The 57671-nt window shown below is 65.8% G+C and carries 50 protein-coding genes, 3 tRNA genes and 1 pseudogene (2 of these 54 running past the window's edge); 23 read left to right on the forward strand and 31 right to left on the reverse strand.

Going from position 1 to position 57671, the window contains the following annotated elements; translation table 11 throughout:
* The 5 genes from folP to tilS form a co-directional block, all read right to left on the reverse strand.
* Positions 1-379, reverse strand: the 5' end (the start) of a protein-coding gene (folP, locus tag FVP33_RS10275) for a dihydropteroate synthase (protein WP_246142285.1). Its footprint begins 464 nt before the window's first position; only the first 379 of its 843 coding nucleotides appear in the window; its start codon is at positions 377-379; the stop codon falls past the left edge of the window.
* A complete protein-coding gene (gene folE, locus FVP33_RS10280; RefSeq protein WP_246142286.1) occupies positions 372-971 on the reverse strand; it encodes a GTP cyclohydrolase I FolE in 600 nt (199 codons plus the stop codon). Before folE ends, folP begins: the two co-directional genes overlap by 8 nt.
* 28 nt (positions 972-999) lie before the next feature.
* Entirely contained in the window at positions 1000-2994 is a 1995-nt protein-coding gene (gene ftsH, locus FVP33_RS10285) for an ATP-dependent zinc metalloprotease FtsH (RefSeq protein WP_147783567.1), read from the reverse strand.
* Positions 2995-3188: 194 nt separating this feature from the next.
* On the reverse strand, positions 3189-3746 hold the full coding sequence (gene hpt, locus FVP33_RS10290) for a hypoxanthine phosphoribosyltransferase (RefSeq protein WP_147783568.1): 558 nt from the start codon (positions 3744-3746) through the stop codon (positions 3189-3191).
* 12 nt (positions 3747-3758) lie between these two features.
* Positions 3759-4907 carry a tRNA lysidine(34) synthetase TilS gene (gene tilS / locus FVP33_RS10295; protein WP_147783569.1) on the reverse strand — a complete coding sequence of 383 codons (1149 nt, stop codon included), beginning with the start codon at positions 4905-4907 and terminating at the stop codon, positions 3759-3761.
* Between the two features lie 47 nt (positions 4908-4954).
* Here tilS and FVP33_RS10300 point away from each other — a divergent pair, with 47 nt between their 5' ends.
* On the forward strand, positions 4955-5446 hold the full coding sequence (locus FVP33_RS10300; RefSeq protein ID WP_147783570.1) for an inorganic diphosphatase: 492 nt from the start codon (positions 4955-4957) through the stop codon (positions 5444-5446).
* 72 nt (positions 5447-5518) lie between these two features.
* Here FVP33_RS10300 and FVP33_RS10305 read toward each other — a convergent pair whose 3' ends face one another.
* Positions 5519-6766 carry a M23 family metallopeptidase gene (locus FVP33_RS10305; protein ID WP_147783571.1) on the reverse strand — a complete coding sequence of 416 codons (1248 nt, stop codon included), beginning with the start codon at positions 6764-6766 and terminating at the stop codon, positions 5519-5521.
* Positions 6767-7055: 289 nt separating this feature from the next.
* Here FVP33_RS10305 and FVP33_RS10310 point away from each other — a divergent pair.
* The 3 genes from FVP33_RS10310 (at position 7056) to FVP33_RS10320 (ending at position 7347) form a co-directional block, all read left to right on the forward strand.
* Positions 7056-7128, forward strand: a tRNA-Glu gene (locus FVP33_RS10310).
* 13 nt (positions 7129-7141) lie between these two features.
* Positions 7142-7215: transfer RNA gene (locus tag FVP33_RS10315), tRNA-Asp, on the forward strand.
* Positions 7216-7274: 59 nt separating this feature from the next.
* Positions 7275-7347 (forward strand) — tRNA-Phe (locus tag FVP33_RS10320).
* Positions 7348-7594: 247 nt separating this feature from the next.
* Here FVP33_RS10320 and FVP33_RS10325 read toward each other — a convergent pair.
* From FVP33_RS10325 to FVP33_RS10350, 6 genes are all read right to left on the reverse strand, one after another.
* On the reverse strand, positions 7595-8587 hold the full coding sequence (locus FVP33_RS10325) for a hypothetical protein (RefSeq protein ID WP_147783572.1): 993 nt from the start codon (positions 8585-8587) through the stop codon (positions 7595-7597).
* Positions 8577-9665: a zinc-dependent alcohol dehydrogenase family protein gene (locus tag FVP33_RS10330; protein ID WP_147783573.1), complete on the reverse strand. Its 1089-nt coding sequence runs from the start codon at positions 9663-9665 to the stop codon at positions 8577-8579. The genes FVP33_RS10325 and FVP33_RS10330 overlap by 11 nt, the downstream gene beginning before the upstream one ends.
* Positions 9666-10685: an ABC transporter permease gene (locus tag FVP33_RS10335; protein ID WP_222706682.1), complete on the reverse strand. Its 1020-nt coding sequence runs from the start codon at positions 10683-10685 to the stop codon at positions 9666-9668.
* 11 nt (positions 10686-10696) lie between these two features.
* Positions 10697-12214 carry a sugar ABC transporter ATP-binding protein gene (locus FVP33_RS10340; protein WP_147783574.1) on the reverse strand — a complete coding sequence of 506 codons (1518 nt, stop codon included), beginning with the start codon at positions 12212-12214 and terminating at the stop codon, positions 10697-10699.
* A gap of 74 nt (positions 12215-12288) precedes the next feature.
* Positions 12289-13302 (reverse strand): substrate-binding domain-containing protein, encoded by a 1014-nt coding sequence (locus FVP33_RS10345; protein ID WP_222706683.1) that lies wholly within the window; start codon positions 13300-13302, stop codon positions 12289-12291.
* Between the two features lie 73 nt (positions 13303-13375).
* Positions 13376-16672: a DUF5107 domain-containing protein gene (locus FVP33_RS10350; RefSeq protein WP_187270663.1), complete on the reverse strand. Its 3297-nt coding sequence runs from the start codon at positions 16670-16672 to the stop codon at positions 13376-13378.
* Between the two features lie 34 nt (positions 16673-16706).
* On the opposite strand from FVP33_RS10350, the gene FVP33_RS10355 reads away from it, so the two are divergent.
* Positions 16707-17627 carry an AraC family transcriptional regulator gene (locus tag FVP33_RS10355; RefSeq protein WP_246142287.1) on the forward strand — a complete coding sequence of 307 codons (921 nt, stop codon included), beginning with the start codon at positions 16707-16709 and terminating at the stop codon, positions 17625-17627.
* A 242-nt stretch (positions 17628-17869) separates the two neighbouring features.
* On the opposite strand, the gene FVP33_RS10360 is transcribed toward FVP33_RS10355, so the two are convergent.
* The 5 genes and pseudogenes from FVP33_RS10360 to FVP33_RS10380 form a co-directional block, all read right to left on the reverse strand.
* Positions 17870-19087, reverse strand: coding sequence for an integrase core domain-containing protein (locus FVP33_RS10360; protein ID WP_147783577.1), 1218 nt, complete (start codon positions 19085-19087; stop codon positions 17870-17872).
* Between the two features lie 48 nt (positions 19088-19135).
* The gene (locus FVP33_RS19800; RefSeq protein WP_147783578.1) at positions 19136-19447 is read right to left on the reverse strand and encodes a hypothetical protein; all 312 of its coding nucleotides are present in this window, start codon (positions 19445-19447) and stop codon (positions 19136-19138) included.
* 143 nt (positions 19448-19590) lie between these two features.
* Positions 19591-19713 (reverse strand): annotated as a pseudogene (locus FVP33_RS10370) (urease subunit gamma); the annotation flags it as partial.
* Between the two features lie 48 nt (positions 19714-19761).
* Complete coding sequence (locus FVP33_RS10375) at positions 19762-20352, reverse strand: hypothetical protein (RefSeq protein ID WP_147783579.1); 591 nt, start codon at positions 20350-20352, stop codon at positions 19762-19764.
* A 4-nt stretch (positions 20353-20356) separates the two neighbouring features.
* Positions 20357-21319 (reverse strand): PDR/VanB family oxidoreductase, encoded by a 963-nt coding sequence (locus FVP33_RS10380; protein ID WP_147783580.1) that lies wholly within the window; start codon positions 21317-21319, stop codon positions 20357-20359.
* 147 nt (positions 21320-21466) lie between these two features.
* Between FVP33_RS10380 and FVP33_RS10385 the strand changes: the two genes are divergently transcribed.
* The 11 genes from FVP33_RS10385 to FVP33_RS10435 all read left to right on the forward strand — a co-directional run bounded on the left by FVP33_RS10385 (position 21467) and on the right by FVP33_RS10435 (position 31973).
* A complete protein-coding gene (locus FVP33_RS10385) occupies positions 21467-21829 on the forward strand; it encodes a cupin domain-containing protein (RefSeq protein ID WP_147783581.1) in 363 nt (120 codons plus the stop codon).
* Positions 21830-21972: 143 nt separating this feature from the next.
* Positions 21973-23655: an ABC transporter substrate-binding protein gene (locus FVP33_RS10390; RefSeq protein WP_147783582.1), complete on the forward strand. Its 1683-nt coding sequence runs from the start codon at positions 21973-21975 to the stop codon at positions 23653-23655.
* The gene (locus FVP33_RS10395) at positions 23655-24530 is read left to right on the forward strand and encodes an ABC transporter permease (protein ID WP_147783583.1); all 876 of its coding nucleotides are present in this window, start codon (positions 23655-23657) and stop codon (positions 24528-24530) included. Before FVP33_RS10390 ends, FVP33_RS10395 begins: the two co-directional genes overlap by 1 nt.
* The gene (locus FVP33_RS10400) at positions 24527-25597 is read left to right on the forward strand and encodes an ABC transporter permease (RefSeq protein WP_222706684.1); all 1071 of its coding nucleotides are present in this window, start codon (positions 24527-24529) and stop codon (positions 25595-25597) included. The genes FVP33_RS10395 and FVP33_RS10400 overlap by 4 nt, the downstream gene beginning before the upstream one ends.
* Before the next feature lies 1 nt (position 25598).
* A complete protein-coding gene (locus FVP33_RS10405; RefSeq protein WP_147783584.1) occupies positions 25599-26297 on the forward strand; it encodes an alpha/beta hydrolase in 699 nt (232 codons plus the stop codon).
* Positions 26281-27345, forward strand: a complete 1065-nt coding sequence (locus FVP33_RS10410) for an ABC transporter ATP-binding protein (RefSeq protein WP_222706685.1) — start codon at positions 26281-26283, stop codon at positions 27343-27345. Before FVP33_RS10405 ends, FVP33_RS10410 begins: the two co-directional genes overlap by 17 nt.
* On the forward strand, positions 27342-28391 hold the full coding sequence (locus FVP33_RS10415; RefSeq protein WP_187270676.1) for an ABC transporter ATP-binding protein: 1050 nt from the start codon (positions 27342-27344) through the stop codon (positions 28389-28391). Before FVP33_RS10410 ends, FVP33_RS10415 begins: the two co-directional genes overlap by 4 nt.
* Positions 28388-29149 carry an amidohydrolase family protein gene (locus FVP33_RS10420; protein WP_147783586.1) on the forward strand — a complete coding sequence of 254 codons (762 nt, stop codon included), beginning with the start codon at positions 28388-28390 and terminating at the stop codon, positions 29147-29149. Before FVP33_RS10415 ends, FVP33_RS10420 begins: the two co-directional genes overlap by 4 nt.
* A complete protein-coding gene (locus FVP33_RS10425; protein ID WP_222706686.1) occupies positions 29146-29607 on the forward strand; it encodes a cytidine/deoxycytidylate deaminase family protein in 462 nt (153 codons plus the stop codon). The genes FVP33_RS10420 and FVP33_RS10425 overlap by 4 nt, the downstream gene beginning before the upstream one ends.
* Before the next feature lie 25 nt (positions 29608-29632).
* Positions 29633-30445 (forward strand): creatininase family protein, encoded by an 813-nt coding sequence (locus FVP33_RS10430; protein WP_147783587.1) that lies wholly within the window; start codon positions 29633-29635, stop codon positions 30443-30445.
* Positions 30446-30500: 55 nt separating this feature from the next.
* Positions 30501-31973, forward strand: coding sequence for an amidohydrolase family protein (locus FVP33_RS10435; protein WP_187270665.1), 1473 nt, complete (start codon positions 30501-30503; stop codon positions 31971-31973).
* 21 nt (positions 31974-31994) lie between these two features.
* Here the strand turns inward: FVP33_RS10435 and FVP33_RS10440 are convergent, their stop codons facing one another.
* The 9 genes from FVP33_RS10440 to FVP33_RS10480 form a co-directional block, all read right to left on the reverse strand.
* Entirely contained in the window at positions 31995-33959 is a 1965-nt protein-coding gene (locus tag FVP33_RS10440; protein WP_147783589.1) for a primary-amine oxidase, read from the reverse strand.
* Positions 33956-35545: a gamma-glutamyltransferase gene (locus tag FVP33_RS10445; protein ID WP_222706687.1), complete on the reverse strand. Its 1590-nt coding sequence runs from the start codon at positions 35543-35545 to the stop codon at positions 33956-33958. Before FVP33_RS10445 ends, FVP33_RS10440 begins: the two co-directional genes overlap by 4 nt.
* Positions 35542-36213: a cyclase family protein gene (locus FVP33_RS10450; RefSeq protein WP_222706688.1), complete on the reverse strand. Its 672-nt coding sequence runs from the start codon at positions 36211-36213 to the stop codon at positions 35542-35544. Before FVP33_RS10450 ends, FVP33_RS10445 begins: the two co-directional genes overlap by 4 nt.
* Before the next feature lie 40 nt (positions 36214-36253).
* The gene (locus FVP33_RS10455) at positions 36254-37375 is read right to left on the reverse strand and encodes an FAD-dependent oxidoreductase (RefSeq protein ID WP_147783590.1); all 1122 of its coding nucleotides are present in this window, start codon (positions 37373-37375) and stop codon (positions 36254-36256) included.
* Positions 37372-38499, reverse strand: coding sequence for an aminotransferase class V-fold PLP-dependent enzyme (locus tag FVP33_RS10460; protein WP_187270666.1), 1128 nt, complete (start codon positions 38497-38499; stop codon positions 37372-37374). The genes FVP33_RS10455 and FVP33_RS10460 overlap by 4 nt, the downstream gene beginning before the upstream one ends.
* A 92-nt stretch (positions 38500-38591) precedes the next feature.
* Positions 38592-40037 (reverse strand): aldehyde dehydrogenase family protein, encoded by a 1446-nt coding sequence (locus FVP33_RS10465; RefSeq protein ID WP_147783592.1) that lies wholly within the window; start codon positions 40035-40037, stop codon positions 38592-38594.
* Between the two features lie 111 nt (positions 40038-40148).
* Positions 40149-40865, reverse strand: coding sequence for a GntR family transcriptional regulator (locus FVP33_RS10470; RefSeq protein WP_147783593.1), 717 nt, complete (start codon positions 40863-40865; stop codon positions 40149-40151).
* A gap of 166 nt (positions 40866-41031) precedes the next feature.
* The gene (locus FVP33_RS10475) at positions 41032-42495 is read right to left on the reverse strand and encodes a glutamine synthetase family protein (RefSeq protein ID WP_222706689.1); all 1464 of its coding nucleotides are present in this window, start codon (positions 42493-42495) and stop codon (positions 41032-41034) included.
* A 52-nt stretch (positions 42496-42547) separates the two neighbouring features.
* A complete protein-coding gene (locus tag FVP33_RS10480) occupies positions 42548-44017 on the reverse strand; it encodes an aromatic ring-hydroxylating oxygenase subunit alpha (protein ID WP_222706690.1) in 1470 nt (489 codons plus the stop codon).
* A gap of 272 nt (positions 44018-44289) precedes the next feature.
* On the opposite strand from FVP33_RS10480, the gene FVP33_RS10485 reads away from it, so the two are divergent.
* The 3 genes from FVP33_RS10485 (at position 44290) to FVP33_RS10495 (ending at position 49410) form a co-directional block, all read left to right on the forward strand.
* The gene (locus tag FVP33_RS10485; RefSeq protein ID WP_187270667.1) at positions 44290-45738 is read left to right on the forward strand and encodes a GMC oxidoreductase; all 1449 of its coding nucleotides are present in this window, start codon (positions 44290-44292) and stop codon (positions 45736-45738) included.
* Between the two features lie 114 nt (positions 45739-45852).
* Positions 45853-46632 (forward strand): class II glutamine amidotransferase, encoded by a 780-nt coding sequence (locus tag FVP33_RS10490; RefSeq protein ID WP_147783596.1) that lies wholly within the window; start codon positions 45853-45855, stop codon positions 46630-46632.
* Between the two features lie 414 nt (positions 46633-47046).
* The gene (locus FVP33_RS10495; protein ID WP_187270668.1) at positions 47047-49410 is read left to right on the forward strand and encodes a glycoside hydrolase family 3 C-terminal domain-containing protein; all 2364 of its coding nucleotides are present in this window, start codon (positions 47047-47049) and stop codon (positions 49408-49410) included.
* Positions 49411-49425: 15 nt separating this feature from the next.
* Here FVP33_RS10495 and FVP33_RS10500 read toward each other — a convergent pair whose 3' ends face one another.
* On the reverse strand, positions 49426-50214 hold the full coding sequence (locus FVP33_RS10500) for a putative protein N(5)-glutamine methyltransferase (protein ID WP_147783598.1): 789 nt from the start codon (positions 50212-50214) through the stop codon (positions 49426-49428).
* A gap of 76 nt (positions 50215-50290) precedes the next feature.
* The gene (locus FVP33_RS10505) at positions 50291-50677 is read right to left on the reverse strand and encodes a hypothetical protein (RefSeq protein WP_147783599.1); all 387 of its coding nucleotides are present in this window, start codon (positions 50675-50677) and stop codon (positions 50291-50293) included.
* Positions 50678-50813: 136 nt separating this feature from the next.
* Here FVP33_RS10505 and FVP33_RS10510 point away from each other — a divergent pair, with 136 nt between their 5' ends.
* Both FVP33_RS10510 and trxA read left to right on the forward strand, forming a co-directional pair.
* A complete protein-coding gene (locus FVP33_RS10510) occupies positions 50814-51512 on the forward strand; it encodes an SOS response-associated peptidase (RefSeq protein ID WP_147783600.1) in 699 nt (232 codons plus the stop codon).
* 81 nt (positions 51513-51593) lie between these two features.
* Positions 51594-51971 carry a thioredoxin gene (gene trxA, locus FVP33_RS10515; RefSeq protein WP_147783601.1) on the forward strand — a complete coding sequence of 126 codons (378 nt, stop codon included), beginning with the start codon at positions 51594-51596 and terminating at the stop codon, positions 51969-51971.
* Positions 51972-51993: 22 nt separating this feature from the next.
* On the opposite strand, the gene FVP33_RS10520 is transcribed toward trxA, so the two are convergent.
* Positions 51994-52443 carry a MarR family winged helix-turn-helix transcriptional regulator gene (locus FVP33_RS10520; RefSeq protein ID WP_222706691.1) on the reverse strand — a complete coding sequence of 150 codons (450 nt, stop codon included), beginning with the start codon at positions 52441-52443 and terminating at the stop codon, positions 51994-51996.
* 86 nt (positions 52444-52529) lie between these two features.
* Here FVP33_RS10520 and FVP33_RS10525 point away from each other — a divergent pair, with 86 nt between their 5' ends.
* The gene (locus FVP33_RS10525; protein WP_147783602.1) at positions 52530-53321 is read left to right on the forward strand and encodes a tryptophan-rich sensory protein; all 792 of its coding nucleotides are present in this window, start codon (positions 52530-52532) and stop codon (positions 53319-53321) included.
* A complete protein-coding gene (locus FVP33_RS10530) occupies positions 53318-54922 on the forward strand; it encodes an MFS transporter (protein ID WP_147783603.1) in 1605 nt (534 codons plus the stop codon). Before FVP33_RS10525 ends, FVP33_RS10530 begins: the two co-directional genes overlap by 4 nt.
* 4 nt (positions 54923-54926) lie before the next feature.
* Here FVP33_RS10530 and FVP33_RS10535 read toward each other — a convergent pair whose 3' ends face one another.
* Both FVP33_RS10535 and FVP33_RS10540 read right to left on the reverse strand, forming a co-directional pair.
* Entirely contained in the window at positions 54927-57008 is a 2082-nt protein-coding gene (locus tag FVP33_RS10535; RefSeq protein WP_147783604.1) for an acyl-CoA dehydrogenase family protein, read from the reverse strand.
* Between the two features lie 150 nt (positions 57009-57158).
* Positions 57159-57671, reverse strand: the 3' portion of a protein-coding gene (locus tag FVP33_RS10540; RefSeq protein WP_147783605.1) for a lysophospholipid acyltransferase family protein. Its footprint extends 195 nt past the window's final position; the window shows 513 of its 708 coding nt (coding positions 196-708); the start codon falls outside the window, past its right edge; its stop codon occupies positions 57159-57161.

Consider the following 57671-nt stretch of genomic DNA (forward strand, 5'->3'; position numbering starts at 1 on the left):
CGTCGGCGAGTCCCCCGGAGACGTCGTTGATCATCACGACACCGAGTTCCGCGGCGGCGGCGGCGGTCGAGGCGTTCATCGTGTCGACGCTCACTGGGATGCCCCGGTCCACGAGCTCCCGGATCACCGGCAACACGCGTCGCTGCTCCTCGTCAACGGGGAGGCGCTCCGCGCCGGGGCGGGTGGATTCCCCGCCCACGTCGATCAGCTGGGCTCCGGCCAGGGCGAGACCCATGGCGTGTTCCACCGCCGTGTCGACCTGCTCGTACCGACCCCCGTCGCTGAACGAGTCGGGCGTCACGTTCACGATGCCCATGATTCGTGGCCGGGAGAGACCGATCGGCCGATACGGTCTCAACGAGACGAGCTCGCTACTCACGCTGCGCTCCAATCATGGCCATGATCTCCGCACGTTCGAGCGGTTCCTTGAGCATGCCACGGGTTGCCATGGTCACGGTGGAGCTCTTTGCCTGGCGAACACCCCGGTCGGAGACGCAGCCGTGGTTCGCGGTCAGCACCACCAACACGCCCCGGGGGTCGAGTCCGGCCTGCAGGGCGTCAGCGATCTCCTCGGTCAGCCGCTCCTGCAACTGCGGTCGAGCGGCGAGAGTCTCGACGACGCGCGGAATGCGGCCGAGCCCGATGATCCTCGTGCGGGGCAGATAAGCCACGTGGGCGACCCCCGAGAACGGCAGCAGGTGGTGCTCGCAGATGGAGCGGAACTCGATGTCGCGCAGCAGCACGAGTTCGCCCTGATCGCCGCTCACCGCGGAGAACTCGTCGCTGTCTGCGAGGTGCACCTGCGGGTCGACACGGAGTCCGCCGAAGAACTCCAGGTAGGACTGCGCGACGCGCTGGGGGGTTGAGCGCAGACCGGGCCGGCCGGGATCCTCGCCGATGGCGGCGAGGATCTCCAGCACGGCCGCTTCGATCCGGGCCGTATCAATCGGCCCGGGTGTGGATGTGGTCACTGGTCCCCTTCGGGCGGTCAGACCCTGCTCAGGCTGTGGCGATGCCGGGACGTTTGCGCGGCAAGCGTGCCTTCTTGGGCGTCTCGGACGTGACGTCACCGTCCACGACACCGGGGTCGATCGCGGCCTTCTGGGGCACGAGCACCGGCGGCTGGTTCGAGACTGGGCGCTTGTCGCTGGAGAGCCACTGCGGGCGCTCCGGCATCTTCTTCACGTCCTTGAAGATCTCGGCCAGCTCGTTGTGGTCGAGCGTCTCCTTCTCCAGGAGCGCGGTCGCGAGCTTGTCCAGGATGTCCCGGTTCTCGTTCAGCACCTCCCAGGCCTCGTCGTGGGCCTTCTCGATCAGGGCACGCACCTCGGCGTCCACCTGCTCGGAGAGACGCTCGGAGTAGTCGCGCTGGCTGCCCATGTCGCGGCCGAGGAACATCTCGCCCGATCCTGAACCGAGCTTGACCGACCCGATGCTGGCGCTCATGCCGAACTCGGTGACCATCTTGCGGGCGGTGGACGTGGCCTTCTCGATGTCGTTGGATGCCCCGGTCGTCGGGTCGTGGAAGACGACCTCTTCGGCCACCCGGCCGCCCATGGCGTAGGCGAGCTGGTCGAGCAGTTCATTTCGGCTCACCGAGTAGCGGTCCTCGAGCGGGAGCACCATCGTGTAGCCGAGGGCGCGACCGCGGGGCAGGATCGTGACCTTGGTCACGGGGTCGGTGTTGCGCATCGCCGTCGCGACGAGCGCGTGGCCGCCCTCGTGGTAGGCCGTGATGAGCTTCTCGTGATCGCGCATGACCCGGGTGCGGCGCTGCGGTCCGGCCATCACGCGGTCGATGGCCTCGTCGAGGGCGCGGTTGTCGATCAGCTGCGCGTTCGAGCGGGCGGTGAGCAGAGCCGCCTCGTTGAGCACGTTGGCCAGGTCGGCGCCGGTGAACCCCGGTGTCTTGCGGGCGACGACCTCGAGGTCTACCCCGGCGGCCAGCGGCTTGCCCTTGCCGTGCACCTCGAGGATCTGCTTGCGACCGAGCAGGTCCGGCGCGTCCACGCCGATCTGGCGGTCGAAGCGGCCCGGACGCAACAGGGCGGGGTCGAGGATGTCCGGGCGGTTGGTCGCGGCGATGAGGATGACGTTGGTCTTCACATCGAAGCCGTCCATCTCCACCAGGAGCTGGTTCAGGGTCTGCTCGCGCTCGTCGTGCCCGCCGCCCATGCCGGAGCCGCGGTGACGGCCGACGGCGTCGATCTCATCGACGAAGATGATGGCCGGCGAGTTCTCCTTGGCCTGGGCGAAGAGGTCGCGCACGCGGCTCGCGCCGACGCCCACGAACATCTCCACAAAGTCCGATCCGGAGATCGAGTAGAACGGCACGTTCGCCTCGCCGGCGACGGCACGGGCGAGCAGCGTCTTGCCGGTTCCGGGAGGGCCGTACAGCAGCACGCCCTTCGGGATGCGGGCGCCGACGGCCTGGAACTTGGCCGGCTCCCGGAGGAAGTCCTTGATCTCCTCGAGCTCCTCGATCGCCTCGTCGGCCCCCGCGACATCCGCGAACGTGACCTTGGGGCTCTCCTTGGAGACGAGCTTCGCCTTGGACTTGCCGAACTGCATGACCTTGGATCCGCCGCCCTGCATGCTGGAGAGCAGGAACCAGAAAATGAGGCCGATGATCACGAACGGGATCACGAGGCCGAGCAGGGAGGTGAGGAAGTTACCCTTGTCGACCTGGTCGTCGAACGTCTTGGGGTTCGCGGCGGTGATCGCGTTGACGATCTCCGCGCCGCGCGGAGCGGCGTAGTAGAACTGCACCTGCTTGCCGTCGGTGCCCGGGTCGGTGAGCACGAGGTCCACCCGCTGCTCGGCATCGACGATCTTCGCGGAGGCGACCTTGTCGGACTTGAGCAGCTCGAGACCCTGCTTGGTCGTGATCTCCTTGAACCCCGAACCGCTGAGGAGGCTGAATCCCACGGAAACGACGATGACGGCCAGCAGGATGTAGATCAGCGGGCCGCGAAGAAAGCGCTTGTAGTCCATAGTGTTCCGGGCTCGGGCCCGTCACCTTTCTGACGAAGAATGTGAGGCCTAGGCTACCGGAGCACCGCTGGATGACCGCTGCGTGTTTGCCGTGGGCGTAATCCCCACGATGCCGCCGCCCGATCCAAGTGCACGGATCGTGCGGACTGCGTCGCGTGGGCCCACCCACGATGCCGCGTCGCGTGGGCCCACATTCACTGCGACGAGTACACGTGCGGGGCGAGGATTCCGATGTCGCGGTAGTTGCGATACTTTTCCGCGTAGTCGAGGCCGTAGCCGACCACGAACGCGTTGGGGATCTCGAAGCCGACGTAGCGCACGTCGACGGCGAGCTTGGCGGCGGCCGGCTTGCGCAGCAGCGCGCAGATCTCCACCGAATCCGCGCCGCGGGTGCCGAGGTTGGCCCGCAGCCAGGAGAGGGTGAGGCCCGAGTCGATGATGTCCTCCACGATCAGCACCTTGCGACCGTGCAGGTCGGTGTCGAGGTCCTTGAGTATCCGCACCACGCCGGAGGACTGGGTTCCCGATCCGTACGACGACACGGCCATCCAGTCCATTTCGATGGGGAGCGACAACTCGCGGGCGAGATCGGCCATCACCATGACCGCGCCACGCAGCACCCCCACCAGGAGCAGCCGCTCGCCCGCGTAATCCGCCTCGATGCGGCGGGCGAGTTCGGCGATCTTGTCGCGGATCTCCTGCTCGGTGATGAGTACGCTCTCGAGGTCATCGGCGATGTCGCTGTGTTCCATTGCCCCATTCTTTCATCGGCCCGCCCGCTCCCCTGCGCCGGGTTCGCCGCGGGTGGAGCGGAAATGCAGGAGCCCGCCCACGCGCTCGACGCTGACACCGGGAAGGTCGATGGCGGCCTGTCCGTGCCAGTCGGTCACGAGCTGCGCTACCTGCAGGGTCTGCGCGCGGCTGAGGCTCACGCCGAACTCGGCAAGCACGGTCCCGCGGATGATCCGCTGTCTCAGCGCTGGAGGATCGTGCTCGAGGGCTCGAGCCGGGAGCGAGATTCCCGCCTCGGCATGTTCGGCCAGCTCCTCGAGCTGGTCGGCGGCGAACTGGTCGAGGGCATCCGTGTCCTCCCGCGCCAGGTCCGCCGTGCGGGCCAGGGCCTCGGCGAAACCCGGACCGAGTTCGCGCTCGAGCATCGGGATCACGATCTTGCGCACGCGCACCCGCGAGAATCGTTCGTCGTCGTTCTGCGGGTCGTTCCACGGCTGCAGCCCGGAGTCGGCGCAGAACCGCCCGGTGGTCGCGCGGGTGATGGCGAGCAGGGGACGCCGGTAGATCCCGGACACGACCGCCATGCCCTTGAGACTCCCGAGGCCGCTCCCGCGGGCCAGGCCGAGCAGCACAGATTCGGCCTGGTCGTCGAGCGTGTGGCCGAGCAGCACCGACGTCGCACCGGTCTCGCGGGCGGCCTCGGCGAGCGCGGCATACCGGGCGTCGCGGGCCGCGGCCTCGGGTCCGCCGGCCGTTCCCACGTCGACGGTCGTCACGATGACCGGCTCCAGCCCCAGATCGCGGGCCTGCCGGGCGGCGCGCGCCGCGACATCCGCCGAGCCCGGCTGGAGCCCGTGGTCCACGATCACCGCCCCGGCGCGGATGCCCGCCCGGCCCGCCTCGAAGGCCGTGGCGGCGGCGAGCGCGAGCGAGTCGGCCCCGCCGCTGAGTGCGACCAGCACGAGCGCCCCGACCGAAAACGCAGGAGATTCGCGGCCGGATGCCGGTGCCCGGCCCACAACGGCGGCGTTTCGTCCCGGATCTCCTGCGTTTTCGGAAGGCGGGGCCCCGAGGGCGGAGGGCGGGGTCGCGTCGTCGGCGGGGGCTGCGGGCGGGAGGACCGCCCGCACCGCGCGTCGCACATCGGCGACCGCGGGCGTCAGTCTGGGCCGAGTCTCCATCCGATAACGTTATTGCAGCAAACCCCCGAACCAAGGAGTGCACTGCCATGGCCAGCTACGACGCGATCATCGAGATTCCCAAGGGCAGCAGGAACAAGTACGAAGTCGACCACAAGACCGGTCGTGTCTTCCTCGACCGGGTGCTGTTCACGGGCTTCGTCTATCCCACCGACTACGGTTTCTTCGAGAACACCCTGGGACTCGACGGCGACCCGGTCGACGTGCTCGTGCTGCTCGACTACCCGCTGTTCCCCGGAGTCGGCCTCTCCGTTCGACCGGTCGGAGTCTTCAACATGACGGACGACGGCGGCTCGGACGCGAAGATCATCGCCGTGCAGTCGAAGGACCCGCGCTGGTCGTGGATCCAGGATGTCGACGACATCCCGGAGTACACCCGCAAGGAGATCGAGCACTTCTTCGAGCACTACAAGGACCTCGAGCCCGGCAAGTGGGTCAAGACCGAGGGGTGGGGCAACGCCGCCGAGGCGGAGGCCATCGTTCAGGCCGGCATCACGAAGCTCGCGGCCGAAGGCCACTAGCCACCAGAGCGCAACGACGACGGCCGGTCCCCCTCGCGGGTGGACCGGCCGTCGTTCGTTAAGACTGGAGGGCTAGTTGGCGAGTTCGATGCCCTGCCCGCGCATGAACGGCACCGGGTCGGTGGTCGTGCCGCCCCGGTAGACCTCGAAGTGCAGGTGGCAGCCGGTGGACCAGCCGGTGCTGCCGACCTTCGCGATGTTCTGCCCGACGCCCACCCCCTGACCGACGCGCACGAGGATTCCCCCGTTGACGATGTGGCCGTAGCCGGTTCCCGTGCCGTCTCCGTTGTCGATCCGGATGTAGTTGCCGTATCCACCGTACGGTCCGGCATACGACACGGTTCCGGTGTGGGCGGCGAAGATCGGCGAACCGCAGGATGCACCGAGGTCGGTGCCGGAGTGCAGCGCGTAGTTGTGGGTGTACGGATCGAGTCGGTTGCCGTAGGAGCTCGTGATGTGGCCGCCGGCCGGCCGCGCCCAGCCGCTCAGGCTGATCTGGCCGGCGCCCAGGCCCGCGCTCGCGCCCCACATCGCCTTGATTCCGGCGACGTATTCGGCCTCGGTGTGGTCGACGTTCTCCACGAGGGTCGCGAGCTGGGCATCCAGCCTGGCCTTGTTGTCCTGCTGCTCGGTGAAGGCCGTGGCCGCGGCCTCCGCCGCCGCCGCCGCCTCGTCGAGGGCCTTCTGCGCGGCATCCGCGAGCAGCTTGAGGGCCGCCTTGGCCACGTTCGCCTGGTCGGTGAGCGCCTGGGCCGAATTCTGGTCCTGGATCGCCTTCTCGTAGAGACCAGCCGACTGGTCCTTCACCATGCTGGCGAGACCGAGTTGGGAGAGCAGGTCGTTGGCCTTGCTGCCGCTGAAGAACAGGGTCGCGCTGAGGTCGGTGCCGCCGGATCGGGCGAGCTTGGCCGCGAGCTGCCCGGCCTGCTGCTTCGACTTCGTGGCCTTCGCCTGAGCCGCGTCGGCCTGACTCTGCAGCTGGGCGGCCTTCTGGGCCGCCTCGTCGTAGTTCTGTTGGGCGACCTGCGCCTCGGCGCCCTTCTGCTCCGCCACGGCCTGCGTGGTCGTCACGGCCGCCTCCAGGGCCGCGAGCAGCGCCTGCAGCCGTGCGATCTCTGCCTTCTTCGCCGTCACGTTGTTGCGGGCGTTCTGCACGTCGGTCCAGCTCGGGTAGTCCTGCGCCCACGCGGCGGAGCCGGTGGATCCGAGAATCGTGCCCGAGACCAGTACGGAGAGAACCGCAACGACGGCGAGCGACCGTCTGGCGCGCGACCGCGGCACGAGCGCGACTCGATCGGCTACTCGACTGATGCTCTTCATGTCTCCCCGACTTTCGTGACGCCGTCCCCCGGCCACGTAATCGACACCGCAACTGCTGTCACAGTATCAAGCGCACTGGCCAGTGGCCAGAGCCGGAAGTCTCAACGACGAGTTGAATCTAAGCGCAGTCGCAGCCAACCCCTCGCCTTTCGTGCGGAGTGGCACACATTGCCCGATTTTGCCGACGGTCTGCGGGTCGAACCGGTGCGACATCCGGAGCCCGTTTGGCAATCGGGTCAGACACCCCTATGCTTGTTCCTCGGTAGCTATGAAGGAAGTTTTACTTCACGGCCCCATCGTTTAGTGGCCTAGGACGGCGCCCTTTCACGGCGTTAACACGGGTTCGAATCCCGTTGGGGTCACGAAACATAGCTAGGCCCTGTAGCGCAGTTGGTTAGCGCGCCGCCCTGTCACGGCGGAGGTCGCCGGTTCAAGTCCGGTCAGGGTCGCAAGGCACGGTCATCTCTCGCCAGACGGCCGTGCCTTCTTGTATAACTAAATACGACAAGGCTCTGTAGCTCAGTTGGTAGAGCGTTCGACTGAAAATCGAAAGGTCACCGGATCGACGCCGGTCGGAGCCACTGTCCCATTTCCCGGCTTCTACGGGGGGTGGGACTTTTTTTGAGTCGCGCTCTTGATATTCCCGCGCCTCACGATTCACCACCTTCGACACGACTCGGCATCCCTTGCTGTGTCACGACCCACAGTTGGCCAGCGGCACGCTAATGTCCGCGCGGAATTCGGCGCTGATCCAGTCGCTGAAAATAGTCGCTGAAGCCATCCTGTTGTGCCCCGGCCCCACTCAATTCGACCGCGCTTCGATGCGCCTCAATTGAGTGAAGGGCGAGAGGTTAGCGTAGGCGGTTTCACAGTCCAGTCGAGTTTGTACTCGGCGGACTCCCCTGAGGCAATTGTGAAACGTGGCGAGAGCACTTCCAGTTCGGCGAGGTGGGCGTCGGGGTGGAGGCCGCTCAACTCGTGAATGGGCTCAACTTGCGGGCTTTGCATCCAGATCTCCGCGCGAGAGCCGCCATCGGGGTAGTCAGCTCCTGGCACTGGTTCGAATGTGATCGCCAGCGTTCCCGACGGACCTCGATATGCAACTCGCCCGGATGCTGAAGCGAACCCGAACTTGGCTACGACATCCTGAATCGGCAAGGTGAATCGGCCGTCACGGGGAGCGCCCCCCGTCAGACTTCCTCGGTACGTTCCCAGGTCAATCAGAGGTGCTGCGTCTTCGACGTCGATCTCGATCGCGGCTACTTCGGTGGGCTTGCCTTGGCCGTCTGAGGTGTCCACTTGGCACACTTCCCAGATCGACCAGCAGATCTCCCTCTCGGACACGTTGGTGAAGCGAGTGGTCTGGTGGAATGTGTGCCCGGTGGCGGGGATCATGAATGCCCGCTCAATGCGCAGTCCGGATCTTGCGTCGTCGGGACTCGTCATCCGAATGGAGATTGCCCCGGATCTGTCGCGAGAAGCCTCGCCGTGCCAGTGGCCTCCGTCGAGAATCGGATCGGGTGGGCCAGGCCATTCGCCGGCCCCGTGCCAGCCCTGAGGCGCTGGCCACGTCTTTGACCCCCCGAGGTTTGCCCAGGAAGCAAATGTCCCGTCATCGGTTGCCCAGGTTGAGCGGGCCCGAACCACCTTCATGCTGCGATCGAAGTAGGCGGGGTTTTGCCAGAGATATTCGTGCTCGTTTGCGACAACGGACATGAGTCGACCGCCAGCTGCCGGAAGGAATGTCAGCGCAATCGATCCGTTGTCCGCACGGATGAGTTTCAGCCCATCGTCGCCGCTGTCGATGACGCTAAGCGGCATCGGGTGCGCTGCTCGGCACGAGGATCACTTTGCCCGTCGCTCCCTCAGCGGCGAGCCGGTAGGCTTCATCGGCCTCGCTGAGGGTGAGGCGATGGCTAACGACGATCTCAGGATGAAGGCCTTGAGTTGCGAGCATCTTGGCGAGGTCTTCCATGCCCTGAAGCGACGTGACCCAGGAGGCGTTGATCGTGAGCTGTTTATGCAGCAGGGCATCGGAGACTTCTGTTTCGAAGTTCCCTCCTTCGCCCAGTAACGACATACGTCCCCATTCGGCGGTAGCCGCCACTGCCGTTGCGCGGCCCGGCGCGCTTCCGGACGCGTCTACGCTGACCTCGCAGCCCTTCCCCTCGGTGAGTTCAAGAATGCGCTCGACCGCGTTCTCGTCAGCCAAGACGATGTCATCGACAAGTGCTAGGGCCTTCACGAAGTCGATTCGCTCGGCACTGCGCTCGACGCCAATCACGCGGCGGGCTCCGAGCATGCGGCCGATCATCGCCGCCGCCAGACCAACGGGTCCGAGACCGACGACAAGGAGATCTTCGCCCCCGTGCACGTTTGCCCGTCGGAGCCCCTCGTAGGCTGTGCCGAAGCCGCACGCAATTAAGGCTCCATCCGCGTAGGTCAGCGGAGAATAGAGCGGTATGCAGGTGGATTCAGAGACGATGACGTAGTCCGAATGGCCTCCGTCTCGCTGCCACCCATAGGCTTTCCGATGCGCTTGGTCCGAGCAGCTGATGAAGTAGCCCGCTCGGCAATTGCGGCAAACTCCGCACCCGTGGATGTGATAAACGATTACGTCATCCCCGACGCCGAAGCGAGTGACCCCCGGTCCAGCGCTGACCACGCGACCGGATGGTTCGTGGCCGGCGATGACGCCCTTGTATGCGGGTTCGCCGTTGAGGCCCTTGTGGGTCTTGTAGCCGCGATAGATGTAGCCGATGTCGCTGCCGCAGATTCCTGAGGCCCCCATTTTGATCAGCAACTCCCCAGCACCGGGGGTCCCCACCGGATACTGGCGAACGTCTGCCGTTGAGTTTCCTGGCAGGAAGACCCCCTGCATGGATGTGGGTAGAGACATTCAGTCCTCCGATTGTGACGAGCGACGGCGCGACAGCGTGACGTTGAGAAGCACGGCTGCAACGATGATGGCGCCGCGGATGACGTTCTGAAGGAAGGAGTTGACGCCGAGGAGCACCAAACCGTTTCCGATGAGGGTGATGAAGATAACCCCGAGGAATGTGCCAATGAGGCTGCCTCGCCCTCCTGACATTGCCGTGCCCCCAATGACCACTGCGGCGATGACGTCGAATTCCAGACCGTCCGCGGCACCGGCGTTGCCGGAGCCGAGGCGGGCGGCCAGGAAGATTCCGCTGATTGCTGCGAGTAGGCCCATCGTCGCGAAAAGGATGATGCGGACCCGGGCCACATTGATGCCGGCGAGTCTTGCCGCGGCGGCATTGCCCCCGATCGCGAAGACGGAGCGGCCATAAGAGGTCCTTCGGGCGACGAAGGCGATCACCAAGAAGATGATAATCATCCCCCATGCCGGCGTCGGCACTCCGAAAATACTCCCGGCGAGGACATTCATGATCGGGTCGCTGTCGGGTAGCGGGACAGGAATCGCATTTGTCCAGAACTGACCTATCCCGCGAAGGATGCTCCAGAGTCCGAGGGTTGCGATGAACGACGGGACTCGGAATCGTGCGCGAAGGGCGCCGGCGACTGCGCCCCAGGTCACAGCGAAGATGATGGTGACGATGATGGCCACAATCGTTGGCAGACCCCAATTGTGAACGGATTCGGCCACGATCACGGAGGAGAGGGCGACGGCTGGGCCGACGCTAACGTCGATTTCCCCAGCAATGATGACGAGCGTCATTCCGGTTGCCGCGACGCCAACCAATGCGGCTTGGCGCAGGAGCCCGAGTTGGTTGGAGAGGTTGAGGAATCCGGTGGCGCTGGAACTCAAGTACACATACAGCAGGATGATCGCGCCCAGAAGTCCGACCACGTTCACGAGTGTGGTGTTGCTGGAGAGTCTCGTCATTGCGCGACGGGCGGCGCTGGGACGCTGGTCCGTGGTTGCTATTTCAGTCATTGTGTTCCACCTCAGACGTGCGAGGCCATGGAGGCCTCAAGGAGTTCGGACAGGTTGATGTCGGGGGCCGTGAATTCTTGTTGGATGGCTCCGTCTCGCAGTACGAGGACGCGGTCGCAGGCCAGCGGTAGCTCTTCGACTTCGCTGGAGACGAAGACCACGGTTTTGCCTTGGTCGGCCACCGCGCGCATGATCGCGTAGATCTGCCCCTTCGCCTCAACGTCGACGCCCCGAGTCGGTTCGTCGAGAAGGAGCACTCGCGCACCGGCGTGAATCCAGCGCGCGATCACGGCCTTTTGCTGATTCCCGCCGCTGAGGGTTTCGATGGGTTCGCTCAGGTCGTGAGCTTTGATTTGGAAGCGTTTTGCGAGGTCCTGGGCCGACTTGCGGATTCGACTCGAGGACAAAATGCCGCCGCGGGAGACTGCTGCGAAGTCGGACATGACGATGTTCTCGTCGATTCCGAGGTTCAGGAGCACCCCTTCTCGCTTGCGGTCCTCGGGGGTGAGGCCGATTCCTGCTTTGCGCATCAGCTTTGCCGTCGGATGGCTTTGTGCGATGCCAGCGACAAGCACAGTGCCGGAATCGAGGCGATCAAACCCGGCGATGGCACGCAGGAGCTCGCTTCGACCGGAGCCGAGTAGCCCAGCGATCCCGACGATTTCTCCGGCTCTCGCGGCAAAGCTGACATCAGTCACTTTCGGGAGCACAGTGAGGTTCTTGACTTCCAGCATCACGTCGCCGAATTCACGCGTTGGATTTACCACTTTCTGAGCGTTCGGGTCGGTGCCGAGCATTAGGCGGATGATCGCGGCGGTATCGCTTTCCCCGACCTTGACGGTGTCGATGACTCTTCCGTTGCGCATGATCGTCGCGGACTCGGCGATTTGACGGATCTCATCCATTCGATGGCTGACATAGATGACAGCAACTCCGGTGGCGGCGACCCTGCGGACGGTCTCGAGCACGAGGGCGACCTCGGCGTGGGCGAGGGCACTGGTCGGTTCGTCCAGGATCAGCAGCTTCGGTTCATCCTGGAGCGCTCGGGCTATTTCGACGATTTGTTGTTGCGCGAGAGTGAGATTTCCGGCTTCAACCGTCGGGTCGATGTCGGAGCCAAGACGAGCGAGCGTTTGGCGCGCCTTGTTGATCATTGCGGATGAGTCGATTCCGAAGCGCCCTTTCGGCCAACGCCCGAGGAAGAAGTTCTCAGCCACGGTAAGTTCGGCGACGAGGCTGAGTTCCTGGTAGCAGGTCGCCACCCCACGTTCGGTGGCACCGCGCACGCCCTCGGTCCCCAGATCGCGGCCGCCGATGCGGATTGTTCCGCTGCTCGGGACGTCTACGCCCGAGAGCAGTCGGATGAGGGTGGACTTGCCTGCTCCGTTCTGTCCGAGAAGGGCGCGTACCTCGCCCGCGTGGATCTCGAAATCCACTGAGTCCAATGCGGTCACCCCAGGATATTTGCGGGTGACTGAGACCGCTTGGGCGATGATCTCGCGACCAGCGGAGTCTGTTGTCGTGACCACGTGCGGGACCTTTCGGGGTGGGGTGAAGAGACGGGGCCGGGCGGCATATTTGTTCGCCGCCCGGCTCGGGTTAGTTAGGGGAGACCATCGGCGTGGGTTGTAAGCCAGTTGGCCGCCTCTGCGGGAGAGTAGAGGGTGATCGGAGCCTGTACGGTTGCCGACTTGGTGCCTTTGAGTGATTTCTCCACTGCGGCCCAGGCCAGCTTGCCGACGCCGAGTCCGGAAATGTCAACTACTGACTTGAGGACGTCGCCCTTGTTCAGCTCGGTTGCGATTTCGGTTGTCATGTCGGATCCGAATACGAAGATCTTGCCGACCTTGTTCGCCGTGCCGACAGCTTTATACGCACCGATCGTTGCACCGCCGGCTTCACCGTAGAGTCCGTTGATGTCGGGGTTTGCCGTAAGCATCTGTTCCGCAACGGGCACTGCCTTGTCGACTTCGGCTCCTTCCTGATTGGCTACGAATTCGGTGCCGGGTAGTCCCTTCATCATTGCGTCCTTGAAGCCCTGAAAGCGAAGCTTGCAGACCTCATATTGCTCACAGTTCAACACGCCCATCTTCGGGGCGTCGATCTTGGCCGCAGTGAACTCCTTGACGGCTGCCTCCCCGAGTTGCTGGCCGAACTTGAGCGGGTCGCCGATCACGTAGGCGCTCACGTACTTCTTGGTCGCCGCATCGTTCACGCAGGTGTTGTAGCAGATGACGGGGATGCCGGCGTTAAAGGCTTGCTTGATCGCCGCAACACTGCTGTCGGCGGATGCTGCGGAGATGATGATCGCGTCTACGCCCGAGGAGACGAGCGTGTTCATGAAGTCGCTCTCTTTCGATACGTCACCGCCGGGGTTCGTCTCGATGAACTTCACGTTCATGCCGCTCGCTTTCGCTGCCCCCTGCACGCCGGCTTTCACGCCGCCGTAGTAGCCCTGCGAGTCCAAGTAGATGGCGCCGATGCGGATCTGCTTCTGACTTCCGGTCGAGGTTCCGGTGGATGGTGTTGAACTGCAACCGACAAGGGCTACTGCCACCACTGCGGCCATCGCCAGCAGGCCGCGAAACCGAAACCCGTGCTTCTTCCTGTGATTCATGTTGGTGCTTGCCTTTCTCTGGGTGGAGCCGGGCGGCGTCACTGCCGGTCGGCCTCGACGGCGGGGAGAGCCGTCAAATCGTCGTCGGCTGGTGCACCAGTCGACGGAGCATTCCCCGGAGAGCGGCAACTTCATCATTGCGTGCCGTCTGCGGGTCATCGGTGAAGAGAAGCATCGTGGGTAGAGAGGTGGCGAAGAAGTCGATCCGGGCGGGAGTACTCGCAAGATCGTTGATGTGCTCTCGGAATGCTTCGGTCAACCGATCGGCGCGGGGTTTATCCGAAAGGCGCCTGAGGGCCAAGATGCTGAATACGGTTTGTCGGCTGTAGGCCTGGGTGGCCATTGAGCTGAAATCACCTTCGGATTCGGCTGCGGACCTCCACGACTCGGTTGCCTCGGCCAGACGGCCAGCAGTGAAGAGTGCATCGCCGAGCGCAAGGTGCAGTTCTGCGTTGTTCGCCAGGGGATGACGTGCCTCACCCAGGTTGTTCGGCAATACGAGGGCATGGTGAAGGAGTTCGATTGCCCGGTTCGAGTCTGTCGCACCCAGGGCTTCTCGTGCCAGCGCTAGGGCCGCCTGGTCCCAGGCGAGGATTACTTCACCTTCGCCTCCCTCCCATGGCTGAAAATGGCGACTGGTGAGGACTTCGAGTGCGTCTCCCGCTCGGCCTTCTTCAGTAAGCAATCGGGAGTATGTCACTGTGAGGTCGTCCCGCCGGGCAATGATGTCCGGTCGGGACGCGAGCCGGGCCAGGCGACTGGCCGTATTTTCGCCAGCTCTGGCGAGCAGCTCGTCGAATTCCTGCCAGAGCTTCGCGTCGTCCGGCGCGGCCGCCAAGGCAGCTTCGTAGTGTGCGCGAGCACGCTCCTTGTCATGCGACACGTTGTAGGCAGCGATGCCGAGATTGCGATTGACGATCGCCGTCGTTTCCGAGTCCGCGCCGTAACGAAGGGCAGTTTCCCAGAGAGCGATGGCGTCTGTCCTACGATCCCGGTCGTAATACCAATGGCCGAGGAGCGCGGCGGCGCGGGAATCGTTCGGGGCGGATTCGATGGCGGATCGAAGAGTTGCAACGTCATCCAGGCGAGAGGGAAAACAGAATCCGGCATCGATGGTGCGTGCGCGATCAAGTGCGCCGGCTGCCTCCGCGTGTCGGCCCTCGCGATTAAGCAACTCGGCGCGGTGATAGGAGATGAGCGGTCCCACGTTAACCTGACCGAGCGCGGTCGAGTCGAGGTGCGCGTCGGCCAGGTCGAGTACCTCCAAGGCGTCGCTGTTGAAACCTGCGCTGGCGTATTCGAGAGCTACATCAAGCAGCGTTGGGGCATCCTTGGTGACGGTGCGGCCATCCAGGTGGCGCGCCCACTGGTCGAGCGGATCACGTTGCAGCGTCGAATCAATGAGTGCGGTCGCCTCCTCATCACGTCGGAGCTCTCGCAGCACCCGGGCGAGGAGATCCGTTGCCTGAAGATGTTCTGGATCAGACTGGATAGCCTTGCCGAGAGCCTGGGCGGCGGCCTCAAATGCCCGGGCGCGGGCGTGAAGTTTACCCAGAGCGAATTGGGCGGGCGCGCTCCAGCCGGAGTTCCATGCGGCCTTGGCAAAGTGTCGCTCGGCCTCGTGATCGAGACCGAGGCGGGTTAGGGCGAGTCCGAGCCGATAGTGCGCTTCGCCATCGGCGGGGTTCGGGACCCATGCTTCTTGTCGGGCCAATGCTGACCGCAGATGTGCGGCGGACGTTTCGAAGTCAGCCGCTGCGTACCGTCGAGCTGCGAGGGCGATGTTGCTGCGCAGGTCGCCAGGTTCGCGACGGAGTGCTTCGGTCCAGTAGGGCTCCGGCGAGCGTGTTGCGTGGCGATATTGCTCCAGGTACTGGCCGATGTAGAAGAGCTCCTCGACGGACGCAACGTCCTGGGGTGCCGGAGGTTCGGTCGCCGGGTGGATCGGTGACTTCTCGGTCGTGTTCTTGGGGCGAATTGCGACAAGCTCTTCTTCCCCTGCTGTCACCGTCAGTGTTAGGTCGGTCACTCGAGTGTTCGCCGCGTAGGGGAGCGAGTGAAGGAAGGGCTGACCCGGGGCGAGGGCAACCTCGGTGCGGAAGAGTTCGGCCCCATTGGCGGCGGTCAGGACGATGCTTGCTGCGCTGAATTCCTGCGTAACCGAGACGCCGATGTGGAGATTCTCCGCAGCATCTCTAACGGAAGCAGCTGCAAGCCGTGTCGCCTGATGAGCTGGGCCGATGCCTTGGATTGGATACCAATACTGGCTAAATACCTTGGTCTCGCCTGGTGAGAGGAAGGAGAAGTCAGGTTGATTGTCGGTATAAACCCCTGCCATCAGCTCGACGTAGGGCCCGTCGTCGTCAGTGAGATTGGCGCCCCATGCCCACCCGAATTCTGCATTCCCCCAGGTCCATTGCTTCTTACCCGGAGAAATATCCCGGCTTGCCCAGTGCACGAAGCCGGCTTTGCGTCCGTGATCGTATCCGCCGAAGAACTCGTCTTCAGTCGACATCACCATGTAGGAGGTGGGGACTGGGATGTTCTTGTACCAGTCCAACCGATCGGCATCGGGGTGGTCCGCGTCGACGTTCGCCGGATAGTCGATCCCGTAATACTTGTCTGCCACTCGGGGGAAGGAGGTGATTGCGCGCTTGGCGTGATCGGCGACGTGGGTGACGTCAGTTGGGAAAAAGGACTGATATTCGTCCCCTACTGCGGCCGCGACGTTCGCCCACCACAGGAACGTTTGGGTGACCTCGGATCGGTTGAAGAGTCGAACTCGCGCCTCGATTACTGAGCTGTCCGGACGCAGCCGGATACCGTGCATTCCCTTCATCCGGGCGAATGGATCATGGTCCGAACACCAGACAGTAATCGCGCCGTCCGACTCCCGCTCGATCTCAACATCGGTAGGAAGGAAGGTTCCCGGGCGGTGATGTTGTGGCCAGTTGAACTCGACGCCGCCAGAGATCCAAGGCCCCGCGAGCCCCACCAGCGCCGGTTTGATGACGTTGTTGCGATAGAAGATGTCGTACTCGGCGACCTTGTCGTAGGCAATGTGAATCCGGCCGCCGAGTTCGGGCAAGATCACCAGCCGAAGCCATTTGTTTTCAAGGTGAATGGCCTGCCATTCGTACGGCTTAGCAGTCGACGAAATCCGCTCGTGGAAGGGAAGCGGGTACACCCGCCCCGACGAACCCTGGTAGACGCGGGAATCGAGAAACGCGGGGTAGGCGCTTGGCGCATCCGGCAGGTAGCTGTCGATGGTGACCGGTTCTGACCATGCTGCCACCAGGGCCGAACTGTATTCCGTAGGTACCTGGGGGAGGGTGATTCGCGATCCGGTGCGCGACTCGGCGTTGAGCATGGTCCAACGATAGGAAGCTCCGCGCGTTGAGAACATGGAAAAACGGTTGGAGAAACTGGACAAAACGATGATCGCCGCCGAAACTGTTGGCATGGCGATTGCTGAAGGATTCCCCGGGCAGCGGCTGCATGTCCTCCCCCGGCCCCGCGTACTGGAGGCACTTCGCGAGCCCATCACTGCACGTCTTCTAGTCACCGATGCGGGCTACTTCCCGCAGGCTCAGGCCCATGAACGTCAACGGAAGATCGGAATCGATCAGGCCATAATCATGATCTGTGCGCGCGGTGAAGGATGGTGCCTGGTGGACGGGGTGCGTCACGTCGTCAAACAGGGGCAAGTGGTCGTGATACCCCCGAGAACCGCTCATGCCTATGGGGCTGACCCGGACGATCCGTGGACACTGTGGTGGCTGCATGCAGCTGGTGGTGACGTGAGTGAGCTGGTGGCGGCAGCGGGGACGACTTCGACTCCAGTTCAAGACGTCGCCGACATCTATCGTTCCGTCGCCCTGGTTGAGGAGGTAGTCAATTGGATGGAACGGGACTCCACATCAGCAAGCCTGGTCGGTGCTGCGGGCGCCGCTTGGCATCTACTGGCGTCGCTGTCGGCAGATCGACCCTCATCCAGCACTCGGAGCTCGGTCGTCTCCAAGGCACGCGATTACCTCCGCAACCACTTGCAGGAGCGAGTGTCCGTTTCTGACCTCGCCGCCATGGCGAGTGTCAGCCCCTCCCATTTCGCGTTCCTGTTCCGCCAACAGATCGGCTATCCGGTGCTTCAATACCAGACGCAATTGCGCATGGCACGAGCGCGCGAACTGCTGGACACGACCGAAGACCCGATTAGCCAAATCGCTCCACAGGTCGGCTATGAGGACCCATTCTATTTCTCACGCCAATTTCGATCGGTGCACGGTACTACCCCACTGCGCTATCGCGCCCTTCACAAAGGCTGAGTTTTGCGAGTGTGACAACGGATGGCGGACAACGTCTCACAATGTCCAAAATACCCCGGATTTCCGGCGTTTTTCGGCCAGCGTCGACAAGCAGAACTGCAGTGATGCGGATGAGATGTGGGCAGGATGTGAGTAGACCAGCGACCGACTCAGGCCGACTCATTTGTGATGTATCAAGACATCTCTGACGAATCTGCATCAGGACATCTCTGACAGTTGATGTATCAGGACATTCCTGACGCTCACTGGGTCTTGGGCAGTGGTCCGCGGGTTCGGCCGTTGCTGACGTACTTGATGCCGGGCTTTGGCCAGGGGTGCTCGATGATCAGGGTGCCACTGAGGTCAAAGATCATGACCGAGGGCCCGGCGTCCATGACACAGACCCGGTGATCAGCCAGGGCGCGGCCAATGCCGAAGCGGATGCCGCGGAACTCAACGGCGCCGGTGTTGCCAACCTTCTTCACCCGGATCTCTTCCGCGCGTGCCTGCGGTGGCGTGTGCGGGGTGACGGGCCGGGGCGCGTCGGTCTTCGGTGTCGCATCCCAAGCCTGCTGCGGGGTGACTCTGCCGGGAAGGCCCTGATGCGGCCTTTGGGTGTTGTAGATGGCATCGAAGTCGTCCACCTGCTCCTGCAGCTGCTCGAGACTGTCGGCGAGAGGTTGTTTGTCGAGCCATCGGAACAGGGTCTGGTGGAAGCGTTCGTTCTTGCCCTGCGTGGTCGGTTTATATGGTTTGCCGGTGATCGGCTCCACCCCGAGCGAGGCGACGTAGGCGACGAGCTGCCCCAGCACGCCGCGTCGGGATGGGTTCAGCGCGGCCCCGTTATCGGACAGTAGCCGCTGCGGAACCCCGTGCGCCTCGATGCCCTTGCGGACGACCGCGATCGCGCCCTCGGAGGTCTCGCCCCAGGCAACATGAGAGGCGACCGCGAGGCGAGAGTGATCATCGATGAGTTGGAAGATCACGCATTTGCGTCCACCGGTGAGGACGTATTCAGTCCCATCCAACTGCCAGCACGCATTCGGCGCCGGATAGACGAACCGGCGATATGAGGCTCGCGGCTTCTTCTTCGGCTCCACCCGGGCGACCCCGGCATCGCGGAAGATCCTGGCCAGCGACGCCGTCGATGGCACTGGGGTCATCCCGAGGGCGCGCATCTTCTCGTGGACGCTGATCGGCCCATGGTCCAACCCCGACTGCTCCAACGCCGCCCGCACCCCGATCGCCTGCCGGGCGATCTCTTCCGTCAGCTTCGACGGGCTGTCTTTCGGGCGTCTGGAGCGCGGCTCCAACGCTGCTGCCGGCCCATCCGTTGCAGCCCGTTTTCGGATCGCATAGAACGTCTCCCTGGAGATCCCGTGCTCGGCACAGAACGTCGACACCGCTCCCCGCGGGGCATCAGAAGGCCACTGAACGATGGCGAGACGGACACGAGGATCAACAGGTTCAACACGGCTCATCCCTCAAACATCGAGGCAGAAGTGTCAGGACCAAACACCACGAAAGTGTCAGAGATCTATTGATACAGAAGTGTCAGGGATGTCCTGAGACATAACATCAGGCCGACTCATTTGTGCAACTGATGGAGGCCTTGGACAGGGGGTCTTGGGCTTTCTGTTTGAGGCGTTCGCCGGGGGGCCTCCGGCGAGGGCGCCTTTGTGATCGAAGACAAGGCACACGAAGGCGAGATCCATGAAGAACGTGTCAGCGTCGATGTACCCGTAGAGATCCGCGCCCATGATGGAGAGCGGCGAGAGCTGTCCAAAGACGGGCAGACTCGTGACGCCTCCCGTCGCCGCCGGAAGGTTGAGCACGGCCACGCGAGCCCGAGTACGACGGCGATGGTCGCCATCGCTATGTAATGACTCTCGAGATGAAGGGCAACAAGCTGAGCACCAGGGCGAGAACCCGCCGCCGATCACCGCGAATACGAGTCCCGCAACCGGTGGCCAGTGCAGCGTGTCACCGTCTCCGGGTAGATCAGCAGCACCCCGCGCGCCAGGCGGTCCCGCGCGACCATGCCCGCGCCGGACAACAACAGTTTCTCGGTGTCTCCCGACGTGTCAGATGCGTCATGAACTCCCAGCTATTGGATCGTCAGGTCGAGATTCGCGCGTGACGCCCGCCCCACAGGTCATACGAACATCCCGGCAGTCATCGCGCTGATGGCCGCCGCCATGAGGGCATGGTCGACGAGGTCGACCGGCGCGGGGGCGGGCGAAATCCCTTCGGCCTGCGTCGCAGCAGCTCGGCCTCGGGCGCTCAAAACCATCAGCCGAGTCGACAGGGCGAGGAACACCACCACTCCAAGCAGCAGGAAGTTGTTGAGGGAACCAGTGCCCGAAGCACCCATCCCCATGCTCTGATCGCCCGGGACCGTCACGGGTGCGCCAGACGCCGAGTGGCCACACATGACGAGAGCGGCCATCACGATCATCCCGACCGCATGGATGGAGGGCGAGTGGCCCGACAGGACTCCCGTCGAACGGGACATCCGGGCGGAGACGAAGGCCGAGGCAACTCCGGCGAGCCCGAGTAGAGTCGCCCAGCCGACGGCAGGAATCAGCCGTCCCCCGATGGCAAGGTCGAGCATCGCGACCAGCATCAGAGCGTCGCAGCCGAGTCGAACGACCGCGCGGCTGCCTGCCGAGATGAACCGCACGAGCCCGGTCACTACCGCGCCGGTGCCGGCGCCGAGAGTGACCAGTTGAAGCGCCGGGTTCACCCGATCAGAGCCCCAGCACGAGAATGGGGCAGGTCGAGCGAGAGACGCAGATCATCATGCAGCCGCTCTCCTCCTTCTCTCGGTCGGTGAGCACGAAGTCGCGGTGGTCGACGGTGCCCGAGAGGACTGCGGTCTCGCAGCTTCCGCAGATGCCCTCAGCGCAGTCATGCATCACGTCGATCCCGGCTTCAAGCACCGTGTCGAGGATTGACACTCCCGCGGGAACCACAAGGTCCAGACCGGACTCGGCAAGATGTACTGTGAAGGAGCCGTCGTCCTCGGGCCGATCGTCGGGTGACACCGGGGCCGCGAACAGCTCGAATCTCAACCGATCAGTGCGGTCCTCGAGTCGCAGCACCCTTGCGCAGTCTTCGGAGAGCCGCGGAGGTCCGCAGACATAGACGAGAGAGTCCGAGGGATGGGCGTTGAGTGCATCGTCCACGGTGAGTGGCGCTGCGTCGTCCTTCGTGATGACGGTGACGGCGGAGCCAAGGGCTTCGAGTTCCTCGAGGAAAGCGAGCGACGAGCGCCGTCGGCCGAAATAGTAGAGATGCCACGGAATTCCCGCGCGTTCTGCGGCGTCGAGCATCGGGAGCATCGGGGTGATCCCGATTCCCCCGGCCACGAACACGTAGCTCGGCGCCGACTCAAGTCGGAAGTGATTGCGCGGGCCCGAGATGGTGAGCCTTGCCCCCGGTCGCACGCCCGTGTGAAGATACTCGCTTCCGCCGCGCCCGGCCGGTTCCCGCAAGACGGAAATGCGGTAGCCGTTGCCCGCCGAACCATTGAGGGAGTATTGCCGACTCGTGCCGTCGTCGAGATGCACGTCGATATGGGCGCCGGGCTCCCAAGAGGGAAGCTCCTGGCCTGCTAGCGGCTCAAGCGCGAGGGACACCACATCGTCGGCTTGCCAGGTGACAGAGCGCACGAGAACCTCGGCTGACTTCAGGGAGGGAGGTGCAGCCATTCTCGCCCCTTCATTCGATTTGTCTGGTCGCCGATCCCCGACGGATCGACTGATTGGATCCTAGAACATAAATCTAGGATCCACACCGTAGGATGCCTTTCACCGGGTGTGGTCCACACAAGCCGGATCCGAGACAGAGGGAACACCATGACCACCATCGTCAAGCCAGCGGAGGTCGCTGCGGCGGACCTCACCGAGAAACTCCTGACACCCCCGAGCGCCGAACCGCTCGACGGCGACATCCTCATTCGCAGTCGAGTGTATTTTGCGACGGAGGACCGGCGGATCGTGTCCGGAGTCTGGGAAAGCGACCCTGGACGCTCGCGCTGGGAATTCGAATCGCGCGGCGAACTCATCCATGTCGTGTCGGGTCGAATGACGGTGCACCGCGACGGCGGAGAACCGGTGGAAATCACTCCCGGAACCACCGCGTACTTCCCGATCGGCTGGACCGGCGTCTGGGAGGTACACGAAACCCTGCGCAAGTTCTTCGTCGTCTACAAACCGTAGCCGGAACGCGAGGCCAGCGCGGTCAGAAACGTAACCGCGCTGTTACACGCCAGAAACTTAAGCCCAGATAGCTTGTCGTGTATCACTTTTTGAAGATATTGTATCCAATTACATTCATGTTCCGTGACCCAATGGAGATGGCAATGCCCCAGGAGAAGTTCGATCCCGTATCCCAACTGACACCACCAGCAGAAGGTGGGCTGTCGCGCCGCACCGTGATCCAGACCGCGGGAGCCTTGGGGCTTGGCGCTGGAGTCCTCGCATTCCTCTCCGCCTGCGGAGTCTCCAGCTCGACGGGGAGCACCGCCGTTGCAGGCGCGAAGGGCGGAACCTTGACGCTCGGCGTCGACGCAACCGCCGGAGTCTTCGACCCGGCGTTCTACTCGAGTCTCGGCGACTGGATGGTCGTCGACAGCGTCTGCCGCGGGCTCACGAAGATCACCTTCGACAGCAATGAGCCCAAACCGGACCTCGCCACCGGGTGGACCATCAGCGACGATGGTCTCACCTACGTCTTCTCCCTGCGCAAGAATGTCAAGATGCACGACGGCACGATCTTCTCCTCCGCAGACGTGCTCCGTTCCTACCAGCGCCAGTTCGACCCGAAGGACGTGACGCTCCCGAAGGGGGCATCCCGCCAGATCGCAAGTGTCGGACTCAACGTCGCGAGCATGACGGCCACGGATGCCAACACCTTCACCATGGTGCTCAAGAACAAGGACATGCGGCTCCCGGCTCGACTCTCCGACGTCGGCGGCCGCATCATCTCCGCCGCGGCCATCGAGAAGTACGGCGCCGACATCGGCAAGCACCTCGTCGGCAGCGGTCCGTTTTCCTTTGTTTCCGCAACGGCCGGCCAGCAGGCCGTGCTCGCCGCCTTCCCCGGCTATTGGGCTGGTCGCCCGAAGATCGACCGACTCGTAATGCAGCAGGTGCAGGACCAGTCCACGATCATCAGCTCGCTCATCAGCGGAGACATCTCGGCGACCCAGTTCACGCCGTTCTCCTCAGTGGCGCAGCTGAAGGCGAACAAGGCCGTCACGGTCTACAAGACACCGGACGGAGCAGACGCGATCCTCATGATGGACACTCGAAAAGAGTCCCTCAAGGAGCTCGAGGTGCGCCAGGCGATCAACCTCGCGATCGACCGGAAGGCGATCCTCAACAAGGCGTTCTACGGTGCCGGCGCCGTCCCCAAGGGCTATTGCATCCCTCCGTCCCAGGCCGGGTACGACGACAGTCTCGCCGCGATCTCCGTTCAGAACGTGGCGAAGGCCAAGGCGCTCCTCGCGAAGGTGGGCGCGGTCGGCCGCACTGTCAAGCTCATCTCGGCGAGCGACAGTTGGCACGTGACCGCGGCACAGATCATCGCGCAGAATCTCACCGACATCGGGCTCGTCGTCGTCTCGGAGAGCGTGTCGCCTGCGTCCTACGCCGGGCGGTTGTTCAACCCGGCAGACGCGAGCCACGAACTGATGATCTGGGAACGCAACTCCTACGTTCCCGACCCCGACAACATGATCGGGTCGCTTGCGAGCCCGACGAGCGTCTACGGAAACTTCCTTTCCGGATGGGGAACCACCTACCCGGCGGATCAGGCGGCGTTCTTCGCGACCGCCCTCGCCACCGCCCGCAACACGAAGGACGGACCCGACCGAACGGCCCAGTACACGAAGATTCAACAGAAGTTCGCCGACGAGGTCATGGTGGTTGCCATGCTCGGCAACTTCACCAACCCCGTGGTGTCGTCCTCGAAGGTCAAGGGCATCAATGTGGCGGCTCTCAGCGCACACCGATGTTTCATGGAGATGGCGACCGTCAACTGATGCGAGTCACCCAGCCGTCCGACTCCGTTCCGCTCTCGCTGCGCTCGCTCGCAGCGAGGCGGTTCGGAGCCGTGTCGTGGGTCGGGTTCGCGGCGTGGATCATCGTGATCGCGTTCCTGCTCCTGGCGGTATTCGGCCCGCTGTTCATCGCCACCGACCCCCTCCGTCAGACCCCCGGCGCGCTGCTCCCCATCGGATCGCCCGGGCATCCGCTTGGCACCGACAACCTCGGACGTGACGAGCTCTCCAGACTCGTGCATGGCGCGCGGCCTCTGATCGGTATCGCGCTCCTGTCGACGCTGTTCGCCGCACTGATCGGAACGACAATCGGTCTCATTGCCGGCTATTCGGGAGGGTGGATCGACCAGCTGCTGATGCGCACCACCGACCTGGTGCTCGCCTTCCCCTCGCTCCTGCTGATCATCCTGCTCGTCTCGGTCACCGGAGCGGGGCCCTTCCCTCTCGTCACCGGCATCACCGTCGCGATGGCGCCGAGTTTCGCACGTCTGGTGCGAGCCCTCTGCGCGCGCGAGATGGCGCGGGACTATGTGACCTCCGCGACCCTCGCCGGCACTCGGGCGCCCCGAATCATGCTCGTCGAGATCCTTCCCAACCTCACGGGCCCCCTGCTGGTGCAGGTGATGACGACGATCTCCGTCGCGGCCGGCTTCTCGGCAGGTATGAGTTACATCGGCCTGGGCATCCAACCGCCGCAGCCCGACTGGGGATACATGGTGCAGGCCGCACAACAATTCATCTACTCGCAGCCGTCGCTGATCATCCTCCCCGCGACGTGCACCCTGCTCTTCGTCGTCGCGTGCAACTTCGTCGGCGACGACCTGCGGGACCGCTTCGACCTGAGGAGAGACCTGTGACCCTCGTCATGAGACTCAGCCGACCGTTGCGCAGCCGAACCCTCGGCATGCTCATCGTGCGTCGACTTCTGCTGGTACCCCTCGTACTCTTCGCCGTGGTGACCATCGTCTTCTTCGCGATGCGCCTGATCCCGGGCTCACCGGCCACGACACTCGGGGTCGCCGGCACTGAGGGGCTATCGAGCAAGCAGATTCAGGAAAACATCGACGCCCTCACCAAGACCCTCGGCCTGGATCGGCCCTTGCTCGAACAGTTCGGCACCTACCTGCTGGCGGTATCGCGCCTCGACCTCGGATACTCGTTCTTCGGCAGCAACAGTGTCGTTTCGCTCCTGAAGAATACCCTTCCGGCCACGATCGAGTTGGTCTTCACCGCGATGATCATCGCGGTGATCCTCGGGGTCGTCACGGGAGTCGTCGCCGCGATGCGTCGCGGCAAGGCGCTCGACTCGATCATCCTGGCCTTCGCGACGGTGAGCTTCTCGCTCCCCTGGTTCGCCCTCGGCGTGCTCGGCATCATCGTGTTCTCGGTACAGCTCGGGTGGCTGCCGGTGCTCGGAAGGCTTCCCACCTCGCTCGGCTACCAGCCCACCACGAACTTCGTCCTTCTCGACGCGATCCTGCAGAACCGGCCGGATCTCGTGCTGCCGTGGATCGAACACCTCATCCTTCCGGCTCTGACGCTCGCGATTTCGATGGCGGGATTCATCACCCGGATGGTGCGGGCCTCAGTTCTGGAGGTGCTCGGGGACGACTTCATCCGCACCGCGCGCATGAAAGGTCTCGACGAGTGGCACATCATGAGCGGCCACGTTCTGCGCAACTCCTCGTTGCCTGTCGTCACGGTGCTCGGGCTGCAGTTCGGTTCGCTCCTGGGTGGCTCGGTCATCACCGAGACGGTGTTCTCGTATCCCGGCGTCGGCAACCTGCTCGTCAGTGCCGTGAACCAGCACGACTACCTGCTTGTGCAGGGTGCGGTGTTCGCCGTCGCGCTGCTCTTCATCCTCACCAACGTCGTAGTCGACATCCTCTACTACGTTCTCGATCCCCGACTTCGAAAGGCCTGAGATGCACATCGTTCTCGTTCATGGATCTGGCGGAACCCCGTCGACGTGGAGTGCTGTCACTCCGGTGCTCGACGCCCGCGGCCTCGAGTACACCCTCGTGACCAACTCCCTGCACTCGCTGGAGGAGGATGTGGCGAACACCGCCGCCGTCGTGGACGCCATCGACGATGACGTGCTCCTCGTTGGTCACTCGTATGGCGGCGCAGTCATCACCAATGTCGGGCACCGCCCGACAGTTCGCGGGCTCGTCTACGTCGCGGCGTTCGCCCCCGAGGAGGGTGAGAGCGTCAGCGACATCGTCGGGCGCTACGACCCGGCGCCGGTCTCCGCCTATATGCGCCGCGGCGAGAATGGGGAGTGGTTCACTGACCGTGGCGGGCGTTTCTGGGAGGAGATCGGCTGGGACGTGCCGCCGCACCACCAGGCCTCGCTCATCGCCGAGACGGGCAAGTCGTCGAATGCGATCTTCAGCCAGAAATCGGGCACGCCGGCGTGGAAGGTCAAGCCCACCTGGTATCTCGTCGCCACGCGCGACGGAACCCTCCGCACCGACACCCAGCGCGACATGGCCAAGCGAGCCGGTGCGATCACGAGCGAGATCGAGACCAGCCACTTCACCCCCCGAGTGCGGCCCGACGAGGTCGCCGATCTCATCGAGGTGGCGTTGAAGGCGAGCGAAGCCGATGGCGACCAGTCCTGAGCAGAGCAGCTCAGGCGCGGACGGCAGCTCCGCCGCTCGCGAACCGATACTGAGCGTCCGCGACCTCCGCGTCGGATTCCGCACCCGATCCGGAGTCGTTCCGGCCGTCGACGGAGTCGATCTCGACCTGTATGCGGGTGAGGTCCTCGCCATCGTCGGCGAGTCCGGCTCCGGAAAGTCGGCGATGTCGATGAGCCTCGTCGGCCTCAACCGCGGCCCGCGCACGATGATCAGTGGCACGGCCCATTTTCGAGGGATCGAACTCATCTCCGCCTCGGAACGACAACTGCGATCGGTGCGGGGCAAGCACATCGCCGTCGTCTTCCAGGATGCCCTTGCGGCCCTCAACCCGTTGCACCGGATCGGCAAGCAGGTCGCCGAGATGATCACGCTGCACCAGAAGGTTTCCGGGCGACGCGCGAAGGACATGGCCGTCCAAATGCTTGGCGACGTCGGCATCTCGAACCCGAGACACAACGCGGAGGCCTACCCGCACCAGTTTTCGGGCGGAATGCGCCAGCGGGCGATGACGGCAATCGCGCTCGCGAACGACCCGACGGTGCTCATCGCGGACGAACCGACGACGGCCCTCGACGTCACCATTCAGGCCCAGATCCTCGACCTGCTCAAGTCGCTTCAGCGCGAACTCGGCACTGCCGTGGTCATCGTCACCCACGACCTCGGCGTGGTGGCCGACATCGCCGACCGCGTCGCGGTGATGTATTCGGGTCGAATCGTCGAGATCGGAACAACGGAGCAGGTGCTCTACGCGCCCAAGCATCCGTACACCCGGGGGCTCCTGGCCTCGACCCCAGGAGTCACCGGCCCGATCCCGGCCAGCCTCCCGACCATCCCGGGGAGCCCTCCGATGGGCGCAGAACGGCCGGATGGCTGCTCTTTCGCCCCCCGATGCGCGTTCGTCCTTCGGGAGTGCGCGACCACCCCGATACTCGCGTCCCACGATCCTTCCGATTCTGGACACCAGGATGCGTGCTGGCTCGGCGAGCTGACCATCCCAGTCCCCGACGAGAGCCGGAGCACCCTGTGAACACCCGGCGACCTCCTCTGCTCAGCGCCTCCGGCCTCTCCGTGACCTACGGCGGATCCGTCACCGCCGTCTGCGAGGTAGACCTCGAGGTCGCGGAGGGCGAGACTCTCGCTCTCGTCGGGGAGTCCGGGTGCGGAAAGTCGACGCTGGGGCGAGCGCTGCTGCGTCTCGAACCGGCGAGCGCCGGAACGATCACGTTCGCCGGTACCGATATCTCGAGGCTCTCGCGAGCCGGGCTCCGACTCGCCCGAGCCGACATGCAAATGGTCTTCCAGGATCCGATGGGCTCCCTCAACCCTCGTCGGAGCATCGGAGCGATCATCGCCGAACCGCTCAGGCAGACAAGGGGAGTGTCGGTCGCCGACGCTCTGCGTCGCGCTCGAGAGTTGCTGGAACGGGTCGGATTGAGCGCGTCGATGGCCGATCGTCGGCCACACGAATTCTCGGGCGGCCAGCGTCAGCGCATCGGCATCGCCCGCGCCCTGGCGTCGTCGCCACGGTTCATCGTGGCGGATGAACCGGTCTCGGCGCTCGATGTGTCCGTACAGGCGCAGGTGATCAACCTCCTCGGCGACCTCACCCGCCAGGAGAACCTCACGATGGTCTTCATCTCGCACGACCTCGGTGTCGTGCGTCATGTCGCCACGCGCGTCGCAGTGATGTACCTGGGCCAGATCGTCGAGATCGCCGACCGCGACGATTTCTTCGCCGGCCCGGAGCATCCATACAGCGAGGCGCTGCTCTCGGCGGTTCCCGCGTTGCGCGGCGACCCGTCCGAGGTGGTCCGCGAGCGGATCGTGCTGCGCGGCGAATTGCCGAACCCCGCCGCGCCACCGGCCGGCTGCCGCTTCAACACCCGCTGCGCATACGCGACCGACCTCTGCCTCACCGAGACACCAGCCCTTCGCGAGATCACCGAGGGACGGATGGTGCGTTGCCACTTTCCGGCGTCGGATCCGGACGGCCGGGCGGTTGCCGCCGTCGATCGCGACGAGGACCCGATCGAGCACACAGCCATCAGTTCACCAACAAAGGAGATCGCGTGATCATCGACGCGTACAACACCACCCAGGACGTCCGCGGACGCTCCGACTACCTCACCGGCAGCAAGCCGGGTGAAGAGCCGCCACCCTACGTTCCGTTCGACCCTCAGCGCATTCTGTCCCGCATGGATGCGGCAGGAGTCGACAAGGCGATGGTTTGTTCGCTCGCGCAGCGCATCGAGAACGACTTCATCATCGACCTCGTCGATAGTCATCCTGACCGGCTCTTCGGCTTCGGTCAGGTTCGGCCACAGGATGACGACGCTCTCTACGAGATCGAGCGCATGGCGGAGGCCGGAATCAGCGGACTCAAGCTTCACCCGAGCATGCACGGCTATCACGTCGCCGATCACGGACTCCTCGACCCCGTCTTCCGGGCCTGCGCGAAATTCAACCTTCCCGTTCTGATTAACGCGCTCGACGACGCGTTCTGCGCGCCGTTCTCGATCGAGGAGATCGCGAAGGGACACCCGGACGTGCCGACGATCATCGCCCACATGGGAGCAGTCTGGAACGTGCCGGAGGCGATCATCGTGTCGGAGCGCCAGCCCCACATCTACCTGGAGACGTCGGCCACCCTCATCGCGGACGTGCGCCGTGCGTACGCGCGGGTCGGCCCGGAGAAGATCCTGTTCGGCTCAGAGTGGCCAGGGTCCGACTTCGACCTCGAGCGGATGAAGATTGCGAAGGCGATTCCTGACGAGGCCGATCGCGCTCTGGTCGAAGGCGGGAACATGGCTCGCATCCTCGGCTGGACATGATGCCTCCGTCGACGAGGCCGCTGCTCACCGGCACACCGGAGGGGATGAGCGAGTCGGATGCGGAACTCCTCGCCCTCGCGACCGAGTTGCTGGTCCGGGTCTACGAGCCGGGCCGGCACGAGGTCGCTGCGGCAATGAGAACCAGCGACGGCTCGACCTATGTCGGCGTCCATGTCGATGGGTCCGCCCGCAGGAGCACTGTGTGCGCCGAGGGCGTCGCGATGGGAAACGCGGTTGCCGGATCCGCGCCGTCGGGAACCCGCCTGCAGATCGAGGCATCGGTGAGCGTGCTCCGCGCGCGGTCTGGCACCCTGCACCTAATCGAGCCGTGCGGGGTCTGCAGCGAACTACTCACCGACTACTCGCCGAGCGCTCGGGTGTGGATCACCGAGGGCGACGAGGTCAAGGCGGTCACGGCACGCCAGTTGCTGCCAGCAAAGAGAGAACGCGTCTGGTGACTTCCACCGGCGCCGAGAGGACACAATGACCGAATTGCCGAACACCGCCCTCGATGTCGAGGCACTCGCCGCCGAGCTCGGGGGCACCGGGAGACCGGTGCTCTGGGAGCGACTCAGCTGGACGGAGGTTGCCGAGGAGGTTGCTAAGACCCGCGCCGTCATCATCCCCGTCGGGGCGACGGAGCAGCACGGCGCCCACCTTCCCCTCTCGGTTGACACCGAGATCGACACGGCGGTGGCCCTCGTCGTCTCCGCCCTCACCGGAGTGCCCGTCGTGCCAGTGATCCCCTATGGCGTCTCCGCCTCGCATGGCGACTTCGCCGGAACGCTGACCCTCCGTCCGGAGACGATGATCGCGGTGATGCAGGACCTCATCGATTCGCTCTACACCAGCGGGGTGAGGCAATTCGTGCTGCTGAACGGTCACATCTGGAACAACGGCGCGCTGGACGTGTCGGCCGAGAAGCTCCGGGTGAAGTATCCGGATGCCCGGGTGCGCGCCATCGGGTACGTGACGATGTACCCGGGGCCAGAGGTCAACGGCCACGTGCAGTTCGGTCGAGGTTTGATGCACGCGAACTACTTCGAGACGAGCGTGCTGCTTCACCTCAAGCCCGAGCTCGTACACATGGACCGGGTGACTTCGCACCTCGACATCGATTCCTTCTGGGACTACCGAATGGACCAGGTGAGCGAGACCGGAGTCTGGGGCCGCGATGTCGAGCAGGCGTCTGCCGAACAGGGTCAGATCGAGTTCGATCGCTCGGTCCTGACGACGGCGCGGGCGATTGCGGCCGCCATCAAGGAACCGAGCCCGGACCCGCGCCATCGTCCGTGAGCCTTCACCGCGAACGATAGTCACCGGTTCGATCCACACCCTCGGTGACGCGGGTGTGGTCGAGGCGATCGGCATCGCCGGCGGGACCGTCGCACAGGTCGGCACGCTCGCCGACGTGCGCGCGGCCTCGCCGAGCGGCACGCCCATCATCGAGGCCGGCCTGGTTGTCCCCGCCTTTGTCGACAGCCACATTCACGCTCTTTGGCTCGGCAGGGCCAGAAGTCGCGTCACCCTCCGCGGCAGTCCTGACATTCCGCACGCCCTCGCCCGCCTGCGCGCGGCGGCGCAATCCCTTGCCCCGGGGGAATGGCTCCTCGGTGATGCTGAGATAGACGGTGCCGAGCTCGCTGAGGGACGCCTGCCGACCATCGACGAACTCGATGAAGCCGCCCTCGGGCATCCACTGCTGCTCGACCGCCGATCCCACGATGCGCTCGCCAACCGCGCGGCGCTCGCGGCGGCAGGGGCTCTCGACCGTAGCGAGAACGCCACCGCGGTCGGCGATCCGACCGACGGGCGGATCGAGCGTGACTCGACCGGACGGCCGACCGGCCTTCTGATCGAACGTGCTGCCGTGGCCATTGTCGAGCGTGTGGTTCCTCCTCCCGGGGAGGCAAGCCTGAGACGGTGGATCCGCGAAGCGCACCAGGCCCTTCGATCGGTCGGCACGACGACGGCGGCGGATCCGGCACTCAGCCCCGTAGAAATAGCCGCGTACGTCGCCGCCGCCGCCGACGGGCTCTCCGTGCGCTCCGTGCTGTTCCCGCTCGGCGGTAATGGAATCGATCCACGACGGCTCCACGCGGACGCAGAGTCCACCGGAATCGCCGCCTGCGATCCGCGGACTCTGCGACTCGGAGCGGTGAAGCTCTTTCTCGATGGCGGGGGCTCGCTCGGGACCGCGCTCCGCCACGAACCCTGGCCGTCCACGGAGTTGGCCGGCATACAGTCGACCGAGACGGAGACCCTTATCGAGTACCTCGAGTGGTCGAAGTCGACCGGGCAGCCCCTCGCCGTTCACGCGGTGGGTCCGCGAGCGGTCGAACTGTTGGTGCAGACCGCTGCCTTCGTCTCCGACACGTGGCCGCTGGGACAGCTGCACCTCATCCATGCCTATCTCGAGCAGGATGACGCCGTGATGCGTCGCGCGGCTGGACTCGGCATAGCAGCGGCGATTCAGCCCGCTCTGCATCGCGCGGTTCGCGGTGCCGTCAAGCGGCGAATCGGTCGAGTGGCAGCCGACGGCCTCGGCGATGTCCGCCGCTGGCTCGACTCGGGAGCTCTCGTCGGAGGGGGCTCGGACGCCCCGGGTCCCGACCATGATCCGCTGCCATACATCGCCGAGCTTGTGCCGCTCATCGGGGCCGAGCGGGCTCTGCGGCTCTTCACTGCAGACGCCGCGCGGCTGATCGGCTCACCCACCGGTCGCTTGGTGATCGGGGCGCCGGCCGACATTCTCGAGCTCGAGCTAGCCCACATCGAGGAGCTGGCGAGCGGCACTGCCATGCGCCTGCTCGCCGGCCCCTGATATCCGGCTACCCGCGACGCATCAGCAGTCGCACTTCCCGTCACCGTGGTGCGCGCAGTGCGAAACTGGGACCCCGGCTGGCACGTCGAGAGAGGGATTGCGGTCGAAGAATCCGTCCGGTTCGAGCCGCAGCCCGATCCTGGCCACCGGCATTATCGGCCACTCCTCCGGTCGCGGGTAGTGGTGAACGCCGAGCACGGGCCACAGCACGAGCTTCGCCCCATCGAGCGACCTGTTGGCCGCCTGCCACGCGGTCACCCCCTCCGCCTCGAGCGGCGCCTGGTTCGGGAATTCACCGGCGATGAATCGCTCGGCGGGGTCGTAGGGCGTCGCCCAGAGGTGCTTGGCCACGAAAGGCGCCTTTCGCTCGACGATGCTTCCCGGCTTCACGAAGAGGTTTGTCGTGTCGCCGATCGACAGGCGGTACGCCGTGCGGTCTCCGAAACGGTTGTCGGTGGATTCGCTCTCCACTCGCCAATGCAGGGCGCGAGACGGATCAGCGCGTCGCCCACCATTCGCCTCGTCGAGGATCGGGGTCTCGACCATCCGACACGCGTTGCCCCAGGGGTTGAGAGAGTCATCGGGCTCTGATTCGGCGTATACCTCCACGAGACGATTGATCTCACCGTCGATTGCGGTGTCGAGCCGTACCCCGAAGTAGTGCTGATGGATGGGCGCTTGCACGTTGGGGGCGACCATCCGCCCATGATGGGCCGTGTGCCCGTCGTCGATGCCGGAGACCGAGAGGATGCCGGTGAGCTTCACCTCGAGTTCGACGGCACCGTCCTGGTGGAGGGTCCAGTAGAAGCCGTAGTCGTAGTTCGCGACGGTGGCGAAGGCTGAGATCACGAGCTTGCGGGAACGGCGGACCTCCGAGTTTCTGGTGCGTCCGTTGACGTGGCGCCAAAGAACGCTGTCATCCTCCTCGTGCAGGCAGATGGCGTTCTTGATCGTGAAGACCTCGCCGTCGCCGTTGAGGGCGTGCGCGTCGAAGTAGCGGATCTCGCCGAGGCAGTCGCAGCCGAGTTCCAGCGACGAGGTGAGCGGTCCGGCGCCATATTCGCCCCAGTCGAAGAAGTTCTTTCGGTAGGCGGTCGGGTCGGGGTCGAGATAGGGCACGTACATCTCGTTGATTGACGCGCGGCGAAGAACTGAGCGTGTCTTGCCCGCGTCAGTGTAGGCGATGTCATGGAGTACCAAGCCCTCGCGGTGCGTGAACCCGATGCGGAAGGTCCAGTTCTGCCAACTGACCCGGTGGCCGTCGATCTCGAACCCTGGACCGTTCGGCTGGACGATGTCGAGAGCGGACACTTCGCGATCCGGCCCCCACGCACCCGAGCCGTAGTTGCCGATCTCGGGAGGGATCGGCGTGACGCCGTGGTCCTCGATCTTCACGACCTCGAGGGTCTCGAGGTCGACGATCGGGACGAGCCCGGGGATCGGTCGCGAATAACCGTTGTCTTCCGGATTCTCGACGTACCAGAGGGTCGCCCAAGATAGACGTCGTTCGGTGAGCCCCTCCGGCTCGAAGCCGGTGATCGATTCGGGATCGACCCAGACCTGGGCGGCATCCGTGATGCCGCGGGCAGCGAGCGCGGCGAGAACTCCGGCATCGGCTCGCACCGCCCGCCCGACCGCTCGTGCCTCCTCGGACGAGACTCCCGGCCGCTTGGCATCCACGGGAGTCCACGAGTGCAGCCTCGCCGCGTCGGCCGCCGTCGCCGTCCAGCCTGTGACCTCCCACGCCGCGTGTGCAAGGGGGTTCATCACCACCAGGCGAACCGGTCGTGACGCGTCGGCCGGCAGATGGCGGGCGACGTCTTCGTCGAGGGCGATCCCCCAGAATCTCGGAGTCACACCAATTCGCCCGTCCGCACGGACGAGCGCGATGACACTCTCGATCTCGGCAGGGGTGAGCGGGTCCAGAGCATGCCGTGTTCTGGAGGCAGGTGCATCCAGCCGCTCGATCGGCACGTGACTATTCATGATTCTCCTTGGGGTGTGAACTCGGCGAGTCCGCGGGGGACACGCACGATCGCTACGCTGCCATCCGCGCGGGGATCGCTTGCCGCGTCGAAGTCGAGACTGCCCGGCACGCGGCGCACTACCTGCACGTGCCCGGCCTCGTCGATGAACCCGTCGCGGCGGTCGACGGCGATTCCCTGGGCGCGGCCAGCCGCGACTGCGACCTCGCACCCCGGTTCGGCGACAACCGTCAGCACGGAGTGGCCGAGATCCTGCGACCCGATCACCCACCGTGGTCGGCCGAGAACTTCGACCGGGTCGCTGTGCCGATCCATCAGGGCGCTCGCCACTTGGGCGAGGATCCAGGGCTGGGCGCTGCCTCCCTGGCAGCCGAACGCGACGGTCAGTTCGGGACTGTCTCCGATCAGCGGACATAGGGTGTGCGGTGGACGTAGACCACCGCCGACGCGGGCCGGATGACGCGGGTCGGTACTGAACGCGGAGCCGCGGTTGTGCAGAACGATTCCGGTGGCCGGGTCGAGGATCCCCGATCCGAACCACTGGTACACACTCTGAATGAGGCTGACGACGGTGCCGTCTGAGTCCTGCACGGTGATGGCGACCGTGTCCCCGAGCGCATGCCCCGGGCGCGGAAACGCTCCGGTCGCCTCGCCCAGCGAGTCGCCGAGCAATGCCGTTTCGTCGATAGGGCCACCGCGTGGGTCACCGAGGTTGCGCTGCCGAGAGTCCGCTGCCGCGACGAAAGCCGCGAGAAGGCGTTGCGTGGCGTCGGAGTCTGCCTCTTCCCCTGACCAGACGGCCTCCGTCAGCGCGGCGGGCAACACTCCGAAGAGCACGAGCCCCTGAGTTGGCGGTGGCGCCACGAACCACGTCGTGCCCGAGATCTCGGCGCTGACGGCGTCGGTGGTCTCGGCCCGGTGCGCTGCGAAGTCGGCAGGAGAAAGAGAACCGCCGAGAGATCCGATGCGAGCGGCAATGGCCTCGGCCGGGGCTCCCGTGTACATCGCCGACGGGTCGGCAGCGAGGGTGCGCAGCGTCGCGGCGAGGGCGGGCTGCGGCAGCGCCATCCCTTCCGTCAGGGGCTCGCCGTCGCTCGTGAAGATCTCGGCGAGGCCCGGGTCCGCCAGCACGTTCTCTCGCCGCTCCTCGATCGCCCGGGCGAGGCCGGCAGAAACGACGGTCCCGCCGTCCGCGAGTGTCGCGGCGCGTTCGAAGGCCGCTGCGAGAGGAAGCACCGCTCCGAGCTCGGCCAGTGCGAGCCAGCCGGCGACGACACCGGGAACGGTCACCGTGTCCGGCCCCTGCCGCGGCATCCGACTCTCGGTGGCGAGCCGGGCGACATCGATCGCGGCCGGTGCCGAACCGACCGAGACGACGGCCCGGGTGTGACCACCCCGCCGGACCAAGGCGACGAGGTCACCGCCGAGCGAGCATTGGTGCGGATAGACGACGGTGAGCGCGACGGCGGCGGCGATGGCTGCGTCAATCGCCGTTCCGCCGTCGAGCACGGCCTGCCGCGCGGAGTCGATCGCCGCACGGTGTGGTGCGGCGATCGCAACCGTCAGCGGGGCGGGCGAGCCGGTCATGCGGCCGGGAGGCGGAAGAGCACCGTCGGAGCCGGCGCGGCCTCCATACCGGCGAACGGCACAGGGAGGCAGACCATCTGGTAGTCACCCGAGTCGACATCCGCGAGGTTCGCGTTCTCCAGGATGACGACGCCTGCCCCGCACAGGATGTGGTGGGTCGGCCACTCGACGACGTGCGCAGGCGCTTCGATTGTCATGTAGTCGTTGCCTGCGAAGAGCACGCCGCGGTCGACGAGCAATTGCGCGGCATCCGGCCCGAGGCCGACCCACGTCTCCGACTTCACGTTGCGGGTGAGGGCGTCGGTCGAGTTGCGGGTCTTGAACAGCACACGCTTGGCGTCTCCGAGGCCGGCGTTCTCCAGGTCTTCGGCGCTGATCTCGGCGACCACTTGGCGGAGGTCCAGCACACGGGCTACTCCCACGGTCGAGTTGAGATCGATCTTGTCGACACTCGCTCCGCCCTCGATGAAGTGGGAAGGGGCGTCGATGTGGGTTCCGGTGTGGGCGCCGATCAGCCAACGGGAGACGTCCGAGGCGTCACCATTCGCTCGGGACTCTACGATCTCGTAGGTGGGGCGGCGGCCCCAGTGCAGCATGTCGCCATGAATGGGGATATTGATGTCGATCTGCTCAGCGGTCATGGCGCCCTCCGGGGTCTGGTGTGTCAATCCTAGCAAACTAGATCCAATCATGCGCAAATTGGATCCATTATTGTGCGACGAATCTGTCGAGCGCGAACATGTCTAGGTCGGGTCGGTCCACGCCTCCGCAAAGATCGGCGATGGCCTCGCCCACGGCCGGTCCGAATTTGAAGCCATGGCCTGAGCAGGCGGTGGCGACGATGACCCTCGGCTTGTCGGGGAGAGCTCCGACCACGAAACGGCGATCCGGCGTCATCGTATAGAGGCAGGCGGCCGCCTCGCTTCCCGCAGTGTCGATTCCGGGAACGAGGTCACGCATGAGCCGAGCGAGCTCCGCCGTCTCGGCGATGGTTGGCGGCGGATTCGGCACATTGGGATCCCAGACCGGCCCGGCATCCACCCCGATCTTCAGCCCGATGGTGCCGATACCATCGATGGCGACCTCGGGGATTCCGAACACAAGGCCCTCCGCGCGGTCTATAGAAAATGTCCCGAGGCTCGGGCTCTGCGCGACGGCCTGCCCGGGAGTGGCCGTGAGGGTGACGATGCGCCATACCTCCAGGGCCCCGGCGAGCTGCGGCACGACGGCCCCCGTCCACGGGCCGGTCGCGAGCACGAGGCGGCCCACTCGGATGGTGCGAGACGTTGTCTCGACGGTCACTCCACCGTCGTCCGCGGACCACCTCGTCATCGCCTCGCCGTAGGAGAGGCTGGCCCCGGCGGCTCTCGCCGCCGTGCGGGCAAAGTCGAGGGCTGCGGATGCGGCGACGACGCCGGCCGCCGGATCGGCGACCGCGAAGTAGCCGTCGGGCGCGCGGAGGCCTGGCATGGCGGTCGCCATCTGCCCTGGTGCAACGGCAACGCAGCCCGGGCCCTGCAGGCGGCCGGGTTCCGCGGCGGCGTAGAGGCCTCCCGTCACGCTGATGAAGGACCGCCCGGCTCGCTCCGCCCAGCGATCCCAGCCCGCGAAGGCCCGCTCTACCAGGGAGTTCCAAGCCTCCGACGGATACGCGCGGCGGGTCATCCGTGTGGCGCCGTGCGAAGACCCGAAAGCGTGCCCGGCGTCGAAACGCTCGATCCCGATCACCGAGATTCCGCGACTGGCGAGCTCGAGGGCGGCAGCCGTGCCATGGATCCCGAGGCCGACGATGAGGACGGAGGCATCGTGCGTCAGTTGCGTGGTCCTCATGCGCCGCGGACCACGGTCGTCGCCGCAATCTCGCGAACCTCGCTCAGCAACTCGTCGATCTCGTCCTCGCGGTTGTAGACGTGCACGGAAGCGCGCACGACAGCGGGGATGCTGCGGGCCCCCAGATCCCACTGCCCGTGCGAGGCCGGCACCGAAGTGAGCCGAGTGCCGAGGGAACGCAGTCGAAGCACCGCGTCCCTGGCATCGATGCCGTCCACCGCAAACGTGACGATTCCGGATGCCGCGGCCGCCGGGTCGGTGACCGTCACCCCGCGGATCTTCGAGAGCCCGTCGCGCAGCGGCGCAGCAAGGGAATCGATGGTGGCGTTGATGCGGTCAACACCGATCTCGAGGGCCTGGTCGATGGCCGATCCGAGACCGAGGCGCGCTGCCACCGAATGCTCCCAGGTCTCGAACCGCACGGCGCCGGGAACCGAGCTCCAGGACTTGTCGGCATCCCAGACCGTTCCGCGCACGTCGAGGATGTGGCGCGCGAGTCGTGCCGACGCCGAGGATCGAACGTACGCGAATCCGGTGCCACGCGGGCCGCGCAAGAACTTGCGCCCAGTGCCCACGAGCACATCGCAGCCGATCGCGTCGACGTCGATCTCGATCTGCCCGACCGACTGGGTGGCGTCGACGAGATAGAGGGCACCGTACTCGCGGGCAAGCACTCCCACGGCAGTCACCGGCTCCACGAGCCCGGAGGAGGTCGGGACGTGCGCCACAGAGAGCAGACTGGGGGCGCCTGCCGCCCTGCTGAGGGCCGCCTTGAGGAGTTCAAGATCGATGGAGCCATCCGGCCCGGCGTCGACCACCTGCAGGGTGAGCTGGTGCGACCGTGCGAGCGACATGAGATGGAGCGCGTGGCTCACATACGTCGAGCGGGACACGATGATATGGGAGCCCGGTTCGAAAACCCAGGAATCGATGACGGTGCGAAGCGCATTGCTCGCGCTGTCGAACATTCCGATCTCGGAGGCCGAGCCGCCGACGAGCCTCGCGACACTCGAATACACGGCCGACGTGCGCTCGACGGCGGCCGTGGCCGCCTCGTAGCCGCCCTCCGACCCCTCGAGGATCAGGTGGCGGAAGACGGTGTCGAGTGTCTCGGAACTCGGCAATGAACATCCGGCCGCGTTGAAATGCCGGTAGACCGCTGCACCTGGAGTGCGTGCGCGTTCCGTCTCGGGATCAACCCGCACGGCGGCGCCAGTCACGGAACGACCACGACGTTCTTGAGTTCGGTGAAGACTTCGAGACCCTCGTCGCCGAGGTCGCGCCCGAATCCGGACTGCTTTGCTCCGCCGAACGCCAGCGCCCCGTCGAAGACGTTATAGGTGTTTACCCACACCGTGCCCGTCTCGAGAGCCGCCGCGACTCGGTGGGCGCGGCCGAGGTTACTGGTCCAGACTCCCGCGGCGAGGCCGTACTCTACCGAGTTCGCGAGTTCGATGACCTCCTCCTCGGAGGTGAAGGACTGGATGCCCACCACCGGACCGAAGATCTCCTCCTGGGCGATCCGCATTGACTGCTCGACTCCACCGAACACCGTCGGTGCGATGAAGTATCCCGGGCGGTCCACCCGCGCGCCCCCGGCCAGCACGGTCGCACCTTCCGCGACGCCGATGTCGATGTAGTCGAGAATCCGGCTGTATTGCTCTTCGGAGGCGACGGGGCCGACGGTCACCCCTCCTTCGTCTCCCGCACCCACCTTGACTCTCGACACGGCCTCGAGGAGCCGAGCGGTGAACTCTTCTCGAACGGTCTCCTGAACGAAGAGCCTGCTTCCGGCCGTGCACATCTGGCCCGAGTGGCCGAAGGAGGCGCGGATCGCCATGGTGACGGCGGCATCGAGGTCGGCGTCATCGAAGACGATGTTCGCGTTCTTGCCGCCCAGTTCAAGGGTGAGCTTCTTCAGCGTCGCAGCGGCCGAGATCATGATCTTTCTCCCGACCTCCGTGGATCCGGTGAATGAGACTGCCGCGACGCGAGGGTGGGCGACGAGCGCGGCACCGGTTCGACCGTCGCCGGTGACGACGTTGATCACCCCCTCCGGTACGCCGGCTTCGAGGGCGAGTGCGGCGAGGCGGAGGGTGGTCATCGGAGTCTGCTCCGCTGGCTTCATCACCACCGTGCACCCCGCGGCCAGCGCGGCGGCCAGCTTCCACGCGGCCGTCATGAAGGGAAAATTCCAGGGCAGAATCAGGGCAGCCACGCCGACCGGTTCGCGGCGGCCGTAGATGACGGTTCCATCACCGGTCGGCTGGGACTGACCGCGCAGCCGCTGCGGGGCGCCCGAGTAATAGCGAATGCCGTCGATGGCCAGCGCGATGTCGCCGAGGGACCTCTCGATCGGCTTGCCCATGTCCTTCGTCTCGAGCGCGGCGATCTCCGCCTTGTCATCGTCGATGAGCTGGGCGAGCCTGATCAGGACATCGCGCCGTGCGGCAGGCGAGAGGCCAGACCACCGACGGTCGCGGTGAGCGGCATAGGCGGATTCAACGGCGGCGAAAACTTCACTGTCTGTCGCCTGCGGAACCCGCCCGAAGCTTTCGCCGGTGGCCGGGTCGATGACCGTGATTTTCTCCGAGCCAGCGCCGACTGTCCAATCGGCGCCGATAAGCATCGGGATGACGTCGTGCTCGGTAACCTGTGGCATTCGCAGATCCGCTTCTCTCGTCCAGTGATCTTCTGGTTCGAGAATACCCACTTTTCGGATCCGATACGACCATTTGTGGATCCAATCTTCAGATCCGCTCCCGAGAACCTGTCAGCGCTTGTCCAGGAGGATGGTCCTCGACCGCCGTTCGTACCAGTGCGCCAGGTGTTCTCCCGCGTTAAGCACGTGTGCACTCATCTCCGCGCGCGCAGTCTTGGCGTCCCCGGCTTCAAGAGCGTCAATGATTCGCTCGTGCTCCTGATAGTTGTCTTCGCGGTGCCGTGGGTCGTCCATGAGCACGAGCGACGAGACGTTACGGGGAAAGGCCTCGTTGATCTCGCTGATGGCCCGCGCAAGCCGCGCATTGCCAGAGGTGGCCAGAATCAACTCGTGGAATGCGTCGTTGCCCTCGCCCTCGGCGACCGGCGATTCCCCCCTCGCAGTCGCGTCGGCCAGCGCGCGGGAGTGTTCCCACATCCTCGCGTTGGCCTCACGCAGACTCGCGATGGTCTCCCGGCTGATCCTTGAGACGGCACGCTCGGTCGCGAGCGCCTCGAGTTCGGCGCGAACCTCGTAGGCCTCCCGAACCTCCCACGGGATAGGGACACGCACGATCGCACCGCGATTCGGCACGACCTCGATGAGCCCGCCGCTCTGCAGTTGGCGCAGCGCCTCTCGGATGGGGGTACGGCTGATGTTGAACTGGCTCGCGAGTTCCGCCTGCCGCAACTGTGCGCCGATCGGGATCTCGCCCGACATGATCATGGCCCGGATCCGCGCCGTGATGTCATCAACCAGGGCATTTCCAGAAGTATCAAGGGTGCTCATTGAAGCGCCTCCGCGTCAAGACAAATGAAAAATGTTCGACTCCACCGTACAGTCTGCACCTCGAAGTATTCAATTTCTAGAAACAGGTGCACACTGCAAGTAATTGGATCCCATTATGCACCGGATGGATGGCGTGTGCGTCGGGACGGCCGGAAATCGTGTCGGGTCACAGCATCCCGAAGTACTCCCGTTGCTCCCAGTCCGAGACGTGCGCGAGGTACCGGGCATACTCGGACCGCTTGATCTTGAGGTACCACTCGATGACCCGGTCGCCGAAGGCCTCACCGAAGACCGGATCGAGCTCGAGCGCCCCCAGTGCCTCGCCGAGGGTCGAGGGGAGACGTTCGGCGTCGTCCTGGTACGGATTCTCGGTCGGTGGACCCGCCTCGAGTTGGCGATCGATCCCGTCGAGGCCGCTGACGATCTGCGACGCGATGTAGAGGTAGGGATTCGCGCCCGGCTCACCGGACCTGTTCTCCAGGCGCGATGCCGGGTCCCCGACCGCACACACCGCCCGCACCATCGCGCCCTTGTTATCGATGCCCCAGAGCACCCGGTCCGGGGCGAGCGAGTACGGCTGGTACCGCTTGTACCCGTTCACGGTCGGCGTGGCAAACGACGCGGATGCCGCGGCATGGGCGAGGAGCCCCGCGAGATAATGCATTCCGACGGGCGAGAGCGCGGCGTCGCCGGCGCACGGAACGAAGACATTCTCGCCGCTCGACAGTCGTCTCATCGATTGGTGCAGGTGCCAGCCGGTCGACGCCGTCTCGGCCCCGACGGGGCGCGACATGAAGGTGGCGTGATAGCCGAGTCGGCGGCAGATTTGGCGGATGGCGGTGCGAGCAAAGACCACGGCGTCGGCCACGGCTGAAGCGTCTCCCGCCTCCATCGTGATCTCGAGCTGATTCGGACCGAACTCCAGCTCGATCGAGCGGAGCGGCAGGTCCATCAGGGTGAGGCCCGAGTACAGCTCCTGAACCAGTTCGTCGAGAGTGTCGAGCGACTCGTCGTGCAGCAACTGGGAACCGCTCGTTGTGGGATGGACGGCGACAGGGAGGCCGGGCTGCCCCGGTCGACCCACCCGAGAATCCGCGAGCAGGGAATCCGCAAGCCGGAAGACATGGAATTCGAGTTCGGCTCCGACGGTGAGGGCGAGATCACGCTCCGCGAGCTTCTTCACCTCGCGGCGGAGAATGGACCTGGTGCAGAACGGCACCTCGGCGCCGTTGGGGAAGCGAACGTCGCAGAGGACCATGCCCGTGCGCCTCGACCACGGAAGCACCCGAAACGTCCCAGGATCCGGCACCATTACGATGTCGCCGGCGCCCGAGAAACCGTCGACGTTGCTGACCGTGTCGCTCTCGAATACCGCGTACACCGACTTGCCCGCGCTGTCCTTGAGAAGGAGGGACGACGGTGCCGTCACCCCGGAGCGGAGCGCTGCGGCGACCGATGCCCGAGTGAGAGTCTTGCCACGGATCACGCCGTGCTGGTCGACGAAGCAGAATCGCACCATCTCGATGCCGACCTCGTCCATCACCCGGCGCATCTGCGCCGCGCTGGCGTACTGGGATTCCGTCCACAGATCGTGCCGGTCGATGAACCCGCCGCGTTCAGCCTCCAGCATTGGACGAGCACTGGTCCCGCCGCCGCCTTCGGCAACGGTCCGCTCGTCGGTGTTACGCATCGGCATCGGCTTTCGCGGGTGCGGAGGCGGCCCAAGGCGACTGCTCCCGGCGTTCGAGTTCCCGCTCGCGCCACCGCTGCTGCCAGCCCTCGGAAGGCGCGATGGTATCGACCGCGAGGGGACCGGTCAGCTTGCTCGCCTCCTCGCGGTCGATCGGCTGGGACGGAAGCGACGATCCGGTCGCGAAGGCATCGATCGACTTGAGGAGAAGGCGGCGGTTTGCGGTGACTGCCCGGTCGGAGACACCGAGGCGCTCGACCGTTCGATCCTGGATCGGGCCCATGCTCTCGACGGCCCACTGGTCGTGCACATTGATGTCCAGCCCCATCCCGGTGTAGGTGAGTTCCTTCTGCTCGGTCGCGTCGAACCCCCAGTTGTTGTCGCGATTGCGCAATGGCCGGTACTCGGGCAGGCTGACCTCCGAGAGGCGCTGGGCAAGGAGGGTCTCCTTGTCGGTCTTGTCCTGGAAGTCATACAGGATCATGAACCAGTAGTGGTGTTCATCGTCCACGGGAACGTGCCACTGCACGAATACCTTCGAGTTGCCGAACGGAACGACGAAAGCGTTGGGGAACATCAGGTTCGTGATTCGGACGTGCTTGACCTCGTCGGTCAGTTGCCTGATTGCGAAAACCCGGAGGCCGTGCTCGGCGCTCTCAACTTCGATGTCTGGCCGGAAGTTCTCGCCCACGAGGATTGACAGCTTCTTGCCGGTGCCTTCCACCTCTTCGCTGAATTGCTGGCCGTAGACCTCGCGCGGATCCTCCTGGATGAAGCGGTGCAGGAACGAGACATGACTCGGGTCGATACCGCCCTCGAGGCCCTGCAGCCAGTTGCAGTCCCAGCGCCCCTTGAACGCGAAGGTGTATTCCTCGGGCGCGACGAAGCAGTCGTAGTCGGGAAACGGCGGCGGATCCCCGGCGCCGAGGTAGGCGAAGATTATCCCGTTTCGCTCCTCGCAGGCGTAGTTCGAGATCTTTATCTTGCCGAGGAACTTGCTGTGGTCCGGCTCGGCTGGCTGATCAATGCAGCGCCCGTCGGCGCCGTAGAGCCAACCGTGGTACAGGCACCGGAGGCCACCATCCTCGAGGCGGCCGAAGGAGAGGTCGACACCGCGATGCGCGCAGAATCGGCTGATCAAGGCCCAGCCGCCCGTCTCCTCGCGCTTGAAGAGCACGAGGTCTTCGCTCATGATGCGTACTTGCTTGACCGGACGTTCCTCCGGCATCTCCGAGACGAGTGCTACCGGTTGCCAGTATGACCGCAGCAATTGGCCGAGAGGGGTACCCGGCCCGCTCTGAGTGAGTTTCTCATTATCTTCACGCTTCAGCACGCCAGTGTCCCATCGTTCGGATCCGATCAAGTGTTTATTGTATCCAATAATGGCACCTGCGGGCGACGGACGCCAGCGCAAACGCGAAACCCGGCATCCCGCCCGGCAACGTCGGCCGCGGGCTCCCACTCACAGTTACAGCTTCCTTCCATCACCCAGCGCAGCCATTCCCAGTGGGTCGTTCCGGCCTCGTGCCCTGGAAGCCGAGCCACCTTCACCGCGGGGAAGGGCTAGGGCGGAACACTCCGAGTACCCGCCACGCCCCGGCGTAGCCGCCCCCCAAGCCCTCCGGTGGTCGGCGAGTCGCCTCTGTGAAGGACGGGCTGCGACGGCGAGCGGTGGAGGCGAGGCGCACAACTATGGATACAATTCCAATATTACGGGACACAAAATCCTCATTAGTGAACTCGGGAGGGGACCCGATCGTGACGGATGTGGTCGTTGTGGGGTTGGGACCGGCCGGGATCATCGCCGCTGCGGTGCTCGCAGACGGCGGGCTGTCCGTCACCGCCATCCAGGCCGATGCACGGGACCACCTCCGCGCTCCACTCGTGTCGCCCCCGCCGACGCTCCGATCGACTGCCGTCGAGGAGGCGATCGCGCAGGCGACGGCTCAGGCCGGGCTCGACGGCGTGGGCGGCTCGAAACGGCTCGCTGCGCCCCAGGCGTACCGACTTGACGCGTGGTCGCTGCGCACCCGCAGCGCTACGCTCTCGCGCTATGGGGCACTTCCCTCCGACGCCGACCTCACCGATTGGCCCATCGAGCTTGAGGAGCTTGCCCGCTGGTACGACGTGGTCGAGCATGCCACAGCGGTCGGCCCACGCCCCGCGACGGTGTGGACCGAGCGCATGAACCGGGCCGCAGCGACGCTGGGCTGGAGCCCCTTCCCCGCCCCAGCCGCAGCCCAGACAGACGCCTCGTTCCTGCTCGACGGCCGCGGCGTGCACATCGTTCGGGCAAGCGTCACCGAGATCCTGCGAGGTTCGACAGGCGAGGTCACTGGCGTGGTCCTCGTTGACGCCGACGGGAGCCAGCGATCCTTGAACTGCGGTGTGGTCGTGGTGGCCGCATCGGTCATCCCGACGGTGCGTCTGCTGCTGCTTTCGGGCATCACCGGAGCAGATGTCGTCGGTCGATGGTTCATGTCGCACAACGCCTTCGTCGTCCACGGCGACTTCGATGGGCAAGACCTGGGGCGTCGGCACGCCGGGCCCGCGACCGCTGTCGCAGTGGACGCGTTCGAGGGCGACCGGTTCGACCACACGGGTGTTGGCTTTCTCGGCGGGTCGATCCTTCAAGCGGCCATGACCGGGACCTGGCCACCGGAACGCCTCGCCGACGCGGCCGTCGGGCTGGGTGTGGAGGCCACGAGGGGGGCAGACGCGCTGGATTGGGTCCGCGCCCACCAGGCCTCGATCGGCACGGTGTGGGCGCAACCCGACCAGCTTCCCCGTCGCCAGAACGCTATCGACCTCGACCCCACCCACCGCGACGTCACTGGCCGACCGGTTGCGCGTGTGACCTTTTCGCTCGCCCCGGACGATGTGCGCCGGTGGGAATTCCTCGCCGCCCGGATGACGGAATGGCTTGACGCCGCAGGTGCGCGCTGTACGTGGATGCCACCGCTGGCGCCCCAGCCGCTGGGAACCCACCTGTACGGTGGCGTGCGAATGGGAATTGACCCACGGACCTCGGCCGTGGACTCATATGGTCGCTTCCACGACGTGCCGGGCCTTGTCGTGGTCGGATCGTCGACGTTCCCGACGACGGGCGGCCGCGGTCCGCTCGAGACGATCGAGGCACTGACCTGGCGTAACGCCGACCACCTTGCCGCCGAACTGAGGTGATCACCGGCCGGGTTCTCGGCACACGCACACGGTGACGCTCGTCTCCAGCTGGATGTGCCGAAATATCAATGTCATGTGTTTCATGTTCCGGAAAGGAGGGTTCAACTGTCACGGATGCTGGGCTATGTCGCCCCACGAGCACATCGCACGTCGGAGGCGATCGGAACGGACACGCTCGCCCAATTCACCGCCCTCGCTCACCTGCACGCGGACGGATGGGGAGTGGCGACTCTCGATGCCTCCGGCGATGTGGGCGTCACAGGGGGCCGATCACAGGCGTCGCCCGCCGAACTCGCGCCTCACGTTGACCCGCCGGCTCGCGCGCGAACGATCTACCTGCGCTTCGCGAGCAGGGGTTCGCCACCTACTCCGGAAAACACTCAGCCCTTCTTGCGCGATCGACTGGCCTTCCAGCACAACGGGCTCATGGCCCCTCGCGATCGTGCACTCGAGATGCTCTCCGTCGAAGACCGATTGCACCTGCGCGGGACGACGGACAGCGAGGTGTATTTCGCGGTCCTGAGAAGCGAGCTGCAAGGACAACCCACCGGCGACCCGGGCCTGAGCGACGTCGCACGTGCCGTGACGCGCCTGCGAGCGCAGTACCCCGCGTCCTGTCTGAATGCGTTGCTGCTCACGAAGCACGGGCTCATCGTCGTGCATTCGGCGGGAACGGCGTCCGCTCCCCTTGCCGCCTTCGCCGCGCGGGAAGCCGATCCGACCCGACTTCCGCCAGGGCACGGCAGCGACTACAACATTCTGCGCTACACCTCGACCGAGTCTGGGGCACACGTGGTGTCGACGACCGGTGTCGAACAGGACGGTTGGACGGACCTGCCGGCAGACTCGATCAGTCTCATCACCGCAGCGGCTGTGATACACCTCGCGCTGTGATTCAGCCGCCGGAACGGCTCCCTCACTGTGCTGTCTGGATGAGTGAATCCCAATTCTTGGGTCTTGTCAGGCCGCTCAGCCTGAAGGAGATCGCCCCGATCGAACCGTTCGCGATGCACGGCAGCCACGACCGGCCGGTTGGCGATTCCACGCAACTCGTAGATGGCGATGCCGATCACGGGGGCGGCGACCGGGACGGGTCTAGGCCGACCCAAGGCGGCCCCATTTTCTCGCGAGATCGAAAGTTCACTGGATCGACGCTGGTCGGAGCCACCGTTCCATTTCCCGGCTGGGCCGCGCCCCAGGTGGGCACCGGGAGCAGCCCGGCAATCCCCCGGGTTCCTCAGAGACAGCACCCGCCGCTTGATGTTCGAGCCGGGACGCAGGACGATGGGCCACGGAGCGGAGCACCAGATGAGCACGACGGCGGCTGATCACGCGGCACTGACGCTGGAGCAGCAGATCTCCCTGCTGTCCGGCGCAGACTTCTGGCGCACGCGCGCGCTCCCGGGCATCCCCGCCATCCGGCTGGCCGACGGTCCCCACGGCTTACGCGTGCAGGCGAACGATGCCGACCACCTGGGGATCTACGGCAGCGTGCCGTCGACCTGCTTCCCGCCCGCGGTGACCCTGGCGAGCAGCTGGGACCTCGGCCTCGTGCGAGAGGTGGGCGAGGCGGTCGGACGAGAGGCCAGAGCTCTCGGCGTCGGAGTCGTGCTCGGTCCCGGCTTGAACATCAAGCGGCATCCGCTCTGTGGCCGCAACTTCGAGTACTACTCCGAGGATCCGCTGCTCTCCGGTCGCCTCGCTTCGGCGGCCGTGCTCGGCATCCAGAGCACCGGGGTGGGCGCCTGCATCAAGCACCTGGCCGTGAACAACCAGGAGCACCGTCGCTTCGTGATCGACGCCATCGTGGACGAGCGAACTCGACGAGAGTTGTACCTTCGCGGGTTTGAGATCGCGGTGCGCGAGTCCCGTCCGCGAATGGTGATGGCCGCCTACAACCGCGTGAACGGCGTGCACTGTGCAGACGACCCGCAACTGCTCACCGGTGTGCTGCGCGACGAGTGGGGCTTCGAAGGTGTCGTCGTGAGCGACTGGGGCGCCGAAGCCGACCGAGTCACGGGAATCGGCGCGGGCATGGACCTGGAGATGCCGGGAGGGCTGGACCGCCGGAGCGAGCTGCTGGCGGCGGTCGCCGCCGGGGCTCTCGGGATCGAGGCGATCGGCACCAGCGTGGCACGGATCGGGGCGCTCGCGAACGCGCTTCCCGGGCAGGAGGGCGCGCTCGACGAGCTCGTGGATGCCCACGACGCCCTGTCGAGGCGGGCTGCCGCGGCGAGCGCCGTGGTCCTCGCCAACGATGGAGTGCTTCCGCTGGACCGCAGCCAGAGCATCGCGGTGATCGGCGCCTTCGCGGGGCAGCCCCGCTACCAGGGCGGCGGAAGCTCTCTCGTCACCCCCACTCGCGTCACCACCATGCTCGACGCCTTCACCGCGGCGGGCGTCGACGCGGTCTTCGCGGCGGGGTACGACCCCGATCGGTCGGAGCCGGATGCGACGCTGATCGAAGGTGCCGTCGCCGTCGCCGCCCACGCGGACGTGGCGATCGTGATGGTGGGACTTCCCGGCCTCCTGGAGAGCGAGGGCTTCGATCGCACCACGCTGTCGTTGCCCCGCCAGCACGACGACCTCGTTGCGGCCGTCGCGGCGGCGAACCCGCGAACGGTCGTGGTCCTGAGCAACGGAGCGCCCGTGCTCATGCCGTGGCAAACCCGCGTGTCGGCGATTCTCGAGTGCTACCTGGGTGGCCAGGCGAGTGGGGGAGCCGCCGTCGACGCCCTGCTCGGCATCGTCGAGCCGGCCGGTCGTCTCGCCGAGACATTCCCGGCGGCTCGGCAGGATGTGGCGGCCGACCCGTTCTTCCCGGGCGGCACGCACCAGGTCGAATACCGGGAGGGCATCTTCGTGGGCTATCGGCACGCGACGACCGCCGGCGTGGCGCCCCTGTTCCCGTTCGGCCACGGCCTCGGCTACGGCGCCACCACGTGGTCCGGCGCGGGCGTGGACCGCACTGACATCCCCTCGGGCGAGGGCGTCGTCGTGTCCGTGAGTGTCGATAATGTCGGTGATCGAGCCACGAGCGACGTGGTGCAGGTCTACTCGCGCGACCTGACGGCGACCGTGCTGCGGCCGCGCCGCGAACTGGCGGGCTTCGCGAGAGTGCGCCTCGAGCCCGGCGAGCGGCGCCGGGTCGATATCGAGGTCGACCCGCGATCCTTCGCCTTCTGGGACGTCCGCGTTCAGGACTGGCGTACGCCGAGCGGTGCCTTCGACCTCGAGGTCGCACGCTCGAGCGAGAAGGTGGTCGCCGCGCTGACCGTCGTCGTGCACGGGGACTGCTCGGATTCCGCAGAGCCGCCGACCACGCCGACCATCGCTACCGACGACGAGGACTTCGAGCGCCGGCTCGGCCGCGCCATCCCGGAGCCCGCGCCCACGAGACCGTTCACCAGGGAGACCACCGTCGGCGACCTCTCGGTGACCGTCGTCGGACGGATGCTGCGCGCCGTCATCCGGCGAACCGCCACGTTTCCCGAGGAGTCCAGGCAGGACCCGGCGACCATGGAGATGATCAAGCGCACCACGGATGAGCTTCCCTTGCGCGCGCTGGTGCAGTTCTCGAACGGGAGCGCGTCCTGGGCTGCCCTCGATTCCCTGATCGCCCTCGCCAACGGGCGGCCGTTCGCCGCAGTGAGGGCGCTTTTTCGGCGTTAGACCCCTCCCGGCGCCCTACAGCGACGGCCGGGTGCCGATGACGACCGTCGCGTCGAGGTCCTCCGAGTTGGCGATTCTGGGGATCAGCCCGGCACGCGAGAAGATCTCGGCGGTGAGCGGCGCCTGCCTCTCACTCGCCTCCACGAGCAGGTGGCCGCCCGGTGCGAGCCAGCGTGGCGCCTCGGCGGCCACCCGCCGCTGCACGGCCAGGCCATCCGCTCCGCCGTCGAGCGTCACCCGCGGCTCATGCAGGCGGGCCTCCGGCGGCATCGTCGCGATCCTGTCGGTCGGCACGTACGGCGTGTTGCAGAGCAGGATGTCGATGCGCCCGGCGAGCGACCGGGGAAGCGGGCCGAAGATATCTCCCTCGAACACGCGGCGGGGATCGAGGTTGCGGCGGGCGCACGCCACGGCGGCTGGTTCGATGTCAGACGCATACAGGTCGAGCCCGTCGACTTCGGACATCAACGCCTTGCCGAGCGCGCCGCTCCCGCAGCACAGGTCGAGGGCCACCGACCCGGGACGGGCGAGCGCCGCCGCCTCCTGCACGAGGAACTCCGTGCGGCGTCGCGGAACGAACACCCCGGGGCCGACGGCGATCCGCAGTCCACGGAATTCGGCCCAACCGAGGATGTGCTCGAGGGGGAACCCGGCGACGCGGCGCGCGACCATGCCTTCGAGTTCGGCGGGGGACGCCCCGGCCGCCAGCAGCAGCCGGGCCTCGTCCTCGGCGAAGACGCAGCCCGCGGCCCGGAGGGTGGACACGATGGCGGGCTCGGAGAGAGCGGCTGAGGGACGTGACATGTCGGCGCCTTTCGTCAGTGCGCGTGGGGCCGCTCCAAGAATATGCGGACGATGTCGACGACGGATGCCCTGCGCCCTACCCCAGGTCGGTCTCGCCGATGCTGACGATGTCCGGCTCGCTGACGGTTCCCTTCACCACGCAGGAGGCGATGGCTCCGTAGACGGGGTTCTGGGCGGTGCCGCCCGGGGGTTGAAAGCTCACCTGGACGGTGAAGCTGCCGTCGCTCTCGGCCTTCACGTTTGACGCGTCGTACGGAGCGAAGACGGTCCCCGGGTTCTGCAGGCCGTAGTTCGCCCGCTCGGCGGCCGAGCAGGCGAGCCAGGCGTCGAGGCTGGTCAAGGAGTCGTTGGGAGAGCGAGGAACGGGTGACGCCGTCACCGTGGCGGTGACAGTGGGGGCCGGGGACGGCCCGGCGGCCGTCGTGGCGCAGCCGGAGAGCGCGGCGAGTCCCGCCGCCAGCACCAAAATCCGAACCGGAGACTTCGCATTCCCCCCTCGCCGTGGATGCGGCCAGCCTACGGCCGATCCGTGACCGATCGGCGTAATCCGTGCCTCGCGGTTGCTGGTGGTTGTCGGTTGCTGAGGCAACAATGGGGCCATGTGCGGACGCTTTTCGATGGACAAGTCCACGGACGACCTGATCGAGGAATTCGTGGCAGTCGGCGGCGACTTTCGGGACTGGCGTCCGGGGTGGAACATCCGACCGACCGATCCGATCCTCACCGTGATCGAGTCGAGCAAGGGTGGGGGCGAGCCGGTGCGCCGGCTCGAGCTCGCCCGCTGGTCGCTCACGCCGTCCTGGTCCAAGACGCTCAAGATGAAGGTGCCCACGTTCAACGCGAGGAGCGAGAGCGCGGCGGATAAATCGTCGTTCGCGGCGGCGGTCAAGTCCAAGAGGGCCCTGATTCCGGCGTCGGGATACTACGAGTGGCAGACCGATCCGGTGACCAATAAGAAGACCCCGTTCTACATCCACCCGGGCGAGGGCGAGGTGCTGGCCTTCGCCGGACTGTACTCCTGGTGGAAGGACCACACGCTCGCCGAAGGCGACCCCAACCTCTGGACCCTCACCGTGACGATGCTCACGGCCGATTCGGTGCACACCCTCGACTACATCCACGACCGCAACCCGGTGCCGCTTCCGCGCGAGCTGTGGGCCGACTGGCTGGATCCCCGCATCGAGGGCGACCAATCGCTCGTCGACGCTGCGGTGGCCGCCGCGATCCCGGTCGCGGAGGCCCTCGAAATCACCGAGGTCGTGGCCGTGACGGATGACGCGCCCCGGCCGGCGGCGTGACCGGCACGGGCCGGGGATTATTTTCGACCGGTTTTTTGCTCTATACAGTGACAGCAAAGATTTTCGATCGAAAGGGGCCCCATGGCTACCGTTGAACTTACCTACGACGCATTCGAGAAGACCGTCGCAAGCGAGGGCATCACCCTCGTCGACTTCTGGGCCGACTGGTGCGGCCCGTGCAAGATGTTCGGACCGATCTACGACGCGGCGAGCGAGCAGCACTCCGACGTCACCTTCGGCAAGGTCGACACCGAGGCCGAGCAGCAGTTGGCCGGTGCGGCCGGCATCACGTCGATCCCCACGCTCATGGCGTTCCGTGACGGGATCCTCGTGTTCTCGCAGCCCGGCGCACTTCCCGCCCCGGCCCTCGAGCAGGTAATCACCGCCGTGAAGGGTCTCGACATGGACAAGGTACGCGCCGAGATTGCCTCGCAGGAGGCGGCGGGCACCCCCGAGTAACCGAGTCGACGTCCGCCGACCGCTAGTCGTCCGCCCAGCGGTCGGCGGTGGTGGTGCGGATGATTTCGAGCAGGCTGGCGCGCATCTGGGCGTTGTCGGCGATGCTGGGGAAGAGGTCCGCCTCCAGGTTCCTCGCCGCCGCCCATACCTCCTGGCCCTTGTCGGTTCGGGTGACGACGTGTCGTCGCCCGTCATCCGGGTGTTTGTGGCGCGCCACGTACCCCTCACGCTCGAGCCGCTCGAGCGTGCGTGACATGGTCTGCGTCTCCACCCGCGCCCGGTGGGCGAGTTCCGTCTGGCTGAGTGCGCCGGATCCGAGCAGATGCAGCACGATGAGCCCCGCGTGCGTGAGCCCGAGTTGCTCGAGGGCATCCACCCAGACGTGTTCGACGAGCCTCGCGGCGGTCGAGAGCAGTCGGCCGGTGGGCCAGGACGCCATGGCGTCGGATTGCTCGTTCTGCGTCTCGACCATGTGACCAATTTACTGCTACCGTGAATTAGTCAGCTAGCTGATGAATAAGATCCGATCATTGACAGCCGTTCGCGAGGGAGTCTGCAGTGGATGAGGGCCGCGACACCGTCCGACAGTCCGCCGTGCTCGCGAGCGCGGTGATCGCCGTCGTGGGCGCGTTCATCGGGTCGGGGGCCGCGGGAGGCACGCCCATCCAGAAAGCCGCCGGGGGCGCACTGGCCGCCGACGCCACCCCGATCGCACCGGGAGGCCCGGCGTTCGCCATCTGGACGCCGATTTACCTCGGCCTCCTGGCCTACGCGATCTGGCAGTCGCTGCCCGCCCAGAAGGCAGACCCCCGACAACGCCGCCTCGGCTACCCGATCGCCGCCTCGCTCATTCTCAACGCCGCCTGGATCCTCAGCATCCAGTTCGGCTTCCTCGCCGCGAGCGTCCCGGTGATCGTGGCTCTGCTCGCGGTGCTCGTCTGGGCGTTCCGGATCACCCGCTCCTCCCCGCCGAAGAATCTCGTCGAGACCGTCGTCGCCGACGGCACCGTCGGCCTGTACCTGGGCTGGGTGTGCGTGGCCACGGCGGCGAACATCACCGCACTGCTCGTGGCAGTGGGGTTCACCGGCTTCGGACTCTCGGCGGATGCGTGGTCCGTGCTGATCATTGCGATCGCCGGGCTCGTCGGCGCGTTTCTCGCCATCAGCGGCCGGGGACGTCTCACCCCGACGCTCTCGCTCTGCTGGGGCCTGGCCTGGGTCGCCGTCGCTCGACTGACCGGCGACCTGCTCTCCACCCCTACCGCGATCGCGGCAATCGCCGCCGCCACGGCCGTCGTCCTCCTCACCGTGTTCGCCCGCATCCGCTCCCCGAAGGTGGCACTCCCATGACGTCAGCCCGCAGACGCTGGATCGGTCTCGTCTTCATCAGCATCGCCGTCGCCCTCATCATCGTCGACTCGACGATCGTGAATGTGGCGATCCCGTCGATCATCAAGGACCTCGGCATCACCTCGACCCAGGTGCAGTGGGTGCAGGAGAGTTACACCCTCGTCTTCGCCGCCCTGCTGCTCGTGTTCGGCACGCTCGCCGACCGCTACGGCCGTCGCCGGATGCTGCTCATCGGCGTCACCATCTTCGGCCTCGCCTCGATTCTCGCCGCGTTCGCCCAGACCGGCGATCTGCTCATCGGTTCGCGCGTGATCCAGGGCATCGGCGGGGCGATGGTACTGCCGACCACGCTCTCGATCATCAACGCCACCTTCCGCGGTCGCGACCGCGGAATCGCCTTCGCCGTGTGGGGCTCGACGATCGGTGGAATGGTGGCGGTCGGTCCGCTCCTCGGCGGCTGGCTCACCACCTACTTCTCCTGGCGCTGGGCGTTCGGCATCAATGTGCCGCTCGGCATCGTCATCATCGTCGGCACGCTGCTCTTCGTGCTCGAGTCCAAGGAGTCGGCCGACCCACGGCGGGTGGATGTCGTGGGCGCGATCCTCTCCATCGTCACGAGCGCGACGCTCGTCTTCGGCCTCATCGAGGGCCGCACCTACGGCTGGTGGCTCACCAACAAGACACTGAAGATCGGCGACTGGACCTGGCCGTTCGACCTGTCGATCATCCCCCTCACCTTCGCCGTCACACTCGTGGCCGGCACGGCCTTCGTGCTCTGGGGCCTCCACCGGCAGAGGGTCGGCAAGACCACCCTCCTCGCCTTCAGCCTCTTCAGGATCGCGTCGTTCCGCAACGGCAACATCGCCGCCCTCATCGTGTCGCTCGGCGAGTTCGGCATCATCCTTTCCCTCCCGCTGTGGCTCCAGAGTGTGCTTGGCTACGACGCTCTGCAGACCGGCTTCGTGCTGCTCGCCCTCGCCATCGGCTCGTTCGTCGCGAGCGGTTTCGCCGGCGCATTCGGCCACCGGGTCTCCCCCATCACTGTCGTGCGGGTCGGGCTGCTGGCGGAGATCATCGGCGTCGCCGGTCTCGGATCGGTCATCTCGATCGACGCCGGCTGGCTGTCGATCGTGCCCTTCCTCTTCGTCTACGGCTTCGGCGTCGGCCTGGCCACCGCCCAGCTGAGCGGCGTGGTGCTGAAGGACGTTCCGGTCGACCAGAGCGGCCAGGGCTCGGGCACCTCGAGCACGGCGCGCCAGATCGGCTCGGCGCTCGGCATCGCCATCCTCGGCACGATCCTCTTCACGAGTGCCGGCACCGCACTCGATGCCCGCCTGGCCGACCGCAACCTGCCGGAATCGGCTCGAACACAGGTGGTGAACGCCGTCGTGGACAGCGCCGGCGCCGCCATTCCGGCTCTGACGAAGCAGAACGCGGATGTCGGCAGGGACGCGAAGATCGCCTTCAGCGACGCGACGCGATACGCGGCATATTCGGCGGCGGGGTTCCTCGTGCTCGGCCTGCTCGCCTCGCTGCGTCTCAACGGAGTGTCCACCCGGCGGGAAGAGCAACTCGCGGCCGCCGCGGCTCCGCTCCCGTAGCCGGCTACAGGGCGGGCTTGCGCACCTTGAGGGTCTTCTCATCGATCGGCTTGACGCCGCTCGCACGCAGTTCGTCGTAGTACGCCCGCGCCTCATCCTGTCGTGCGCGCTCGGCACCGAGCGCGATCGGAGCGAGAAGGTGCTCCGGCGTGAACTCGAACGCCGCGACCAGGTCGAGGGCGTTGGCGCGCAGCCGAGGCAACAGCCTCTCGTCGATGTACGCGGTGATCGCGAGAGCGCGCTGCGACGACAGCCTGCCGTGGATGAGATACCACGCGGCGTTCTTCTCGATCAGGCCGAGCCCGAACAGGTCGCGGAGCCAGGTGAGCACCGTTCGCGTGCCCGCGTCCCGCACAGACTCGAGGGCCTCGGTGAACGCCTCCCACTGCAGCAGTTCGGCGTGCGCCCGCGCCGCCTCGATGAGCTCGTTCTGATTGCGGTTGAAGAGTTCGGCCGCCTCCCGAGTGCCGAGCTTGGAGGCCCCCTTCAGCCGACCGGCCACCTCAGCGACCATGGTCTGCACACGGTCGGTGAGCAACTGCCGCTGAGAGTCGCTGTCGCGCACATAGCCCACCGAGCGCGCCGTCGATCCGAAGTCGGCGACGGTCTGCCCGAGGCGACGCAGTCCCGAGCGGTTGATCGCCGCCTGCCCGACCTGGTCCGCCACGTACTGGGCGAGCGCGCCCGCGTTCGCGCCGGCGAACTTGCGGCTGTAATCGGTAAGCAGCCGCTTCGCGACCAGCTGGAGCAAGACGTTGTTGTCTCCCTCGAACGTCACGTACACGTCGAGGTCCGCGCGAAGGCTCGTCAGCCGATTCTCGGCGAGGAAGCCCGCTCCCCCACAGGCCTCGCGGGATTCCTGAATGATGTCGAGGGCGCTCCAGGTGCTCAGCGGCTTGAGAGCCGCGGCGAGGGTTTCGAGATCCTGGCGGTCGGCATCCGTGTCGTGGAGTCCGGAGAACACACCGTCGAACTTGGCGAGCAGTTTCTCGTGAGCGAAGGACATGGCATACGTCGTGGCGAGGCGGGGCAGCAGCCGGCGCTGGTGGCGCTGGTAGTCGAGGATGACCTCCTCCTCGACCGTGCTCGATCCGGTGAACTGCCGACGCTCCGACCCATAGGTGATCGCGATCGTGAGGGCGAGCTTGCTCGCGACGACCGCGGCGCCGTCGAGGGAGACCCTGCCCTGCACGAGAGTGCCGATCATGGTGAAGAACCGCCGACCCGGGCTGTCGATCGATGAGCTGTATCCGCCGTTCTCCGCGACGTCGCCGTAGCGGTTCAGCAGGTTCGCGCGCGGCACGCGAACTCCCGAGAAGTGCAGGCGCCCATTGTCGATCCCGTTCAGGCCGCCCTTGAGGCCGTCGTCCTCGCCCCCGACTCCGGGCAGGAACGCGCCGCTCGCGTCGCGGATCGGCACGAAGAAGGCATGCACGCCGTGGTTCACGCCGAGAGTGATCAGCTGCGCGAAGACGACCGCGGCCCGGCCGTGGAGGGCCGCATTGCCGAGGTAGTCCTTCCACGCGGCACGGAACGGGGTGTGGATCACGAACTCCTGGGCGTCGACGTCGTAGGTCGCCGTCGTGCCGATGCTCGCGACATCCGAGCCGTGCCCCGTCTCCGTCATGGCAAACACGCCTGGAGTCTCGAGGGCCATGATTCCGGGCAGGAATTCGCTGTGGTGATACTCGGTGCCGAGATGCATCACCGCCGCGCCGAAGAGCCCCCACTGCACTCCGGACTTGATCTGGAGGGACGGGTCGGCGATCACCAGCTCTTCGAATCCGGCGACGTTGCCGCCGTGGTCCTCCGAGCCGCCGACCGAGCTCGGAAAGGCGCGGTGCACCGACCCGTCGTCGACGAGCATGCCGAGCTGACCGAGCACGCGTGCGCGATGGTCGGCCATCGACAGGCCCTCGACCCGACGGAATTCGGGCCGCGCCACGAGCTCGCGCGAGTGGCGCCGGGCCTCGGCCCAGGTTCCGAGCAACAACTGGCCGAGGGCGACGACGTCCACGCCCTGGGCCGTTGTGGGTGTCGGCGTGGAGGCGTTCTCGGTCGCTGGGCGGTCGGTCAATTGCGTCATTGTGAGTCCATTCGCGCGGCAATAGCGGGTCGCTTCAACGCTACGAGCGTCGGCGGGCTTCGACAATGTCACGGTACGTCTTGCACCAAGTCCGGGCCGCGGATGCGCCGGGCCTTTGTGGGAACCAGACGAATCGTCGCGATGAAGGGGCTAGGTGCGCTCCCGGCGGAAGAACCGCCGCACCCGTTCGGTGACGTTCGCCGGGGGCGGCTCGTTGTACACGCCGGCCAGGGGCTGGCCGCTCATGGCCTGGATCGCGCCCATGATCTCGTCGGTGGCCGCGCGCCTGGCGCGACCGGATTCGGCCGAACCGTGGCGGCTCACGTCGAGCGGAGCCCCGAACTCCACGGTCACCCGAGCGAACCGCGGGAGTTTCGAGCCGACCGGCTGCAGGTTCTGGGTGCCGGTGAGGGCGACCGGCACCACGAGGGCGCCCGAGGTGAGGGCGAGCCACGCCACACCGGTTCGCCCCTTGTACAGTCGACCATCGAGGGATCGCGTGCCCTCGGGGTAGATCGAGAAGGCCTCGCCGCGGTTCAGCACCTCGAGTCCGCTGTCGAGCGCGAGCTGGGCGGCGGATCCGGCACCTCGCTCGACCGGGATCGCGCCGACCCCGGTGAAGAAGGCGCGGGAGAGCCAGCCGCGCACGCCTGTTCCGGTGAA

This window comes from Lacisediminihabitans profunda (assembly GCF_008040105.1).
GTDB lineage: Bacteria > Actinomycetota > Actinomycetes > Actinomycetales > Microbacteriaceae > Lacisediminihabitans > Lacisediminihabitans profunda.

What these genes read in the sequence shown, in the direction of transcription:
- FVP33_RS10500 (WP_147783598.1), bottom strand. Translation starts at nt 50,214, where the DNA reads ATGTCACGTCCCTCAGCCGCTCTCTCCGAGCCCGCCATCGTGTCCACC.
- ftsH (WP_147783567.1), bottom strand. Translation starts at nt 2,994, where the DNA reads ATGGACTACAAGCGCTTTCTTCGCGGCCCGCTGATCTACATCCTGCTG.
- FVP33_RS10425 (WP_222706686.1), top strand. Translation starts at nt 29,146, where the DNA reads ATGATGCCTCCGTCGACGAGGCCGCTGCTCACCGGCACACCGGAGGGG.
- FVP33_RS10345 (WP_222706683.1), bottom strand. Translation starts at nt 13,302, where the DNA reads ATGAATCACAGGAAGAAGCACGGGTTTCGGTTTCGCGGCCTGCTGGCG.
- hpt (WP_147783568.1), bottom strand. Translation starts at nt 3,746, where the DNA reads ATGGAACACAGCGACATCGCCGATGACCTCGAGAGCGTACTCATCACC.
- FVP33_RS10440 (WP_147783589.1), bottom strand. Translation starts at nt 33,959, where the DNA reads ATGAATAGTCACGTGCCGATCGAGCGGCTGGATGCACCTGCCTCCAGA.
- FVP33_RS10335 (WP_222706682.1), bottom strand. Translation starts at nt 10,685, where the DNA reads ATGACTGAAATAGCAACCACGGACCAGCGTCCCAGCGCCGCCCGTCGC.
- trxA (WP_147783601.1), top strand. Translation starts at nt 51,594, where the DNA reads ATGGCTACCGTTGAACTTACCTACGACGCATTCGAGAAGACCGTCGCA.
- FVP33_RS10355 (WP_246142287.1), top strand. Translation starts at nt 16,707, where the DNA reads ATGGAAAAACGGTTGGAGAAACTGGACAAAACGATGATCGCCGCCGAA.
- FVP33_RS10350 (WP_187270663.1), bottom strand. Translation starts at nt 16,672, where the DNA reads ATGCTCAACGCCGAGTCGCGCACCGGATCGCGAATCACCCTCCCCCAG.
- FVP33_RS10410 (WP_222706685.1), top strand. Translation starts at nt 26,281, where the DNA reads ATGGCGACCAGTCCTGAGCAGAGCAGCTCAGGCGCGGACGGCAGCTCC.
- FVP33_RS10395 (WP_147783583.1), top strand. Translation starts at nt 23,655, where the DNA reads ATGCGAGTCACCCAGCCGTCCGACTCCGTTCCGCTCTCGCTGCGCTCG.
- FVP33_RS10530 (WP_147783603.1), top strand. Translation starts at nt 53,318, where the DNA reads ATGACGTCAGCCCGCAGACGCTGGATCGGTCTCGTCTTCATCAGCATC.
- FVP33_RS10510 (WP_147783600.1), top strand. Translation starts at nt 50,814, where the DNA reads ATGTGCGGACGCTTTTCGATGGACAAGTCCACGGACGACCTGATCGAG.
- tilS (WP_147783569.1), bottom strand. Translation starts at nt 4,907, where the DNA reads ATGGAGACTCGGCCCAGACTGACGCCCGCGGTCGCCGATGTGCGACGC.
- FVP33_RS10490 (WP_147783596.1), top strand. Translation starts at nt 45,853, where the DNA reads ATGCTGGGCTATGTCGCCCCACGAGCACATCGCACGTCGGAGGCGATC.
- FVP33_RS10475 (WP_222706689.1), bottom strand. Translation starts at nt 42,495, where the DNA reads ATGCTGGAGGCTGAACGCGGCGGGTTCATCGACCGGCACGATCTGTGG.
- FVP33_RS10385 (WP_147783581.1), top strand. Translation starts at nt 21,467, where the DNA reads ATGACCACCATCGTCAAGCCAGCGGAGGTCGCTGCGGCGGACCTCACC.
- FVP33_RS10535 (WP_147783604.1), bottom strand. Translation starts at nt 57,008, where the DNA reads ATGACGCAATTGACCGACCGCCCAGCGACCGAGAACGCCTCCACGCCG.
- FVP33_RS10380 (WP_147783580.1), bottom strand. Translation starts at nt 21,319, where the DNA reads ATGGCTGCACCTCCCTCCCTGAAGTCAGCCGAGGTTCTCGTGCGCTCT.
- FVP33_RS10465 (WP_147783592.1), bottom strand. Translation starts at nt 40,037, where the DNA reads ATGCCACAGGTTACCGAGCACGACGTCATCCCGATGCTTATCGGCGCC.
- FVP33_RS10330 (WP_147783573.1), bottom strand. Translation starts at nt 9,665, where the DNA reads ATGTCTCTACCCACATCCATGCAGGGGGTCTTCCTGCCAGGAAACTCA.
- FVP33_RS10305 (WP_147783571.1), bottom strand. Translation starts at nt 6,766, where the DNA reads ATGAAGAGCATCAGTCGAGTAGCCGATCGAGTCGCGCTCGTGCCGCGG.
- FVP33_RS10445 (WP_222706687.1), bottom strand. Translation starts at nt 35,545, where the DNA reads ATGACCGGCTCGCCCGCCCCGCTGACGGTTGCGATCGCCGCACCACAC.
- FVP33_RS10405 (WP_147783584.1), top strand. Translation starts at nt 25,599, where the DNA reads ATGCACATCGTTCTCGTTCATGGATCTGGCGGAACCCCGTCGACGTGG.
- FVP33_RS10430 (WP_147783587.1), top strand. Translation starts at nt 29,633, where the DNA reads ATGACCGAATTGCCGAACACCGCCCTCGATGTCGAGGCACTCGCCGCC.
- FVP33_RS10520 (WP_222706691.1), bottom strand. Translation starts at nt 52,443, where the DNA reads ATGGTCGAGACGCAGAACGAGCAATCCGACGCCATGGCGTCCTGGCCC.
- FVP33_RS10470 (WP_147783593.1), bottom strand. Translation starts at nt 40,865, where the DNA reads ATGAGCACCCTTGATACTTCTGGAAATGCCCTGGTTGATGACATCACG.
- FVP33_RS10325 (WP_147783572.1), bottom strand. Translation starts at nt 8,587, where the DNA reads ATGCCGCTTAGCGTCATCGACAGCGGCGACGATGGGCTGAAACTCATC.
- FVP33_RS10390 (WP_147783582.1), top strand. Translation starts at nt 21,973, where the DNA reads ATGCCCCAGGAGAAGTTCGATCCCGTATCCCAACTGACACCACCAGCA.
- FVP33_RS10300 (WP_147783570.1), top strand. Translation starts at nt 4,955, where the DNA reads ATGGCCAGCTACGACGCGATCATCGAGATTCCCAAGGGCAGCAGGAAC.
- FVP33_RS10455 (WP_147783590.1), bottom strand. Translation starts at nt 37,375, where the DNA reads ATGAGGACCACGCAACTGACGCACGATGCCTCCGTCCTCATCGTCGGC.
- FVP33_RS10360 (WP_147783577.1), bottom strand. Translation starts at nt 19,087, where the DNA reads ATGAGCCGTGTTGAACCTGTTGATCCTCGTGTCCGTCTCGCCATCGTT.
- FVP33_RS10495 (WP_187270668.1), top strand. Translation starts at nt 47,047, where the DNA reads ATGAGCACGACGGCGGCTGATCACGCGGCACTGACGCTGGAGCAGCAG.